Annotated in this window: 55 protein-coding genes, 1 tRNA gene and 1 pseudogene (1 of these 57 cut by a window edge); 28 read left to right on the forward strand and 29 right to left on the reverse strand. The window is 58.7% G+C overall.

All coding sequences use genetic code 11. From position 1 onward, the window contains the following. Positions 1-225: 225 nt before the first annotated feature. The gene (locus AC07U5_RS11125; RefSeq protein WP_494723018.1) at positions 226-630 is read left to right on the forward strand and encodes a hypothetical protein; all 405 of its coding nucleotides are present in this window, start codon (positions 226-228) and stop codon (positions 628-630) included. A 452-nt stretch (positions 631-1,082) separates the two neighbouring features. Then, a complete protein-coding gene (mqo, locus tag AC07U5_RS11130; RefSeq protein WP_082447272.1) occupies positions 1,083-2,729 on the forward strand; it encodes a malate dehydrogenase (quinone) in 1,647 nt (548 codons plus the stop codon). A 168-nt stretch (positions 2,730-2,897) separates the two neighbouring features. Here mqo and AC07U5_RS11135 read toward each other — a convergent pair. Next, a tRNA-Gln gene (locus AC07U5_RS11135) sits at positions 2,898-2,972 on the reverse strand. Positions 2,973-3,238: 266 nt separating this feature from the next. Here AC07U5_RS11135 and AC07U5_RS11140 point away from each other — a divergent pair. Continuing rightward, the gene (locus AC07U5_RS11140) at positions 3,239-4,159 is read left to right on the forward strand and encodes an MBL fold metallo-hydrolase (protein ID WP_494723019.1); all 921 of its coding nucleotides are present in this window, start codon (positions 3,239-3,241) and stop codon (positions 4,157-4,159) included. After that, positions 4,156-4,605 carry a thiol-disulfide oxidoreductase DCC family protein gene (locus AC07U5_RS11145; RefSeq protein ID WP_494723020.1) on the forward strand — a complete coding sequence of 150 codons (450 nt, stop codon included), beginning with the start codon at positions 4,156-4,158 and terminating at the stop codon, positions 4,603-4,605. The genes AC07U5_RS11140 and AC07U5_RS11145 overlap by 4 nt, the downstream gene beginning before the upstream one ends. Before the next feature lie 13 nt (positions 4,606-4,618). Here AC07U5_RS11145 and AC07U5_RS11150 read toward each other — a convergent pair whose 3' ends face one another. Beyond that, the gene (locus AC07U5_RS11150) at positions 4,619-5,539 is read right to left on the reverse strand and encodes a DUF1499 domain-containing protein (RefSeq protein ID WP_494723021.1); all 921 of its coding nucleotides are present in this window, start codon (positions 5,537-5,539) and stop codon (positions 4,619-4,621) included. A gap of 240 nt (positions 5,540-5,779) precedes the next feature. Here AC07U5_RS11150 and AC07U5_RS11155 point away from each other — a divergent pair, with 240 nt between their 5' ends. Beyond that, positions 5,780-6,049 carry a hypothetical protein gene (locus AC07U5_RS11155; protein ID WP_062425861.1) on the forward strand — a complete coding sequence of 90 codons (270 nt, stop codon included), beginning with the start codon at positions 5,780-5,782 and terminating at the stop codon, positions 6,047-6,049. Positions 6,050-6,057: 8 nt separating this feature from the next. Here the strand turns inward: AC07U5_RS11155 and ppdK are convergent, their stop codons facing one another. The 5 genes from ppdK to AC07U5_RS11180 form a co-directional block, all read right to left on the reverse strand. Beyond that, positions 6,058-8,763 carry a pyruvate, phosphate dikinase gene (ppdK, locus tag AC07U5_RS11160; protein ID WP_494723022.1) on the reverse strand — a complete coding sequence of 902 codons (2,706 nt, stop codon included), beginning with the start codon at positions 8,761-8,763 and terminating at the stop codon, positions 6,058-6,060. Between the two features lie 190 nt (positions 8,764-8,953). Next, complete coding sequence (locus tag AC07U5_RS11165; protein ID WP_494723023.1) at positions 8,954-10,876, reverse strand: methyl-accepting chemotaxis protein; 1,923 nt, start codon at positions 10,874-10,876, stop codon at positions 8,954-8,956. A gap of 236 nt (positions 10,877-11,112) precedes the next feature. Beyond that, positions 11,113-14,577, reverse strand: coding sequence for a chromosome segregation protein SMC (gene smc, locus AC07U5_RS11170; protein WP_494723024.1), 3,465 nt, complete (start codon positions 14,575-14,577; stop codon positions 11,113-11,115). Between the two features lie 84 nt (positions 14,578-14,661). Beyond that, positions 14,662-15,336 (reverse strand): DsbA family protein, encoded by a 675-nt coding sequence (locus tag AC07U5_RS11175; RefSeq protein WP_494723025.1) that lies wholly within the window; start codon positions 15,334-15,336, stop codon positions 14,662-14,664. Between the two features lie 137 nt (positions 15,337-15,473). After that, positions 15,474-15,983, reverse strand: a complete 510-nt coding sequence (locus AC07U5_RS11180) for a DUF721 domain-containing protein (protein WP_494723026.1) — start codon at positions 15,981-15,983, stop codon at positions 15,474-15,476. A 112-nt stretch (positions 15,984-16,095) separates the two neighbouring features. Between AC07U5_RS11180 and mutY the strand changes: the two genes are divergently transcribed. Together mutY and AC07U5_RS11190 are read left to right on the forward strand one after the other, a co-directional pair. After that, positions 16,096-17,223: an A/G-specific adenine glycosylase gene (gene mutY, locus AC07U5_RS11185; protein ID WP_494723027.1), complete on the forward strand. Its 1,128-nt coding sequence runs from the start codon at positions 16,096-16,098 to the stop codon at positions 17,221-17,223. Then, positions 17,220-17,831 carry an HAD family hydrolase gene (locus AC07U5_RS11190; RefSeq protein WP_130977804.1) on the forward strand — a complete coding sequence of 204 codons (612 nt, stop codon included), beginning with the start codon at positions 17,220-17,222 and terminating at the stop codon, positions 17,829-17,831. The genes mutY and AC07U5_RS11190 overlap by 4 nt, the downstream gene beginning before the upstream one ends. A gap of 352 nt (positions 17,832-18,183) precedes the next feature. Here the strand turns inward: AC07U5_RS11190 and AC07U5_RS11195 are convergent, their stop codons facing one another. After that, positions 18,184-19,329: a site-specific DNA-methyltransferase gene (locus tag AC07U5_RS11195; RefSeq protein ID WP_111847586.1), complete on the reverse strand. Its 1,146-nt coding sequence runs from the start codon at positions 19,327-19,329 to the stop codon at positions 18,184-18,186. A gap of 167 nt (positions 19,330-19,496) precedes the next feature. Beyond that, positions 19,497-19,952 carry a DUF5680 domain-containing protein gene (locus AC07U5_RS11200; protein WP_494723028.1) on the reverse strand — a complete coding sequence of 152 codons (456 nt, stop codon included), beginning with the start codon at positions 19,950-19,952 and terminating at the stop codon, positions 19,497-19,499. 182 nt (positions 19,953-20,134) lie between these two features. Here AC07U5_RS11200 and AC07U5_RS11205 point away from each other — a divergent pair, with 182 nt between their 5' ends. Then, on the forward strand, positions 20,135-21,217 hold the full coding sequence (locus AC07U5_RS11205; protein WP_494723029.1) for a hypothetical protein: 1,083 nt from the start codon (positions 20,135-20,137) through the stop codon (positions 21,215-21,217). A 22-nt stretch (positions 21,218-21,239) separates the two neighbouring features. On the opposite strand, the gene AC07U5_RS11210 is transcribed toward AC07U5_RS11205, so the two are convergent. Then, positions 21,240-21,920, reverse strand: a complete 681-nt coding sequence (locus AC07U5_RS11210; RefSeq protein ID WP_062438366.1) for a GntR family transcriptional regulator — start codon at positions 21,918-21,920, stop codon at positions 21,240-21,242. A gap of 148 nt (positions 21,921-22,068) precedes the next feature. On the opposite strand from AC07U5_RS11210, the gene AC07U5_RS11215 reads away from it, so the two are divergent. Then, positions 22,069-22,752 carry an HAD family hydrolase gene (locus AC07U5_RS11215; RefSeq protein WP_062599469.1) on the forward strand — a complete coding sequence of 228 codons (684 nt, stop codon included), beginning with the start codon at positions 22,069-22,071 and terminating at the stop codon, positions 22,750-22,752. A gap of 72 nt (positions 22,753-22,824) precedes the next feature. On the opposite strand, the gene AC07U5_RS11220 is transcribed toward AC07U5_RS11215, so the two are convergent. Beyond that, on the reverse strand, positions 22,825-23,355 hold the full coding sequence (locus AC07U5_RS11220) for a PilZ domain-containing protein (RefSeq protein WP_494723293.1): 531 nt from the start codon (positions 23,353-23,355) through the stop codon (positions 22,825-22,827). 255 nt (positions 23,356-23,610) lie between these two features. On the opposite strand from AC07U5_RS11220, the gene thrC reads away from it, so the two are divergent. The 4 genes from thrC to AC07U5_RS11240 are packed head-to-tail and all read left to right on the forward strand — an operon-like array spanning position 23,611 to position 29,876. Beyond that, positions 23,611-25,008: a threonine synthase gene (thrC, locus tag AC07U5_RS11225; RefSeq protein WP_494723030.1), complete on the forward strand. Its 1,398-nt coding sequence runs from the start codon at positions 23,611-23,613 to the stop codon at positions 25,006-25,008. A 21-nt stretch (positions 25,009-25,029) separates the two neighbouring features. Next, complete coding sequence (locus AC07U5_RS11230) at positions 25,030-26,328, forward strand: M16 family metallopeptidase (protein WP_494723031.1); 1,299 nt, start codon at positions 25,030-25,032, stop codon at positions 26,326-26,328. Between the two features lie 39 nt (positions 26,329-26,367). Then, positions 26,368-26,964 carry a GNAT family N-acetyltransferase gene (locus tag AC07U5_RS11235; RefSeq protein ID WP_062425874.1) on the forward strand — a complete coding sequence of 199 codons (597 nt, stop codon included), beginning with the start codon at positions 26,368-26,370 and terminating at the stop codon, positions 26,962-26,964. Then, on the forward strand, positions 26,964-29,876 hold the full coding sequence (locus tag AC07U5_RS11240; RefSeq protein WP_062599464.1) for a sensor domain-containing phosphodiesterase: 2,913 nt from the start codon (positions 26,964-26,966) through the stop codon (positions 29,874-29,876). The genes AC07U5_RS11235 and AC07U5_RS11240 overlap by 1 nt, the downstream gene beginning before the upstream one ends. Here AC07U5_RS11240 and AC07U5_RS11245 read toward each other — a convergent pair whose 3' ends face one another. The 3 genes from AC07U5_RS11245 to AC07U5_RS11255 all read right to left on the reverse strand — a co-directional run bounded on the left by AC07U5_RS11245 (position 29,877) and on the right by AC07U5_RS11255 (position 32,053). Beyond that, positions 29,877-31,010 carry a zinc-binding metallopeptidase family protein gene (locus tag AC07U5_RS11245; protein WP_494723032.1) on the reverse strand — a complete coding sequence of 378 codons (1,134 nt, stop codon included), beginning with the start codon at positions 31,008-31,010 and terminating at the stop codon, positions 29,877-29,879. 142 nt (positions 31,011-31,152) lie between these two features. Continuing rightward, positions 31,153-31,344 carry a CsbD family protein gene (locus AC07U5_RS11250; protein WP_062425876.1) on the reverse strand — a complete coding sequence of 64 codons (192 nt, stop codon included), beginning with the start codon at positions 31,342-31,344 and terminating at the stop codon, positions 31,153-31,155. A gap of 103 nt (positions 31,345-31,447) precedes the next feature. Continuing rightward, complete coding sequence (locus tag AC07U5_RS11255) at positions 31,448-32,053, reverse strand: YqgE/AlgH family protein (protein WP_111847577.1); 606 nt, start codon at positions 32,051-32,053, stop codon at positions 31,448-31,450. Positions 32,054-32,205: 152 nt separating this feature from the next. Here AC07U5_RS11255 and AC07U5_RS11260 point away from each other — a divergent pair, with 152 nt between their 5' ends. The 5 genes from AC07U5_RS11260 (at position 32,206) to AC07U5_RS11280 (ending at position 36,429) form a co-directional block, all read left to right on the forward strand. After that, positions 32,206-33,051: a protein-disulfide reductase DsbD domain-containing protein gene (locus AC07U5_RS11260; RefSeq protein ID WP_494723033.1), complete on the forward strand. Its 846-nt coding sequence runs from the start codon at positions 32,206-32,208 to the stop codon at positions 33,049-33,051. Positions 33,052-33,137: 86 nt separating this feature from the next. Beyond that, a complete protein-coding gene (locus AC07U5_RS11265; RefSeq protein WP_062425879.1) occupies positions 33,138-33,623 on the forward strand; it encodes a peroxiredoxin in 486 nt (161 codons plus the stop codon). A 280-nt stretch (positions 33,624-33,903) separates the two neighbouring features. After that, complete coding sequence (locus AC07U5_RS11270; RefSeq protein ID WP_494723034.1) at positions 33,904-34,647, forward strand: metal ABC transporter ATP-binding protein; 744 nt, start codon at positions 33,904-33,906, stop codon at positions 34,645-34,647. Continuing rightward, entirely contained in the window at positions 34,644-35,516 is an 873-nt protein-coding gene (locus AC07U5_RS11275) for a metal ABC transporter permease (protein WP_494723035.1), read from the forward strand. The genes AC07U5_RS11270 and AC07U5_RS11275 overlap by 4 nt, the downstream gene beginning before the upstream one ends. Positions 35,517-35,532: 16 nt before the next feature. Beyond that, positions 35,533-36,429, forward strand: a complete 897-nt coding sequence (locus tag AC07U5_RS11280; protein WP_494723036.1) for a metal ABC transporter solute-binding protein, Zn/Mn family — start codon at positions 35,533-35,535, stop codon at positions 36,427-36,429. Between the two features lie 83 nt (positions 36,430-36,512). Here AC07U5_RS11280 and AC07U5_RS11285 read toward each other — a convergent pair whose 3' ends face one another. The 12 genes from AC07U5_RS11285 to coxB all read right to left on the reverse strand — a co-directional run bounded on the left by AC07U5_RS11285 (position 36,513) and on the right by coxB (position 46,122). After that, positions 36,513-36,818, reverse strand: a complete 306-nt coding sequence (locus AC07U5_RS11285; protein WP_236760357.1) for a Dabb family protein — start codon at positions 36,816-36,818, stop codon at positions 36,513-36,515. Between the two features lie 56 nt (positions 36,819-36,874). After that, positions 36,875-37,318, reverse strand: coding sequence for a ribonuclease HI (rnhA, locus tag AC07U5_RS11290; RefSeq protein WP_062425884.1), 444 nt, complete (start codon positions 37,316-37,318; stop codon positions 36,875-36,877). Then, on the reverse strand, positions 37,315-38,283 hold the full coding sequence (locus AC07U5_RS11295; RefSeq protein WP_494723037.1) for a homoserine kinase: 969 nt from the start codon (positions 38,281-38,283) through the stop codon (positions 37,315-37,317). The genes rnhA and AC07U5_RS11295 overlap by 4 nt, the downstream gene beginning before the upstream one ends. Before the next feature lie 31 nt (positions 38,284-38,314). Beyond that, positions 38,315-39,361, reverse strand: a complete 1,047-nt coding sequence (gene ispH, locus AC07U5_RS11300; RefSeq protein ID WP_494723038.1) for a 4-hydroxy-3-methylbut-2-enyl diphosphate reductase — start codon at positions 39,359-39,361, stop codon at positions 38,315-38,317. Positions 39,362-39,454: 93 nt separating this feature from the next. Beyond that, on the reverse strand, positions 39,455-40,231 hold the full coding sequence (locus tag AC07U5_RS11305; RefSeq protein WP_494723039.1) for an SURF1 family protein: 777 nt from the start codon (positions 40,229-40,231) through the stop codon (positions 39,455-39,457). Further along, positions 40,200-40,580 (reverse strand): DUF983 domain-containing protein, encoded by a 381-nt coding sequence (locus AC07U5_RS11310; protein WP_062599454.1) that lies wholly within the window; start codon positions 40,578-40,580, stop codon positions 40,200-40,202. The genes AC07U5_RS11305 and AC07U5_RS11310 overlap by 32 nt, the downstream gene beginning before the upstream one ends. Before the next feature lie 129 nt (positions 40,581-40,709). Then, entirely contained in the window at positions 40,710-41,594 is an 885-nt protein-coding gene (locus tag AC07U5_RS11315) for a cytochrome c oxidase subunit 3 (RefSeq protein WP_062425889.1), read from the reverse strand. Between the two features lie 109 nt (positions 41,595-41,703). After that, entirely contained in the window at positions 41,704-42,312 is a 609-nt protein-coding gene (locus AC07U5_RS11320; protein ID WP_494723040.1) for a cytochrome c oxidase assembly protein, read from the reverse strand. 27 nt (positions 42,313-42,339) lie between these two features. Beyond that, positions 42,340-42,471 carry a cytochrome c oxidase system small membrane protein gene (locus AC07U5_RS11325; protein WP_062426172.1) on the reverse strand — a complete coding sequence of 44 codons (132 nt, stop codon included), beginning with the start codon at positions 42,469-42,471 and terminating at the stop codon, positions 42,340-42,342. After that, a complete protein-coding gene (locus AC07U5_RS11330) occupies positions 42,471-43,424 on the reverse strand; it encodes a heme o synthase (protein WP_112519221.1) in 954 nt (317 codons plus the stop codon). Before AC07U5_RS11330 ends, AC07U5_RS11325 begins: the two co-directional genes overlap by 1 nt. A gap of 116 nt (positions 43,425-43,540) precedes the next feature. Further along, positions 43,541-45,244 (reverse strand): cytochrome c oxidase subunit I, encoded by a 1,704-nt coding sequence (ctaD, locus tag AC07U5_RS11335; protein WP_111847567.1) that lies wholly within the window; start codon positions 45,242-45,244, stop codon positions 43,541-43,543. 17 nt (positions 45,245-45,261) lie between these two features. After that, positions 45,262-46,122: a cytochrome c oxidase subunit II gene (gene coxB, locus AC07U5_RS11340; RefSeq protein ID WP_062425893.1), complete on the reverse strand. Its 861-nt coding sequence runs from the start codon at positions 46,120-46,122 to the stop codon at positions 45,262-45,264. A gap of 367 nt (positions 46,123-46,489) precedes the next feature. On the opposite strand from coxB, the gene AC07U5_RS11345 reads away from it, so the two are divergent. The 5 genes and pseudogenes from AC07U5_RS11345 to AC07U5_RS11365 all read left to right on the forward strand — a co-directional run bounded on the left by AC07U5_RS11345 (position 46,490) and on the right by AC07U5_RS11365 (position 50,239). Beyond that, positions 46,490-47,008, forward strand: coding sequence for an invasion associated locus B family protein (locus AC07U5_RS11345; protein WP_062425894.1), 519 nt, complete (start codon positions 46,490-46,492; stop codon positions 47,006-47,008). Between the two features lie 140 nt (positions 47,009-47,148). After that, positions 47,149-48,564, forward strand: a complete 1,416-nt coding sequence (gene tldD, locus AC07U5_RS11350; RefSeq protein ID WP_062599450.1) for a metalloprotease TldD — start codon at positions 47,149-47,151, stop codon at positions 48,562-48,564. Positions 48,565-48,573: 9 nt separating this feature from the next. Continuing rightward, positions 48,574-49,091, forward strand: a pseudogene (locus AC07U5_RS11355) (GrpB family protein). A 26-nt stretch (positions 49,092-49,117) separates the two neighbouring features. After that, positions 49,118-49,555, forward strand: coding sequence for a bleomycin resistance protein (locus tag AC07U5_RS11360; RefSeq protein ID WP_312809130.1), 438 nt, complete (start codon positions 49,118-49,120; stop codon positions 49,553-49,555). Positions 49,556-49,579: 24 nt separating this feature from the next. Continuing rightward, positions 49,580-50,239, forward strand: coding sequence for an HAD family hydrolase (locus AC07U5_RS11365; RefSeq protein WP_494723041.1), 660 nt, complete (start codon positions 49,580-49,582; stop codon positions 50,237-50,239). Here the strand turns inward: AC07U5_RS11365 and AC07U5_RS11370 are convergent. After that, a complete protein-coding gene (locus AC07U5_RS11370; RefSeq protein ID WP_494723042.1) occupies positions 50,236-50,547 on the reverse strand; it encodes a MazG nucleotide pyrophosphohydrolase domain-containing protein in 312 nt (103 codons plus the stop codon). The genes AC07U5_RS11365 and AC07U5_RS11370 overlap by 4 nt on opposite strands. A gap of 167 nt (positions 50,548-50,714) precedes the next feature. Next, positions 50,715-51,335: a pyridoxamine 5'-phosphate oxidase gene (gene pdxH, locus AC07U5_RS11375; protein WP_494723043.1), complete on the reverse strand. Its 621-nt coding sequence runs from the start codon at positions 51,333-51,335 to the stop codon at positions 50,715-50,717. A gap of 57 nt (positions 51,336-51,392) precedes the next feature. Between pdxH and AC07U5_RS11380 the strand changes: the two genes are divergently transcribed. The 4 genes from AC07U5_RS11380 (at position 51,393) to AC07U5_RS11395 (ending at position 54,826) form a co-directional block, all read left to right on the forward strand. Further along, positions 51,393-51,842, forward strand: coding sequence for an RT0821/Lpp0805 family surface protein (locus AC07U5_RS11380; protein ID WP_494723044.1), 450 nt, complete (start codon positions 51,393-51,395; stop codon positions 51,840-51,842). 212 nt (positions 51,843-52,054) lie between these two features. Further along, positions 52,055-53,173, forward strand: a complete 1,119-nt coding sequence (locus tag AC07U5_RS11385) for a DnaJ C-terminal domain-containing protein (RefSeq protein WP_494723045.1) — start codon at positions 52,055-52,057, stop codon at positions 53,171-53,173. 131 nt (positions 53,174-53,304) lie between these two features. Then, positions 53,305-54,123: an enoyl-ACP reductase FabI gene (fabI, locus tag AC07U5_RS11390; protein WP_062425901.1), complete on the forward strand. Its 819-nt coding sequence runs from the start codon at positions 53,305-53,307 to the stop codon at positions 54,121-54,123. A 94-nt stretch (positions 54,124-54,217) separates the two neighbouring features. Further along, complete coding sequence (locus AC07U5_RS11395) at positions 54,218-54,826, forward strand: histidine phosphatase family protein (RefSeq protein WP_313555122.1); 609 nt, start codon at positions 54,218-54,220, stop codon at positions 54,824-54,826. 335 nt (positions 54,827-55,161) lie between these two features. Here AC07U5_RS11395 and AC07U5_RS11400 read toward each other — a convergent pair whose 3' ends face one another. Continuing rightward, a complete protein-coding gene (locus AC07U5_RS11400; RefSeq protein ID WP_062425904.1) occupies positions 55,162-55,422 on the reverse strand; it encodes a DUF1344 domain-containing protein in 261 nt (86 codons plus the stop codon). Positions 55,423-55,740: 318 nt separating this feature from the next. Between AC07U5_RS11400 and AC07U5_RS11405 the strand changes: the two genes are divergently transcribed. Next, positions 55,741-56,818, forward strand: partial view of an EAL domain-containing protein gene (locus AC07U5_RS11405; protein WP_494723046.1) — the start only. The gene runs 1,286 nt beyond the window's last position; 1,078 of the gene's 2,364 nt are visible here — the first part of the coding sequence; it begins with the start codon at positions 55,741-55,743; its stop codon lies off the right edge, out of view.

The following is a 56,818-nucleotide window of genomic DNA, read 5'->3' on the forward strand; positions in this document are numbered from 1 at the left end:
TATAGACCAGCATCCTGCTCTCGACAAGCGGCGGTTACGAAAATTTTGTGACGTGCGCTTCGGAAAGAAATGAAGGGGTTAGGGGCGCAGGAATCGTTACAAAAAAGCAATTGTGGCAAGAAATTTTGGGCAAAGCTTCACTTGGCGCTGCCCAGTTCCTGTAAATCTGTTAGGGGAACGCATTTCCCGGCGACGATGCCGGACAGGCACAAAGGACCTTTCACCATGCGTTTGCGCATCGCACTGCTCGCGGGCCTCTCCATCGCCCTCTCCGCTTGCACCACCACGCCCTCCATCGCCACGAAGAGCCCGGTCGAGACCCGCTGGGTCGGCCAGTCGGCTGGTATCTTCTTTGCAAAATTCGGCCCGCCGCTGAGCGATGTGTCCAATGGCAGCAGCACGACCTACACATGGCGCGGCGGCTACAAGAAGGCGAAGATCCCAGCGAAGTATGAGGAAAAAGACGGCAAGCGTGGCCGGCAGATTTCTTCAGCCCGCAGCGCTTCTTTGTCCTGCACCGTTCAGTTGAGCGTCGATTCGAGCTACAAGATCAGCTCGATCCGCACCGTGTCCGATCGCCCTGGCGTCAACGGTCCGAGCTACTGCGCGGAATTCCTCGCCAGCGAATAAAGGCTGGATGCCATCCAAGTATGGAACCGCCCGCCTGATTTCGTCAGGCGGGTTTTCCTTTTTCGCGGAGAAAACGCAGTTTATCGACGCTTGAGGCGCCCTGCATGCCAGTCATGCAAAAATGCATACCTATCGACTAAACCGATTAAATCTAATCATAGCTTTAACATCGCTATCTCAACCAGAGCGAAGCGGCACCGTCTATGTACCCGGAAACGCTGGCAAAATGCCTCAGCAGCAATTTGTCGCACCGCATCTGTTGTGCGGCGCTCACATTTCCCTGACATCAAAATGAACGATTTCGGCCATGGCTTGACCATGTTGTGACATGGCGGTCGATGGTCTATTGCGGCGCACAAAATCTGATGAAGCGCAATAATTAAGGTAGAGACGTGATCAAAAACGATAAGGGCAGTACACTGCCAACCGAATTTTCCCACGACACCTTCACTATGAACCGCCGTCAGGTGCTCGGGACCGCGTTCGCGGGGCTTGCTGCCGCCGCTTTCCCCAGCGTTCCGGCTTTGGCGCAATCGGCCGACAAGAAAGTCGATGTGCTTCTGATTGGTGGCGGCATCATGAGCGCGACGCTTGGCATCTGGCTGCGCGAACTCGAGCCCAACTGGTCGATCCAGATGCTCGAGCGCCTGGATGCAGTGGCTCTGGAAAGCTCCAACGGTTGGAACAATGCCGGTACCGGTCACTCTGCACTTGCGGAACTGAACTACACGCCAGAAACCGCCAATGGCGGCATCGATATTTCCAAGGCGATCGACATCAACGAGTCCTTCCAGATCTCGCGTCAGTTCTGGGCCTGGCAGGTGCGCAATGGCGTTTTGAAAAACCCGCGTTCCTTCATCAACCACACGCCGCATATGAGCTTCGTCTGGGGCGATGAGAACGTCGCCTATCTCGAAAAGCGCTACGAGGCGCTGAAGGCAAGCCCGCTCTTTGCCGGCATGCAATATTCCACCGATCCGGAGCAGATCAAGAAGTGGGTGCCGCTGATGATGGAGGGACGCGATCCTTCCCAGAAGATCGGCGCGACATGGTCGCCGCTCGGCACCGATATGGAGTTTGGCGAAATCACCCGCCAGTTCGTCTCTCATCTGAAGAGCACGCCGAATTTCGACCTGCAGGTTTCGAGCGAAGTCGATGCCATCGAGCGCAACTCCGATGGCTCCTGGCGCGTCAGCTACAGCAATTCGGCGAATGGCTCCGAGCACACCATCGATGCGAAATTCGTCTTCATCGGTGCAGGCGGCGGCGCCCTTCATCTGCTGCAGATGTCCGGCATCCCGGAAGCTGAAGATTACGGCGGCTTCCCCGTCGGCGGCTCGTTCCTGGTGAACGAGAACCCGGATGTCAGCATGCTGCATCTGGCCAAGGCATACGGCAAGGCTTCCGTCGGTTCTCCGCCCATGTCCGTGCCGCATCTCGACACCCGCGTCATCGGCGGCAAGCGCATCGTGCTGTTCGGGCCGTTCGCAACCTTCTCCACCAAGTTCCTGAAGGAAGGCTCCTATTTCGACCTTCTGACCTCCACGACCATGAGCAACATCTGGCCGATGATGCAGGTCGGTGTCGAGGAATATCCTCTGGTCGAATATCTGGCGGGTCAGCTGATGCTGTCCGATGAGGACCGCATCGCGGCACTGCGCGAATACTTCCCCAAGGCCAAGGCAGATGAGTGGCGCCTGTGGCAGGCGGGCCAGCGCGTGCAGATCATCAAGCGCGACCCGGAAAAGGGCGGCGTTCTGAAGCTCGGCACGGAGGTGGTTGCCGCCAAGGATGGCAGCATTGCCGGCCTGCTCGGCGCTTCGCCGGGCGCCTCCACAGCCGCACCGATCATGCTCGGCGTGCTGCAGAAGGTCTTCAAGGACAAGGTGGCCTCGCCGGAGTGGCAAGCGAAACTCCGCGAGATCGTTCCAAGCTACGGCACGAAGCTGAATGCGGATCCGGAAAAAGTTCAGCAGGAGTGGGACTATACCGCCGAACACCTGCAACTGCCGACACCGCCGCGCATCGATGTGAGCGCGCTGAGCACATCGGCTCCGGCCGACGCGCCGGTTAAGAAGACGCCGGATATGGCGCTCTGATCGAAGCTAAGCATCGCTTTTCAAAAGCCGCGTACCCTATGGGCGCGGCTTTTTCTTTTGCCCGGAGAAAGAGACTGGCGCTGGAGAGACCAGAATCTGTGCAAGCCTCAGCATCCGGTCAGCACCTGAATGCGCTCCGCGGTCCACCGTCAAAAATGAAAGAAAAAATGGCTGGGGCGCCAGGATTCGAACCTGGGAATGCCGGTACCAAAAACCGGTGCCTTACCGCTTGGCGACGCCCCAACGAAGCAGGTGGGCGAAACGCCACTGCCTGAACGGCGCCTGATTAGCAAAGCATGGCGGCAGCGGCAATCATTAAGTTTGGGCTGGTCCAGATTTCTTGTGGGTGCTGATCGATCTTCGTGTTAGGTCGTGAACCATCAGCATGACACGCATTGGACCCCAAGCGGTTTCGCGATGAGCCGATGCGCGACAAAACAGCGTGAGGTGTGTCGCGACCTTGACGGATCGCGTTTCGCTTTCCAGGCATTGTGAAGAGCTTTCGAACCATGGCAGACCCTGCATTCGATCTTGAATTTCAACCGGCCTATGGCACGGCGGTGAAGGTGGCGGAGAATGTTCAGCGGCTCACCGTCAACAATCCGTCAGCCTTCACCTTCCACGGCACCAACAGCTATATCGTCGGCGGGCATTCGGTGGCGGTCGTCGACCCGGGGCCGGAGGATGAGACTCATTTTCAGGCGCTGATGCGTGCGCTGGAAGGCCGCGAGGTGACGCATATTTTCGTCAGCCACACGCATCGGGATCACTCGCCGTTGGCGAAACGGCTTAAGGCAGCTACTGGGGCGATAACCGTGGCCGAAGGGCCGCATCGCGCGGCGCGACCGTTGCACGAAGGCGAGCGCAATCCTTTCGCGGAAAGTGCCGATAGCGATTTCGTGCCGGATCTGGCGCTTGGCGACAATGAAACGGTGACGGGCGATGGCTGGGCGCTGACGGCGCTTCACACGCCGGGCCACACGGCCAATCATGCTGCTTTTGCGCTGGATCGCGATGGCATCGTCTTTTCCGCCGACCACGTGATGGCCTGGGCAACCACAATTGTCGCGCCACCGGACGGCGCGATGAGCGATTATATGGCCTCGCTCGACAGGTTGCTCGAACGGGATGACAGGCTCTTCCTGCCCGGCCATGGCGGCCCGGTCAACGATCCGGCAGCCTTCATGCGCGGGCTTCGCACCCATCGCCGCATGCGGGAAAAGGCAGTCCTGACAAGGATCAAGGCAGGCGACCGGACGATTGCAGAGATGGTCAAGGTGATCTACCGCAGCACCGATCCGCGCCTGCATGGCGCAGCGGCGCTTTCCGTTCTCGCCCATATCGAAGATCTGATTGAAAAAGGTCTGGTTGAGACGGATGGTCCGCCGTCGCTAACCGGTATCTATCTGCCGAGACAGGGGATTGTATGAGCGCCACCCATAGCTATCGCAACGACCCTTCGGTTCCGGACTTCCCCGACGACAAGCCGCTGATCATTTTCGATGGTGAGTGCGGGTTTTGCTCTCGGGATGTGGATTTCGTACTTCGTCATGACAAGCAGGGGCTGTTTCGCTTCACGCCGGCGCAATCTCCGCTGGGCACCGCGCTGATGCGCCATTACGGTTTCCGCACGGACGATTACGAGACGAGCCTGCTCATCGAAGCCGGCGTCGCTCACATCTATTCCGACAGCGTGCTGCGCGTGGTCGAACTGCTTGGCGGCGTGATGGGGATGACAGCAACGGCGATGCGCCTTGTGCCACGCTTCATTCGCGATGGCGTCTACCGTGTGGTTGCTCGAAACCGCATGAAGATTGCCGGACGACGGCAGACATGCCGTGCACCGACGCCGGAAGAACGCGAGCGCTTCCTATAAGCGCGGCCCGCTTCTAGTTATCGTTGAGACCCTGCATTTCAGCATCCAGCGCATCGAGATAGCTATCGGCGATCTTCTTGCCCATGCCGAGATCATGCGGACCGAAGCGAGAGGCGACGCGCACGTCGACCAGCGTTGTCTCCGTATCTTCGCGCAGGCGGATCAGCACATCAAAACGCGCGCCCCAGATCAGCGTGCGCATGTCTCCCTGCATCATGACCGTGCCGCTGCCATTGAAGAAGGTCGGTGCCGGCGCTTCCGCCGGGCGCGCCAGTGGTACAGGCACGATGGCGGGCAAGTCTTCGACGGGCGTGTCTGCCGCACCGTCATGGACGTCCTGCTTCGGAGCACCCGGCTGCGCGTCCGGCAAGGCGCCGATCAGACCGTCGGTGTGCAAGATGCGGATGTGCTGCGCTTTCGCCACCTTCCGGGCGGCAGTGTAGACGCGGTCGATCGCGCCTTCGTAGCGGTGGCCAAGGAAGCCGGGATAGGCCTCCAGCTGTGCATCGCGATCTGCTTTCGAGACGGCCGCCGGGCGCGGCAGCCATTGCTGGTTGGCCGAGGGGATCGACAGCCAGTTTGGAACATCGGCCGTGTCGGTCGTCACATCATAAATTTGGGGGTTCTGCCAATAGAGGAAGCCGCCATAGGCGACCACGCCAAGCGGAATGGCAGAGAGCAGCAAGGCGTAAAGCGACCACACCCCGCCCCTTGCGCCGACAGACCAGAGACGCTGAAGACCAATGAGGGCAAGCACGACAGACACCGCGGCAATGCCAGCGGAAATCAGGGTCAGCGCGATGAAGTCCGGCGTCGTCAGCGGACCGAAACGGTGCAAGGGCGCCGCTATCAGAAAGAGCAGCAGCGCCGCAAGGCCGAGATAGCGGGAGAGATAGGCCGCATGGGAAACGGGTCTAACGAAACGCACTGTCATGAAGCAGCACCCGCATACACATGCATTGCCAAAAAGCGCCCCAGAGAGATTTGTCTGCCTGAATCACCGATACCGGCTTGTCATAAAGCGTTTTCGAAGGAAATGGAATCGCTCCACCCGCTTTGCTTAACGGGGTACCGCAACCTTTCCCGAAAGCGGGACTTTTACACATCACCAATTGGGCGTATCAGAGCAAGAAAACGCCAAGCTGGGATCAGGGCTTCCAGAGGAGTGATGACTATGCGTGTTTCGATCGTTCTCGGTTCACTTGCCGCCATGCTGGCGCTGACCGCCTGCCAGACGCTGACACCGGAAGAGCGCCGCGCGCGCGACGAGGCCACTTGCCGCGGCTATGGCTTCCGCCCGAACACCGACCAGATGGCACGCTGCCTTCTGGACCTTGATCTCGACCGCCGCGCCGATAATCGTGCGTGGCAGGCGCAGGTCAACCGCGACATGTTCTGGTCGCCGGTTGTCGTCGAGCGGCGCGTCATCGTCGAAAACCGCTAACTCCGAGCTTAAAGCGCGACCACCTTCTTTGGAGAGGTATTCGGCTGCTTTTCCGCATGGGATAGTGTCGCCTGGGCAGCCGCCAGCCGTGCGATCGGCACGCGGAAGGGCGAGCAGGATACGTAGTCCAGCCCGACATTTTCGCAGAAATCGATGGAGGTCGGATCGCCGCCATGCTCACCGCAAATGCCGAGCTTGAGCTCCGAGCGCGTTTGCCTGCCACGCTCCGCCGCAATGCGGATCAACTCCCCTACCCCGTCGAAATCCAGTGAGACGAAGGGATCGCGCTCGATGATGCCCTTGCGCTGATAGGTGTTCATGAAGCGCGCGGCATCGTCACGCGAAATGCCGAAGGTGGTCTGCGTCAAGTCGTTGGTGCCGAAGGAGAAGAATTCAGCCGCCTCCGCGATGACATGGGCGCGAAGAGCGGCACGCGGCAGCTCGATCATCGTGCCGGTCAAATATTCCAGCGTCATGCCGGTTTCGGCCGCAACTTCCGCTGCAACGCGGTCGATCACACCACGAACGTAATCCAATTCCGAACGGAGGCTGACAAGCGGCACCATGATTTCGGGCACCACGGGGGCGCCCGTCCGACGCGCGGCTTCCACCGCTGCCTCGAATATGGCGCGAGCCTGCATCTCGGCAATTTCAGGGTAGGAGATCGCCAGGCGGCAACCGCGGTGGCCAAGCATGGGGTTGAATTCGTGCAGCGCATCGAGCCGCTGGCGGAACAGAGTCTGCGGCATGCCCATGGCGGCGGCCACTTCGACAATCTCGCCGTCGGTCTTCGGCAAAAACTCGTGCAGCGGCGGATCGAGCAGGCGGATCGTCACCGGCATGCCATGCATGATTGAGAAGAGCTCGGTGAAATCCTCGCGCTGCATGGGGAGCAACTGGTCGAGTGCGGAGCGTCTGCCCGCCTCATCCTCGGCAAGGATCATTTCGCGCATCACATGAATGCGCTCGCCTTCGAAGAACATGTGCTCGGTACGGCAAAGGCCAATGCCTTCGGCACCGAAAGCGCGGGCTGCACGCGCATCGGCTGGCGTATCTGCATTGGTGCGCACCGTCATGCGGCGCGCGCCATCGGCCCATTCCATCAGCTTGCCGAAATCGCCGGAAAGCTCCGGCTGCGTCATCGGCACTTCGCCCCTCAGCACGCGTCCGGACGAACCATCGATGGTGATGACGTCACCCTTGCGCAGCATGCAGCCGATGCCGATCAGCACGCCATTGCGCAAATCAACGCGCATGGAGCCAGCACCGGTGACGCAAGGAATGCCCATGCCGCGCGCAACCACCGCTGCATGGCTCGTCATACCGCCGCGGGTGGTGAGAATGCCCTCGGCCGCATGCATGCCGTGAATATCTTCGGGGCTGGTTTCCATGCGCACCAGTATGACGCGGCGACCTTCCGCCTTGGCGGCAACCGCTTCTTCGGCGCTGAAAACAATCTCTCCGGATGCGGCGCCAGGGGACGCCGGAAGGCCGGAGCCGATGATGGGTCTTTCGATGGCGGAATCGATCGTCGGGTGCAGCAATTGATCGAGCGATGACGGATCGATCCTGCAGACCGCTTCATCGGCAGTGATCAGGCCCTCCTCGACCATATCAACAGCGATCTTCATGGCAGCGCGCGTCGTGCGCTTGCCGCAACGGGTCTGGAGCATCCAGAGCTGCCCGCGCTCGATGGTGAACTCCATATCCTGCATGTCGCGGTAATGGGTTTCCAACTGTTTGCAGATCGCGAGGAACTCCTGAAATGCCTCCGGCATCAGCTTTTCCATCGACGGCTTGTCGGAGCCGGATGCAAGACGTGCCGCTTCGGTGATGGATTGCGGCGTGCGGATGCCGGCGACAACATCCTCGCCCTGCGCGTTGACGAGGAACTCGCCGTAGAGTTCCTTTTCCCCTGTCGAGGGGTTGCGGGTGAAGGCAACGCCTGTCGCGGAGGTGGAGCCGAGATTGCCGAACACCATGGCCTGGACGTTGACTGCCGTTCCCCAGTCGCCGGGGATATTGTGCAGATGCCGGTAGGTGACGGCGCGTGTGTTCATCCAGCTGGAAAAGACAGCACCGATCGCGCCCCAGAGCTGGACTTCGGTATCCTGCGGAAAGGGTTCATCCAGCTCGTCTTCGACCAGTTGCTTGTAGCGGGATACCACATGCTGCCACTCGTCGGCAGACAGTTCGGTATCGTATTCGTGGCCGAGGCGGCCCTTCTCGTCCTCAAGGATTTCCTCAAAGACTTCATGGTCAAGACCCATGACGACGTCGGCATACATCTGGATGAAGCGGCGATAGCTATCCCATGCAAAACGGGCGTCGCCGGAATCCTCGCAGAGCGCCTGCACCGTCTCATCATTGAGACCCAGATTGAGGACGGTATCCATCATGCCGGGCATGGAGGCACGCGCACCAGAGCGAATGGAAATCAGGAGTGGGCGCGGGCCTGCACCGAATTTGCGGCCGGTCATCACTTCCATCCCAGCAATGCCGCTTGAAACCTGGAGCTTCAGATCATTGGGGAGTTGGCGCCCACCCTGGTGGTAGCGACCGCAGACTTCGCTGATAATGGTGAAGCCGGGCGGAACAGGCAGGCCGAGACTTGCCATTTCGGCAAGATGCGCACCCTTGCCTCCCAATATGGCAACGTCACCAGCACGGCCCTCGGCAGCACCGTTGCCGAAGGTATAAACCCATTTCTTCATTATACGCTCTCCACCCAGAAGCGTTCTTGTTTTTCAACCCATTATAGCATTGTCACACTGTTGGGAACGCCCGAGAACACAAGATGACAGTGCAGTGCAGCATAATTGCGGCATGGGCATGCCACGCACGGCTAAACGCCCGCAGCGAGCGCGGGCGTCGATTTCTGCAGGTTAGGTCCAAAAACCCTTATCAGAACTCTACCCAGTCCTGCTTGACGGCTGCATTGCCGGAGAAGGCGGTTGCAAGCTTGCGGCCAAGCGCGCGGGCGGGTGACGCTGCCGGACGCTCCGCAGGCGTTGCGGATCGGATCGGTGCCTCGAAGGTGGCAGACAGTTTGAACTGACCGAGAAGCTGGTTCAGCGATGAGGCTTCGCGGGCAAGACCATGGCTGGCTGCCGTCGTCTCTTCCACCATCGCCGCATTCTTCTGCGTGTCCTGGTCCATCTGGTTCACAGCCGTGTTGATCTGCTGCAGACCGGAGGACTGCTCCTGTGCCGCTTCCACGATCGCCATGACGTGACGGTTGATCTCCTGCACTTCGGCCACGATGGTTTCCAGCGCACGGCCGGTTTCACCGACAAGCTCAACGCCTTCCTGAACCTGGGTGTTGGAGGTGGAGATCAGACCCTTGATGTCCTTGGCGGCACTGGCAGAACGCTGTGCCAGTTCACGCACTTCCTGGGCAACGACGGCAAAGCCCTTGCCTGCTTCACCGGCACGGGCAGCTTCGACACCGGCATTGAGTGCCAGAAGGTTGGTCTGGAAGGCGATCTCATCGATGACGCTGATGATGTTGGAAATCTCACCCGACGACTTCTCGATCCGCTCCATGGCAACGACAGCCTTGCGAACGACTTCACCCGACTGCTCGGCACCGGTGCGGGCCTTGGCAACCAGATGACCGGCTTCCTGGGCGCGACGGGTGGAGTCCTTCACCGTGGTGGTGATTTCTTCCAGTGCCGCTGCGGTTTCTTCGACCGAGGCTGCCTGTTGTTCGGTGCGCTTGGCAAGATCGTCTGCCGCGGCACGGATTTCGTTCGCACCGGCATCGATGCCACGGGCATTCTCGGCCACGCGAGTCAGAGCCGACTGGAGCTTTTCTGCAGAAGCGTTGAAGTTCTCACGAACCGTATCAAGATGGGCAACGAAAGGCTGGCTGATACGGTAAGAGACATCGCCATCCGACAGGCGTGACAATCCGTTGGCGAGATTGTCGACGGCAAACTGCGTGTCTGCGGCTTCCCTGGCCTTCTGTTCGTCGCGGGCAATGCGCTCCTTCTCCGACAGGCTGCGATTGGCATCTGCTTCCTGTTCGAGACGGATGCGCTCAAGGGCATTCTCGCGGAAGACGGCAACGGCCTGCGCCATCTGACCAACCTCATCCTTGCGAGCAATGCCGTCGATCTCTTCGCGCGTCTCGCCACCGGCGAGAGAGACCATGCGTGTGGAAAGCCTTTCGATGGGCGCCGTGATGCCCCTCGATACAAAGAAGAGGGCTGCGCCGATGAAAGCCAGAAAGGCCAGGCAGATACCAAGCAACGAATTGGTGATGGTCCTGGTCGCGTCCGCGGACAAAAGCTGCACACCTTTTACGGTCTCCGCAGCCTTGGCGTTATTCCACACCCTGAGGTCTTCGCGATAATCGATCACCAGGGGACCGATCTTTCCTATCTCGACGCGTGCCGCATCGAGATTGCCCGACTTGATACGATCGATCGAGACATTGGCCAGATCGATGATTTCCTTGCCTCTTTGAATGAACTTGCCGACTTCCACGCTGATGGAAGGATCGAGCCGCCTGGCGTCTTCCATTCGCTTGATAAACAATTCGGTGTCGTTTCGGTACAAGGTCTCGATTGGGCTTGTATCGCCACCCATCACCGTGATGCGCAGGATCTCGTTGACGGCAAAACCCACACCGACAACCGCGGTAGACGCTCTGAACACGCTCGTAGAAGCGGCAGCGTTATGGTCGAAAAAGCCGACGTAAGCCTTGTCTGCCTGCTTGTAACTATAGGCCAGGACACCAGCGCCAGCCATGCCGACAGCGGCAATCGGGAGAAGGATCGCCAGGATCTTGTAACGAATTTTAATATTATCAAGGAAGGTCATATTGTCTCGCAGAACTGAAAAATAACAAGAAAAAGCTCGGATACCCTCCTCGAATCCAGCATGCAAGTTCTTGCCACAATACTTTGCACCGTCATGGAGCAAGTGTGGTTGAGACAATAAATTAGGGACCTTGGCCTTTAAAATTGATTAAATAGCAACGGAATCCGCATCCTCAAGGCGAGAAAAATTAACCGGATCCAGCATTCTAAAGCTCTAATGTAACTTTAAATTGCAAATTAAGATGCCTCCGCCAGCGCCTCCGCCATCTGCAGATCGACCGACACCAGCTGCGAGACGCCCTGCTCCGCCATGGTGACGCCGAAGAGGCGATCCATTCGGGCCATGGTGATCGGGTTGTGAGTGATGATGACGAAACGGGTTTCGGTAGAGGCCGCCATTTCATCCATCAGGTTGCAATAGCGCTCGACATTATGGTCATCAAGCGGCGCATCCACCTCGTCCAGCACGCAGATGGGGGCCGGATTTGTGAGGAAGACGGCGAAGATCAGCGCCATTGCGGTCAAAGCCTGCTCGCCGCCGGACAAGAGCGTCATGGTCTGCGGCTTCTTGCCCGGTGGGCGGGCCAGAATTTCCAGCCCCGCTTCGAGCGGATCGTCGGACTCGATCAGTTGCAGCTCCGCCGTGCCGCCGCCAAAGAGATGGGTGAAGAGCCGCTGGAACTGGGTGTTGACCACATCGAATGCAGCGACCAGACGCTCACGACCCTCGCGGTTGAGATTTTGAATACCAGCACGCAGCTTCCTGACGGCATCGATAATGTCGTCGCGCTCCTTGATGAGGGCGGCAAGCTTGGCGGAGAGTTCCGCCTGCTCCTCATCAGCTCGCAGATTGACCGCGCCCAGACGTTCACGCTCGATCTTCAACCGGTCGAGATCGCGCTCAACATCGCGCACTTCCGGCAGCGGCGCTCCCGGTGGCAGTCCGGTGAGACGCAGCGCCATATGGGGTTCGACGTTCAAAGCCTCGCGAATGCGGTGCTCGCTTTCCTGCCGCTTCTCGCGGGCGGACACCAGTCGCTCTTCAGCGCGGCCACGCTTTTCGCGCGCTTCCGCCAGTTCGGAGAGCGCCGTCGCGGCAGCCCGGTCCGCATCCCGCTGGAGATTTTCGGCCTCGACCAGACGGTCTGCCGCGGCACGGCGCGCCTCCTCCATCTTCTGCAATTCGCTCAGCAGGTTGCGGCGCTTCTCGTCGAATTCCTCAGGCGCAATATCGAGTTCCGCCAGCTCTTCGCGCGCTTCCTCCTCGCGCTCGCGCAGCGTGGCGATGTGGTCCGCAGCACTTGCGGCGCGGGCGGCCCAGGTGGCGCGCTCCTGTGCAATGGCGTTGATTCGGCGCTGGCGCGCGTCGGCCTCCCGGCTCAAGCCTTCATGGCGCGCGCGTGCTTCTGCCAGAAGGCTGCGATCGGTTGCGACCTCAAGCTGGCTGTCGCGCAAGCGTTCATCGAGGCTGGAGAGATCTGCACTGTCTTCGAGCTCGATCCGGGCATTCTCTTCCTGAACCGCAATCTCCTCGATCTGGCCGCCGATCTGGTTGAGAGCCTCGGAGACGACATCGCGACGGCGAAGGAGATCGCCAGAGGCGCGCTCCGCCATGGAGAGCGCATCACGCGCTTCGGTCAGTTGGCGGGCGGCAAGACGACTGCGCTCGCGCGCTTCATTCAGGCCAGCCTCCGCCATGCGGATCGCATCCGTCGAAACAGAAAGCCGCTCCTGCGCCTCTTCCAGCACGAACCGGGCTTCATCGATTTCGCTTTCTATCTCCGCAAGGCGGTTCTTCTGTGCCAGCCGAAGGGCCGCACTTCCCGGTGCGTCGGCGCTTGCCACGTGACCGTCCCAGCGAAACAGCGCGCCCTCTTTCGTGACCAGGCGCTGGCCGGGCCTCAGGAGCGGCATCAGTCGCTGCCCTTCTTCGACGCTCGCAACGATGCCGATCTGGCGAAGACTACGCTTCAAGGCGTCGGGGCCGGAGACGTGCGATATCAAAGAGGAAAGGCCCTGTGGCAGGGTGGGATCGTCTGCGCCTTCTCCATTCGCTGTCCAATAGGCGGGAGCGGTTCGATCCAGAGGGCTTTCCAGATCGTCGCCGAGGGCTGCACCGAGGGCTGCCTCGAAACCGCGATCCACCTTGAGTTCGTCCGCCACTGGCGTGAAGGAGCCGGACGCAGCACCGGCGGCCAGCATTTTGGCGATGGTACGTGCTTCGGTCTCCAGCGCGTTGAGGCGATTGCGGGCCATGTCGACGGGTCCGCGTGCCAAAGCCTCGGCTGAACGGGACTCAGCCACCGCCGTCTCGGCATCCTCGGCTGCAATCAGCGCGTCTTCCGCCGCAATTTCCGCCGCTTCCACGCTTTCGCGTTTTTCGGCGGGATCAGGCAGTTCGGCCAGCTTGTCATCGATCGTTTCGATTTCGGAAGCAGCCTCGGAAGACTGGCGTTCCAGACGCAACTTGCGGTCGGCAAGGTCACGAATGGAGCGTTCGAGCTGAGCGCGAGACGCCGCAGCCTCCGCACGTTCTGCCGTCAGCGCGGCAAACACCCGCTCGCTTTCGGAAAGCTTGGCCGCAGCCTCCTCGAAAGCCTCTCGCGTTTCCTCGGCGTAGCGACCCGAATCGGCCAGGATGTCGAGAAGCTCGGCTTCTTCCGTATCAAGGCGAGAGAGAATGTCGGCATTGTCAGAAACGAGCCGCTCTTCGCGCTGAATATCCTCGCCAAGTTGCGAAAGGCGGCGCGCCAGTTCATCGCGGCGGCGCAGCAGACGGTTGGCCTCGTCATCCAACTGGGTGCGGGCGATCTGCAATCTTTGCAAAGCGGCGGCGACCCTCGCTTCATTCTCGCGCAGTTCGGGAAGCTTGACGCTGGCGACGCCCTGCTCTTTTGCCGCTTCCATCTGCCGCTGCGCCTTTTCGGCAACCAGATTGGTGGCGATGTTCAGTGCGTTGTCGGCTTCGCGCTCTGCCTCGCTGGCATCCACCCAGCGGATATGCAGAAGGGTGGCTTCTCGCGCGCGGATATCGGCAGAGAGCATCTTGAAGCGGTTGGCCTGACGGGCCTGGCGCTTCAGGCTCTCAATCTGGCTTTCCAGCTGTGCCGTTACATCTTCGAGCCGTTCCAGATTGGTTTCGGCGGCACGCAGGCGCAGTTCCGCCTCATGGCGGCGCGAATGCAGGCCGGATATGCCCGCCGCCTCTTCCAGCAATTGCCGGCGCGCCTGCGGCTTGGCATTGATCAACTCGCCGATGCGTCCCTGCCCCACCATGGAGGGCGAGCGTGCGCCGGTGGAGGCATCGGCAAACAGAAGCTGAACATCCTTGGCGCGGGCTTCCTTGCCGTTGATGCGATAGACCGAGCCGTTCTCGCGCTCGATGCGGCGCGTCACCTGGATTTCGTCTGCATCGTTGAAGGCTGCGGGCGCGGTGCGATCGGAATTATCGAGATAAAGGCCGACTTCTGCGGTATTGCGCGCAGGGCGATTGCCGGAGCCGGAGAAGATCACGTCATCCATGCCGGATGCGCGCATGTTCTTGTAGGAGTTCTCGCCCATCACCCAGCGAAGCGCTTCGACCAGATTGGACTTGCCGCAGCCGTTCGGTCCGACAACACCGGTCAGGCCTGGCTCGATGATGAATTCCGAAGGTTCCACGAAGGACTTGAAACCGAGCAGGCGCAGCTTGTTGAACTTCATGCCGCTGCCTCGGCCTGCCGGCGGCAAGACATCAAAACGGGCGCGCGGAAATCTCCGGCGCCCGTCAGAATGCGGTGGCGTTGATTAGAGAAGTTTGTCGATAAGGGCCGACATGGTTTCAACCGACATGTCTCCAGAGTACTTCTTGCCGTTGATGATGAAGGTCGGCGTGGAGTTTACGCCGAATTCCGTTGCGCCGCGCTGCATCGTTGCGTTCACATCATCCAGAAGTTTCTGGTTCGTCAAGCAGGCCTCGAAGCTCTCCTGTGAAAAACCGGCCATTTTCGACATTTGCAGCAGTGCTGCGCGGGCATCCTGCGCGGTCGCCCAGCTCTGCTGCTGCTTGAACAGCATGGAGACGAAGGGGAAATACTGCTGTTCAGGCGCGCAACGGGCCAGCATGAAGGCGGCGGCAGCGCGCGGATCGAACGGGAACTCGCGGATGATGAAGTAAACCTTGCCGGTGTCGATGTACTTCTTCTTGATCTCGTCAAACACTGTGTTGTGGAAATGCGCGCAGTGCGGGCAGGTCATCGACATATATTCGACGATCTTCACAGGCGCGTTCGCATCGCCAAGAGCACGATCCGGCAATGCACCGGGCTTCAGCACCGCGGCCATGTCGACATCACCGGAGGACTCCGGGACATCCTGTGCAAAGGCGCTGCCTGCAAGCATCGGCATTGCGGCCACGACGGAGGCCATGGCAACAGTGCCGAGAAGAGCGCGGCGGGTGAGGTTCAGTTCTGGGAAATGCATGGAAGCACCTGTTTGTGAAAGACGCAAATGTCTATGATTCCGATATAGCCACACATCGTTTCCAACAAGCGGCGCGTTCACCTGTTCTTGTCAAAGAATTGTGACCAGTCAAGGACTGTTCTTTGCAGTTTCCTGCTTCACAGTGTCCGACCCTTGGTCCGCTTTTGCATAACAGCCGTCCCAAGCCGCGCTACCGCTTTGCGCAGCGCTTCGCTTTCTATCCCCTGCATCATGTCGTCGAGCCGCTTTGCGGCCTCACCTCGCAATGGTTGCGGCTTTCGCCGGCGGGTGGACGCCGTCGACACCGGCTTTTGCACGATGCGGATTTGACGGACTGCAGGAAAACCGAAGAAGCCATTGATCCGGGCAATCAACTCACCCTGCGCATGGGTCAGAAAAAGCGCGCGTGCGCCTTCACAGGCAATCGTCAGAACACCCGCCTGATAACCGCCGCGATCCGGCCCCTCGTCGCGACGCGGCCAGGTGATCTTTTCGGGACGGGTGCAATCGGCAAAATCATCGCCGGCGATCTCGTCCCAGGAACTGAGAAGTGCCGTGCTGATTCCGGCTCTCTTTGCTAAAACGGGATCGATGATGCCGTTTGCAACTTCGGCAATCTGAAGGACACCTTTACGGGGCTGTCGCATGGTCACACAACTCTGAACTCGCGGCTTGATCGGGCGAAGCGTATGGACCAAGTATAGGACGTTTCCATCTCAATTGGAAACGCCATCAGCCAAATCGGAACAGACTGCACATATGCTTCATAAAATCGAAGGGCCGGCCTACGCGCAGTTGTTGCTTGCGTGGTATGATCGCCATCACCGCGACCTGCCGTGGCGCACCTCCCCGTCCATGGCGGCAAAAGGCCTGCGGGCCAATCCCTATCATGTCTGGCTGTCCGAAGTGATGCTGCAGCAGACGACGGTGCAGGCGGTGAAGCCTTACTTCACCAAGTTTCTGGCGGCATGGCCGACGGTCAACGATCTGGCGGCGGCGCCCACCGAGGACGTCATGGCTGCATGGGCGGGCCTTGGTTATTATGCTCGAGCACGAAACTTGAAGAAATGCGCCGAAGCGGTTGCTCATCAGCATGGCGGTAAGTTCCCCGACACGGAGGACGGATTGAGAGCGCTTCCGGGTATCGGCGATTATACCGCAGCGGCGGTGGCTGCCATCGCCTTCAACCGACAAGCCGCGGTTATGGATGGCAATGTGGAGCGGGTGATCTCGCGCCTGTTCCTGATCGATTCGCCGCTGCCCGGCTCGAAGCCTTTGATGAAAGCCCGCGTCGCGGAGATTACGCCAAACGACCGACCGGGCGATTTTGCCCAGGCGATGATGGATCTTGGCGCGACGATCTGTACGCCGAAGCGCCCCGCCTGCGCACTCTGTCCGTTCAACGACCATTGTCTGGCACTGGCGCAGGATGAACCGGAGCGGCTTCCGGTCAAAGCCAAGAAGAAGGACAAGCCGGTGCGGGTGGGCGCAGCCTTCGTTGCGGTCAACGACGAGGGTGAAATCTTGCTGCGGCGGCGCATCGATAGCGGCCTGCTCGGTGGCATGACGGAGGTGCCAACGACGGCCTGGACCGCGCGTCTGGATGGGGGAACGGAAAAAGCGCATGCGCCTTTTGACGCGGACTGGGAGCCGGCCGGCACCATCGTGCATGTCTTCACCCATTTTGAACTCAGACTATCGATCTACCGGGCGAAAGTCGGAAACGACGTCAAAGCCGATGACGGATGGTGGGAGCCGGTCACAAATCTTGATGCCCAGGCACTGCCGACGGTGATGAAAAAGGCGATCTCTCAGGCTATTCCATTGGCGTTTGCGGCAAGGGCCGAAAAAACGCAGCAGTCTTCGAGAAGTAGGAAAGTTTCATGAGCAAGATCAATCATATTGTTTTCGATATCGGCAAGGTTCTCATTCATTACGATCCGCATATTCCCTATAGTCGCCTGATCCCTGACGATGCCGAACGCGCCTGGTTCTTCGAGAATGTCTGCACCCATGACTGGAATCTGGAGCAGGATCGCGGTCGCAAATGGGCGGATGCCGAAGCCCTGCTGCTGGAAAACCATCCCGACCGGGAGGAGCATATCCGCGCCTTCCGCAAACATTGGCACGAGATGGTCTCCCACTCCTATGACGATTCCGTCGCCATCCTCAAAGGTCTGATCGATAGCGGCCATGACGTTACGATGCTGACAAACTTTGCCTCTGACACCTTCCGCGAGGCGCAGAAGATGTATCCGTTCCTGACGCTTTCCCGTGGCGTGACGGTCTCAGGCGATGTCGGTCTGATCAAGCCGGATGTTGCGATCTACAAGCTGCATGCCGAGACCTTCGGTCTCGATCCTGAGACCAGCATCTTCATCGACGATTCGGTTGCCAATGTGGACGGCGCGAAGGAAGCCGGCTGGCAGGCTGTGCATTTCACCGATGCGGAAAAGCTGAAGGCCGATCTCGAAGGCTACGGCATCAAGGTTTGAGAATTCCTGGCGCAGGCGGGAATGGCGGTCCCCATCCTGCGCCAGTCCAGCCGCGAACGGCCAGATCTGAAGAATCGTCAAACAGGGAAGCATCCGTCTTCTTGGCTTTGCGCATCTGTTTGATGCGCCAGCGGCTCGCCCTCGTCCCTTGGCGAGATTGATTAAGGCGGCTTACTTGCTCCAGGCTTGCCAGGCAATTGAAATATTTTGGGAAAATTCTTTATCCAAAAGAACTCACAACAAGGCCCGGCGTCCAGTGGACGCCGGGCCTTGCTTCTTCTTCATCCGGGACTGAAGGTACTAAACCAGATGAAGCCTGTGGCGAAAGCAACATAAGGCGGTGGATCGCAGATTAGCCGGCTTTAGCCAATTCCGTACGGATAACGCTTCTTAGATCATCGATCGGCTTCAGAGCATCGCCATCCTGATAGTGCCAGAAGGTCCAGCCATTGCACGCATCGAGACCCTGCACCTTGGCACCCAGGCGATGGATAGAACCTGCGTCGCCGCCGGACGACACGGTGCCGTCGGCACGAATGATCGCGGTATAACGGCGCTTGGCATCCGTCAGGACCTGACCGGGGCGCACGAGGCCGCTTTCGAGGAGAACATTGAAGGCGACCCGCGGCTCGGCCTTCTTACCGGTCATCACCGTCAGCTCCGCCTTGCCGAGCGGCTCGACCGCAGCGATTCGCGCGGATGCCGCATCGATGTAATCCTGCTCGCGCTCGATGCCGACGAAATGGCGGCCAAGACGCTTTGCCACCGCACCGGTCGTGCCGGAGCCGAAGAACGGATCGAGCACCACATCACCGGGCTTGGTCGAAGCCATGATGATACGCGCCAGCAGAGCTTCCGGCTTCTGGGTCGGATGAATCTTCTTGCCGTCATCGCCCTTCAGCCGCTCGGAGCCGCTGCAGATCGGAAACAGCCAGTCGGAGCGCATCTGCACGTCGTCATTCGACGCTTTCAGCGCTTCGTAATTGAAGGTGTAGCTTTTAGCCTTGGCGTCGCGGCTCGCCCAGATCATCGTCTCATGGGCGTTCTGGAAACGTCGACCCTTGAAGTTCGGCATGGGGTTGGTCTTGCGCCAGACGATATCGTTCAGGATCCAGAAGTTCATGTCCTGAAGGATGGAGCCGACGCGGAAGATGTTGTGATAGGAGCCGATGACCCAGATGGTGCCATTCGGCTTCAAGACGCGGCGGCAGGCCAGCAACCAGGCGCGGGTAAAGGCATCATAGGCCTCGAAAGAGGCGAACTGGTCCCACTCGTCATCCACCGCATCCACCAGTGACTGATCCGGACGATGCAGCGTGCCGCCAAGCTGGAGATTGTAGGGCGGATCGGCAAAGATCGCATCGACCGACTGGCTCGGCAGCGCCTCGAGAGCGGCGACGCAGTCACCCTTGATGATGCTGTCCTTCCAGGCGTCGCTCTCGCCTGCAAGATCAAAACCGGCGCGCCGAAAATCGGCCAGTGGAAACACTGATGCCATGGGTACTCGCTCCATACGCTTACTCAACTGAACTGGCCTTATGGTTACCGAAGATGGTTATCAAAGGCTGAACGAGTGAAAGAAAGTTCCGGGTTAAGTGCATAAAAATGCGAGAAAATAGATTATCGAGGTTCAGGCGCGAGATCGGCAAGCGGAAGCGGCCGCAGCTACGGGATGATGAGGCCCCCACAATAGTGAAGTGCATAGGCTTCCTCACCACCCACCATGATCACCTCACGCCCGTGGAAATGGCGGGCGTCCCCCTCGCTCCTGTCGATGTAGGTCCCGTATTCACCCGTCCATTCGAAACCACCGAGGAACCGACCGGCTCGATACATCGTGGACAGAGCGGCCTTAATCGTGGATCCGGCTCGCTCTCCATCGATCAAATCCGGACGGATGATGAAGCCGTAATAGTTCATCGCCCAATAGGGTGTGCGCCTGAGCCAGAGAACCTCCTGCCCAATGAAGTTCGTACCGCCGAAATAGCTGTCGCGGTACTCCCACTCAGCATCAGACCAGATGAGGTCTTGGGAGCCTCGCCTACTTGCCTCTGCCTTCGCTCCACCTCCGACATAACAGGCCGCTTTTGCACGCACGATGACATCATTGAGGTTGTCCACGGCAGTCTCCCTTAAAAGAACATATAGTGAACAAAACGCATTTTTCGTCAAGACGAAAACCCATCTTCACGTTGCAGAAACGGCTAATGGAACCGGATTTTATTTTTAACGTTTTGATTTAGGAATTTTCCACACTGGCGGTATTATGGTGCCAGTGACGGGTGCAGGGGTTAAGTTACAAAATGCGCATAGCTTTGATGATCGCCGCGACGCTTTATGCCAGCGCCGCCTTCTCGCAGCAGCCTGCACCGCAGGCTCCAAAGCCACAAGTGAATGTGCGCACGGACGCCGTCATGTTCAAAGGCGGCCCCTCGCTTGGCGATAGCGACAAGGTCCGATGGGACTTCTACAAGGCGGACAGCACGGGCGGCCGCAGCGACGACAATGTCGGCGGTGCCTATGATGCGACCTTCGAGGAGAAAATTCCGCCGGGCAAATATGTCGCGGTCGCCGCACTCGGCAATATCACCCGTGAGATCGCTTTCGAGGTCAAGGACGGCGCCGTCGCCGAGCTTGCGGTCGATTTCGAAGCAGCCCAACTCACCCTCGTGCCGAAGCGCAGCCCCGATAGCAAGGAGGCCGAGCCGCTTGCGCGCGTAACGGTAACGCAGGACGCGTTCAGCGACAGTGTCTATGGACCGAAAGAACTCTTCGTGCCGGCCGGCGAGTTGAAGCTCGAGGGCCGCATCGGTCCGGCGGTTGCAGAGGAAACGATCACTGTCAAAGCCGGCGACACCGTTAGCCATGATGTCATCATTCCAAGCGGCGTGGTCGTAACGAATGCCGTCTACAAAGAAGGCGGTCGCCAGGTCGAGACCGATAGCATTCGCTTCGAGGCGCTGGCAGACACGCAAACACTGGACGGCACGCGCACGACGATCACCGGCACCTATGGCCCCGGCAAGATCATGCAGATGCCGGCTGGAAACTTCATCATGAGAGCGAAGCTCGGCAAAGTCACCGTCGAGAAGCCCTTCAGCGTGACCGCGGGTCAGCGCACCGATCTCAGCATCGATCTCGATGCAGGCGTGCTGGTTGTCTCAGCGCCTCAGGCGGAGCGGATCGACATTGTCGAAACCACCAAGGACTTGCAGGGCACGCAGAAGGAAATTTCCGGTCGCTACGGCACGACGCACCAGGAGACGCTTCACCCCGGCACCTATGCTGTGAAAGTGACCTACGACAAGACGGCCAATCGCGATCCGAAGGAAGTCAGCGCCACGGTGACGGCATCGGAGCGCACCGAGATCAACATCACCGATTGATTTTTGAAAGCCGCGCTCGAGCTTAGCCGACGATGGCGAAGGCGTCGCGCGTGGATCCCGTTGGCGTGCGCACGGCCGTCCGGCCAATCCACTGCACGTGGCCGTGGAGGATGCGGATGGCCTCTTCGGCCCGCTCGCCGCGAAGTGCGTCGATGATAGCACGATGATCGGTGTCTGTGCGGCGCTCCCAGCCCGCACGCCAGGCGGAGAACAGGAAGCGGGCGCTGGCTGCATGCAGTCCGTCAATCGCTTCCATCAATCGAGGCATGTTGCAGGGTGCGGTGATCAGCCGGTGAAAGCGTCGGTTTGCCTCTTCCCATCGGCGAACGTCCTGCGCATCGTCACCTTCATGCGTCGCGGCTTCCGCCTCATCGAGAATAGCCGTAGTCAGGTTGGGGATGGCGTTGCGGAGCGCCAGCACTTCAAGCGCCGCACGCATTTCCGCGACCTCTCGCACATCTGCAAGGCCGAAATCGGCCACGCGGACGCCTCGGCGCGGAATGCTGACGGCAAGGCCTTGCGCTTCCAGCCGACGAAAGGCTTCCCGCACCGGCACATGCGAGGCACCGAATTCCTCCGCAATATGATCCTGCCGCAGCCTTTCGCCAGGCGCAAATTCGCCGCGCACAATACGCTCGGCGAGCGTGCGGCTGATCTTGGCGGCAATCGTATCATCCGGCTTGGCTTTTGGAATCTTGACCATGACCTGACATAGGGCGAGGTTGGAGAATTGTCGAGCGATGCGATAAGCCGCAACCTCCCCTGCATTCCGACCGGTTGAGCTTGTGCCTCAATTGGTCTAAAAGCCGCCAACCCCATCCCATTCCTTCATCGACATCAAGGGAGCGCATATGAGCGGCTTCGACCTTATCATTTTCGACTGCGACGGCGTTCTGGTCGATTCGGAAATCATCGCTGCGCAGGTCGAATCCCGCCTGTTGACGGAGGCCGGCTACCCGATCTCCGTTGAGGAAATGGGCGAGCGCTTCTCCGGCATGACCTGGAAGAACATCCTGCTTGAGGTTGAGCGCGAGGCAAGCATTCCGATTTCGGCCACGCTGCTCGAAAAATCCGAAAAGCTTCTGGATGCCCGCCTGGCGCGCGACGTCAAAGTCATCGAAGGCGTGAAGTTCGCGCTGTCGCGGCTGACGACACAGCGCTGCATCTGCTCGAATTCGTCCAGCGCCCGGCTCGACATGATGCTGACCAAGGTCGGCCTCAAGCCCTATTTCGAAAGCCATGTCTATTCCGCAAAAGATCTCGGCGCAGACCGCGTCAAGCCGAAGCCGGACATCTTCCTTCACGGCGCCAAGCAATTCGCCGTCTCGCCCGACAGGGTGGTGGTGATCGAGGATTCCGTCCACGGCATTACCGGCGCGCGGGCGGCCGGCATGCGCGTCATCGGCTTTACCGGCGCATCGCATAGCTATCCAAGCCATGCGGACAAGCTGACCGATGCGGGCGCCGAAACCGTCATTTCCCGCATGCAGGATCTGCCGGCAACGATCGCGGCACTGTCCGAGTGGGCGATCTGAACCCATCAAAAAAGCCGGACCGCGTAAGGCGATCCGGCTTCGATAAAAATTTTTCGGCAGTCGGGTCTGATCTCAGCCCCTGCGACCGCCCTTTTTGCCGCTGGCCTTTGCGCCACCTTCATCAAACGAAATGAAGACATTGGTCTGCTTCGACGCGCCGCCCGGGCCATTCGGAATGGCAACGTTCGGGTTGTTGAAGATGAACTGGGTGCCTGCCGTACCTGCCGGAACATCGACGCCAAGGCTGGTGACCTGCGAGAAGATTTCGCCATCGCCATCCTTGACCGTCACGCGGATTGGCAGATTGACCCGGCCTGGCTTGGAGAGAGGCCCTGGAACCACACGGCCTTGCGCGAAGACGTTTACGGTCAGCGTGGAGTCGTTCATGCTGCATGAGCGCGTGGTGTCCGACAAGGACGCCTGATAGACGAGCTTGCTCGGATCACCCTTGGCTCCGGCATAGACCTGATGGACGGCGTTGGTATCGAGCACAGTAATGGGTGGGCAGTTCGCCTGCACGACGGGGGCGGTTGCGGCCTGCGCAGCCGGCGGATTGACCGCCAGCGAGTCCGACGGATTGGAAGAATTGCAACCCGCAAGCATGGCAAGCAGCGATGCTGCGGCGGATAAACGCAAAATAGTCCCTGTCACTGTGTTCCACCCTCTAAAACAATTCCGCAACAGGCCGGAGATGCTATTTATTGGCCTTCCTTGCCTGTCGGCGATGGTCTATAGCAGCGGCGCCGGAAAAAATCGATGGTTGCATTCGGATTTGCGCCATTTTTGCAAAATGGACGAGATTCCTGCACGAAGCGGTTCCTACGGCTTGACTGGTGACGACGACGAAGGACGATTTCCGTGAAATATGTTTCGACCAGGGGCAGCGCCCCTTCGCTTGGTTTCTCCGATGCGCTGCTGGCTGGCCTGGCGCGCGATGGCGGCCTCTATGTTCCAAGCGAATGGCCGACGATGAAGAAGAAGGAAATTCGCGCCCTTCGAGGCAAGACCTACCAGGAGGTCGCTTTCGAAGTTCTCTATCGCTTCACCGGCGGCGAAATTCCGGAGAAGGATTTCCGCTCGATGATCGATGAGGCCTATGCGACCTTCCGTCATCCGGCGGTCGCCCCTCTGGTCCAGACTGGACCGAACAGCTTCATCCTCGAGCTTTTCCACGGCACGACGCTCGCGTTCAAGGACGTCGCGATGCAGCTCCTCGCCCGCCTGATGGATTACACGCTCGCCGAACGCGGGCAACGTGCGACGATCGTCGGCGCGACATCTGGTGATACGGGCGGCGCGGCGATCGATGCCTTTGCCGGTCGCGACCGGACCGACATCTTCATCCTGTTCCCGCATGGCAAGGTGTCGCCGGTGCAGCAGCGGCAGATGACCAGCTCCACTGCTTCGAACGTGCATGCGCTTGCTGTCAACGGCAACTTCGACGACTGCCAGAACCTCGTCAAGGACATGTTCAATGACGCGAAATTCCGCGACAGCGTCAAGCTTTCCGGCGTCAACTCGATCAACTGGGCGCGCATCATGGCGCAGGTGGTCTATTACTTTACGGCTGCGATTTCGCTGGGTGCGCCGGACCGCAAGGTCTCCTTCACGGTGCCGACCGGGAATTTCGGCGATATTTTTGCTGGCTATGTGGCCAAGCAGATGGGCCTGCCGATCGACAAGCTGGTGATTGCCACCAATGACAACGATATCCTTGCCCGCACGCTGAAGACGGGTCGTTACGAGATGCGCGGCGTTCAGGCCACTACCTCGCCATCCATGGATATCCAGATTTCGTCGAACTTCGAACGTCTGCTGTTCGAAGCCTATGATCGCGAACCAAACGAGATCAAGCGCTCGATGGATGGTTTGAAGCAATCTGGCGCCTTCCAGATTTCCGAAGCAGCCATGAAGATGATCAAGCGCGACTTCCGCGCAGGTCGCGCGACCGAAAAGCAGGTCGCGGCGACCATTCGCGACACGCTGAGCGAGACCGGCTATCTGCTCGATCCGCACACGGCAACGGCAGTCTACGTGGCGAAAAAGTACGAAAAAACAAACAGTCCGATGGTCGTTCTTTCGACCGCGCATCCGGCGAAATTCCCTGACGCCGTAAAATCCGCTTGCGCAATCGATCCTGCCCTACCAGTATGGCTTGCTGATCTTATGAACCGGGAGGAGCGTTTCGACGTCCTGGAAGCAGAGCTTGAGGCCGTGGAAACTTTCATCGGCAAGCATGCTCGCGCCAAGGACTGACCAACGCGGAAAGACGTGGAAATGAATGTGAACGTAACCCGGCTTTCGTCCGGGTTGACAGTCGTCACCGAAAGAATGCCTCACCTCGAAAGCGTTGCTCTCGGCGTGTGGATAAAATCAGGTTCGCGCAACGAGACGGATGACGAGCACGGCATCGCGCATCTGCTCGAGCATATGGCGTTCAAGGGTACGGCGCGCCGTACCGCCCGGCAGATCGCCGAGGAGATCGAGAATGTCGGCGGCGAAGTCAACGCCGCGACATCCACCGAGACAACATCCTATTATGCCCGCGTGCTGAAGGATCACGTTCCGCTGGCGGTCGACATCCTTGCCGATATCCTGACCGAGTCCGCTTTCGACGAGGCGGAACTGGAACGCGAAAAGAATGTCATCCTGCAGGAAATCGGTGCTGCCACCGATACACCCGATGACGTCGTTTTCGACAATTTTTCCGGCGTCGCCTATCGCGGCCAGATGATCGGCCGTCCGATCCTTGGCACACCGGACACGGTGCAGTCCTTCACCACCGCGCAGATCCGTCATTACCTCGGCCGAAACTACACGACGGACCGGATCTTCGTCGTCGCGGCCGGTGCTGTCGATCACGAAACCTTCGTCAAGCAGGTCGAGCAGCGCTTTTCCAGCCTGCCGCAGAAGCCAGAAGCCACGCCGATCATCGAGAAAGCCATCTATACCGGTGGCGAAATCCGCGAGACGCGCGATCTGATGGATGCGCAGATTCTGCTGGGCTTCGAGGGCAAGGCTTACCACGCCCGTGACTTCTACTGCTCGCAGATTCTCGCAAACATTCTCGGCGGCGGCATGTCGTCTCGCCTCTTCCAGGAAGTGCGCGAATATCGCGGTCTCTGCTATTCGGTCTATGCCTTCCATTGGGGTTTTTCCGATACAGGCATTTTCGGCATTCATGCAGCAACCGGCAGCAGCGATCTGGCGGAACTGGTTCCGGTCATCACCGAGGAACTGCGCAAGTCGTCCGAGGTCATCCATCAGGAAGAAATCGACCGCGCTCGCGCCCAGATCCGCGCGCAGCTGCTAATGGGCCAGGAAAGCCCGGCAGCGCGTGCCGGTCAGATCGCTCGCCAGATGATGCTCTACGGTCGTCCGATCCCCAATGACGAGATGATGACGCGTCTTGGAGACATCACCCGTGAGCGCTTGACCGATCTTGCAGGGCGTCTGTTTTTCGATAAAGTTCCGACCTTGTCGGCAATCGGCCCCCTGGAAAATCTCGCGCCGCTGTCTGACATCACGGCGGGGCTTTCCGCGGCGCCATCCATGAAGATAACGGCAAACGGCTGACGGCAGAGACTGATCCGCAGCATGGTGTTGGATGACTAGATGCTGCGTTTTCTCTCCCGCAACAGCGATACGCCGGAACTTCGCAACGCACATTATCTGCTGAGACTGCCGCGATATTCGGATTACCGGCAGTGGCACAGGCTGCGCTCGGACAGCCGCAGCTTTCTTCAGCCATGGGAGCCGACCTGGCGCAGCGACGAACTGACCGAAAGCTCGTTTCGGGTGCGCGTGACCCGCAACAATCAGGAATTTTCCTCCGGCACGGCCGTGTCGCTTCTGCTGTTCCTTGCGGATGGAACGCTGATTGGCGGCATCACCATCGGGTACATCCGCAGGGGTGCGGCGCAGAGCTGTATGATCGGATATTGGATGGGTGAAGCCCATGCGCGTCACGGCCATATGTCTGCCGCATTAAAACTGGTAATACCCTATATCTTCAATGGACTTCAGTTGCACCGTATTGAGGCAGCCTGTATTCCAGACAACTTCAAAAGCATCCGGCTGCTCGAAAATGCCGGCTTTCAGCGGGAAGGCCTCTTGCGCGAATATCTGAAAATAAACGGCGAGTGGCGGGACCACGTCATGTTTTCGCTGATTGCCGATAAAAACGGTTCCGGCAGGACTGAGCGAGATTGATGACATATATGAGCCTCGTGTCGCGCCTGTTGAAACATCTACCGGCGAAAGCATGTGCCACGGCGCTGTTGTTCTTCTGCGCCATCTTCTCCAGCCAGGCTCTTGCCTTCGAGCCGGTCAAGATTTCCCGTGACGACAACGCGCTTGATCTGACCGCCACCACCGATATCTACGCCAACCAGGGCGAGGCCTTCCAGGTTTCGACTGCCCCCGGGCCGGACGGTATTCGCCGGCGTATCGAAGTGCGCGCAAGCTCTCCCGCCCACCAGGGCGATTGGGCGGTCTTTGCGCTTGCCAACGTCTCGGAAGAACAGCTTGAGCGCGTTATCGTCGCGCCGCACTTTCGTCTCGTCAACTCCAAGCTCTTCTGGCCCGATCTCGGCTCTCAGCGCATCATTGCCATCACCCCGAGCGAAGGCTTCGCTCTGGATCGCCAACCGAGCCCCGATGCCGACGTCTTCCGCATCACGCTGAATCCGGGCGCTGTCATCACGTTTGTGGCTGAGCTTTCCACGCCGCAACTGCCGCAGCTCTATCTTTGGGAGCCGGAAGCCTACAAGGACACGATCAACGCCTTTACGCTGTACCGCGGCATCGTGCTCGGGATTGCCGGTCTTCTTGCCGTTCTTCTCACCATCCTTTTCGTCGTCAAGGGAACCTCGGTTCTGCCTGCTTCGGCAGCACTCGCCTGGGCGGTTCTTGCCTATATCTGCGTGGATTTCGGCTTCCTCGAAAAGCTGATCACCGTGACCTCAAGCGACGAGCGAATGTGGAGGGCGGGCGCCGAAGTGGCGCTCGCCTCCAGCTTCGTGGTCTTTCTGTTCACCTATCTGAATTTGAACCGATGGCACGCGCATCTGGGTTACGCGACATTCGCATGGATCATCGGGCTGGGCGCTCTCTTCGGCGTGGCAATCTACGACCCGTCCATTGCGTCCGGTATCGCGCGTGTCTCCTTCGCGTTGACGGCGACTGTCGGGATCGTGCTGATCATCTATCTCGGCTTCAACCGCTACGACCGCGCCATTCTGCTTGTGCCGTCCTGGGCGTTGATCCTGGTCTGGCTCTTCGGCGGCTGGCTGACGGTCACCGGACAGCTGGACAATGACATCATTCAGCCGGCACTTGGCGGCGGTCTCGTTCTGATCGTGCTCTTGATCGGCTTTACCGTCATTCAGCATGCCTTCGCCGGAAGTGCGTACCAGCAGGGCCTGTTCTCCGACCTCGAGCGGCAGTCGCTGGCGCTCACCGGTAGCGGCGATACGGTGTGGGACTGGGACGTGACGCGTGACCGCATCGTCACCACGCCGGACGTCTCGATCAAGCTTGGGCTGCATCCTGGCACCATGCATGGTGCTGCGCGCAACTGGCTGCCTCGCCTGCACCCGGACGACCGCGACCGGTTCAAGGCAACGCTCGACGTGTTGCTGGATCATCGCAAGGGGCGGCTGAATCATGAGTTCCGCATTCGCGCCGAAGACGGCCACTTTCACTGGCTACAGATTCGCGCGCGTCCGGTTCTCGGCTCCAACGGCGAAATCATCCGCTGCGTCGGCACCATCACTGACATCACGGAACAGAAGAATTCTGTCGAGCGCCTGTTGCAGGACGCGCTGAACGACAATCTGACCGGCCTTCCGAACCGTCAGGTCTTCCTCGACCGTCTGCAATCCATGTTGAACCTGGCGCCAGATGGCGACACGGTTCGCCCCACGGTAATGGCGATCGATATCGACCGCTACAAGCTTGTGAACGATACGCTTGGGATTGCTGCAGGCGACAACATCCTGATTGCGTTGACACGCCGGTTGCGCCGTCTTCTGAAACCGCAAGATACACTGGCCCGTCTTGGCGGCGATGAATTTGGCCTGATCCTCGTCTCGGAGCGCGACCCACAGCGCGTGGCAGACTTTGCCGATGCGGTGAACAAGGCCATCATGGTGCCGATCAATTTCGCCAATCGCGAGATCATTCTGACGGCTTCGATCGGCCTCGTCTCCTGGATCGACCAGCAGGAAAGTGCTGCCGGTTTGCTGAGCGACGCAGAACTTGCCATGTATCGCGCCAAGCGCGCTGGAGGCAACCGCGTCGAGCCGTTCCGGCCTGCCTTCCGCACCTCCGGCACAGACCGTTTGCAGATGGAAAGCGATCTGCGCCGCGCGCTTGAACGCAAGGAGCTCACGCTTGCCTATCAGCCGATCGTCAAGCTGGACAATGGCGATCTTGCCGGCTTTGAAGCGCTGATGCGGTGGGAGCATCCCAAGCGCGGCAATATCCCGCCAAGCGAGTTCATTCCGATTGCCGAGGCCTCCGGCCTTATCGAGCCGCTCGGCATGTTTGCACTGGAGCGGGCGGCGAACGATCTGATGGATTGGCAACATGCCATCGACAAGCTGCCGATCTTCATCTCCGTCAACATCTCCAGCGCGCAGTTGCTGAACAACGAACTCTACAATGACGTTCGCAGCATGCTGCAGCGGACGCGCTGCAATCCGCAGCAGCTGAAGCTGGAGCTGACGGAATCGATCGTCATGGAAAATCCTGAGCAAGCGCGGCTTGTGCTGGCGAAGCTCAAGGAGACGGGCCTCAGCCTCGCGCTCGACGATTTCGGCACGGGTTACTCGTCGCTCGCTTATCTTACCCGCTTCCCCTTCGACACCATCAAGCTCGACAAGGCACTCATCGCCAATACCAGCGATAAGCGGAATGTGCTGCTCCGCTCGATCATCGCCATGGCGCGCGCGCTAGAAATGCAGGTGGTGGCGGAAGGCATCGAAACGCCTGAGGATGCAGCAGAGCTTGCCCGCATGAATTGTCATTACGGGCAAAGCTTCCTTTTCGGGACGCCGGATACTCCGGAAGCCGCTCTTCGCCTGTTACGCGAGCGCTTTCAAGTCTTCAAACGCGCCTGATTACTCTGCAGCCTGCGGCTGAAAAGCTTGGTTGTTTGAGGCTGGCGCCGGTGCGTTGAGGTCAGAGTTCGCCGGAACTTTACCATGCACAAGGTCATGGATGAATTGCAGCTTCTCGACCACGGCGGGCGTCAGCACGAAGGGGTAGAGATCGGCTTCACCCATGCTGCGTTGCATGGAGTTCAACGCGACGCTGAGAGGCACCCAGGCATTGACGAGACGCTGTGCACTGCGAGCACGGTAGGGGTCGAACGCCACTTCGGTGGCCATGTCTTCATGGCCTTCCGGTTCGATGGCAATGCCGAAGGCATGGGCCGTTTCAAGCGTATCGACGATGTGAAGATAGTGGGCGAAGCACTCTGCAAAGTCTTCCCACGGATGAACCGAGGCATAGGAGCTGATATAGATTTCCTGCCAGCCCGGCTTCGGCCCCTCTTCGTAATTTCGTTTCAGTGCCTCGCCATAATCTTCACGTTCATCACCGAAAGCGGCGCGGAACGCTTCGAGACGGCCGGCATCACGGACCAGCTTGTTCCAGATGAAGTGCCCGACCTCGTGGCGGAAATGGCCAAGCATGGTGCGGTAGGGCTCGTTCATATTGGCACGAACCTGCTCACGCGTCACATCATCCGCTTCGGCCGCGCGGATGGCAATGAGGCCCTCGTCATGGCCCGTCATGGCGGGGATCACTGATCCGTCCGCAGCAATCTCGTCCACCAGGAAGTCGAACACCAGCCCGCCCTGCGGATCGGCATCGCGGTTCGGGTGGGGCAGGTTAAAGCGCAGCATGGAGTAGAAGAGATGCCGCTGCGCCTGACTAAGGCGTCGCCACTGTTCAATGCCGTCCTGGGTGGAGGTATCCGGAACAAGACGGTTATGGTTACAGGCGGGGCAGAAAGGCGTTTCGCTGTCGGCTGGGACTGCCCAGTTGCAGATGTCGTTGACTTCATTTGCGCAGAAGCGGACCTGATGATCCGGCTTCGATACCAGCGTCCAGAGTGGGTCGCCGGCCGGATCCAACGCTTCCATTGAAAGCGTCTCCGGTACGAAAGCTAACCTATGGCCGCACCGAACACAGGAGCGGTTGTCGAAGTGAACGGGCTGTCCGCAGGCAGCACACGAGAAAAGTTGCATCCCTATCTCCTGGGCATCACGATTGATTGGGAAATTGACTGCGCAAGCGAAGAGCGCATGTGTCGGATTTCAACACATGCGCTCTGTGACCTTTGAGGTCATTCAGGTGCGGCCTCCTCACTGAGAGGAAACGCGGCTCCTGTTACATTCTGTCGACGGTATCCTTGACGGCATCCTTGGCCTTGCCAGCAGCAGTCTGGACCTTGCCCTTGGTTTCCTGCGCAGCACCTTCGGCGCGCATACGGTCGTTGCCGGTAGCGGAGCCAACGCCCTGCTTTACCTTGCCAGCAACTTCATTTGCCTTACCAGCGATCTTATCGGATGTGCTACCCATGACTATTCTCCCTAGTTTATGCCAGGCTCGGTGCTGGCTACCGGGGAGAAAACGTCATGAATATAATTTTGTTCCTCGTCATCTTACGCTTTCAAAGCGAAGATCAGGCATGCCCTGCTTCGGCCGAAAGCATGCGGGGGTCGACCCCCATCAAAGCAAGCGCCCGCTCATACTTGTCATCCAAAGACCGGTCGAAGATCAGCTCTTCCGAGGCCGGGCAATTCAGCCAGCCATTATTGGCGATCTCGTTTTCGAGTTGACCCGGCGCCCAGCCGGCGTAACCCAGCAACATGGTGGCGCGCTGCGGCATTCGGCCATTGGAAATGGCGCGCACGATGTCGAGTGTGGCCGTCAACGAGATGTCGTCGCTGACAGGAATACTGGATTCGCTGGAGTAATCATCGGAATGAAGCACGAAGCCCCTGCCCGTCTCCACCGGTCCACCAAACTGGATGGGAAAGTCGCGCGTGCGGTTGGGCAGCATGATTGCGTCGTTGCTGTCCATGATCTTCAGATGCAGAAGAACATCGGTGAAGGTGATCTGCTGGCCGCGGTTGATGATGAATCCCATGGCGCCGGCCTGGGAATGCGCACATATATAAATGACAGAGCGCTCAAAGGCGCTGTTGGCGAGCCCCGGCATGGCGATCAGAAACTGACCATCCAGAAAGCCCCGTTCCTTCTTGTCCATGAGGGTCGAAAAAACCAAGAGCGCCTCCCCTTTCAGCGCCCCATAGCGACGCCGGTGTGGTTTCACCTTTTGGTAAGGATGAGGCATAGCGACCCATCAATCAACCGAAAATGATAAATGAGACAAAATCGTAACTGGTCGCTTCACCCGGGTTGCGCTAGACGAGAAGTATGACCCGTTCGATCTCCTCCCCCCTTCGCACCGTTCTGATCGCCTTTATCGCGGTTGTTTCAACGATCGTCATTGCAGAGGCTGCCAAGGCCGACACGACCGAATGGGCAACGAGCGAAGGCGGGCGCATGCGCGTCGTAAGCCTGCCGCCTGATAGCAGCGGAAAAATCGAGGCGGTGCTTCAGATCGATCTCAAGCCTGGCTGGATCACCTATTGGCGCGAGCCGGGGGAAGCGGGCATACCGCCCCAGTTGAAGCCCGATCCGGCAAGCGGCGTGACACTGTCTTCCATGTCGTTCCCCGTGCCGAAGCTGATCAAGAATGACGACATCACCGATATTGGCTACGACCAGCCGGTGAACTTTCCGATCACATTGCAGTCCGGCGCAGGCCATGACACCGACGCGGCAAAGCTGACGGCTTTCATCGGCGTCTGCCTCAATATCTGCATCCCGTTCGAAGCAAGCTTCGACATCGACAGGAAGGCAAAGGCCACGCAAGACGAGGTCGCTTTCATCCAGTCGAGCAGGGCAAATCTTCCAGAGGCGCCATCGGACGATTTCAAGGTGGTCAACTTCCACATCACGCCGGACAAGACCCTGCTCGGTGTGGAGTTATACCTGCCCGAGGGAGCGCCGAAGGAGGCCGACATCTATGTCGCCGGGCCATCCGGATATGCCTATTTCGAGCCGCAGAACCTCGTGCGCGACAAGCGCAAACTCTCCTTCTACATGAACATCAAGGGTCTGCCGAAGAGCTACAATCCAAAGGGGCAGAGCTGGCACATTCTGGTCAAATCCGGCGCGCGCGCCATGGAAGCACCGCTGAATTTCCCCGCTCAGTAAGGGATCTCAGCTATCCGATAAAACGGCTTCACAGTTTTCTCGATCATGCTCTATAGTCGCGCCGTCATTGCCACAGGAGCGATATTATGACCATCAAGATCGGCGACAAGCTGCCCTCCGCGACCTTCAAGGAAAAGACCACGGATGGCCCTGTCGAAACCACGACCGACGAGCTTTTCAGCGGCAAGAAGGTTGTCGTCTTTGCCGTTCCAGGCGCATTCACACCAACCTGCTCTTTGAACCACCTGCCCGGCTATCTGGAAAATCGTGACGCTATCCTTGCACGTGGCGTGGACGATATCGCCGTCGTTGCTGTCAACGACTGGCACGTTATGGGCGCATGGGCGCAATCGAGCGGCGGCCAGGGCAAGATCCACTTCCTCGCAGACTGGGACGCGTCCTTCACCAAGGCGCTTGGCCTTGATGCAGACCTTTCCGGCGGCGGTCTCGGCGTGCGCTCCAAGCGCTATTCCATGCTAGTGGATGACGGCGTGGTCAAGTCTCTGAACATCGAAGAAAATCCCGGCCAAGCGACGGTGTCCTCCGCTGCCACGATGATCGAACAGCTCTGATCTTTACGGTCAATACGTCATCGAAATTGGCCCGACATCGCGTCGGGCCTTTTGCATTTAGGGGGGATCGTGAGGCTCGAAGGAACTGGTGAAGCGCGCCATTCTTCCGCCTCAATTGTTACACCATAACAGTAACGGTATAACATTTTTGTGAGCGCGCCATGTTGCGTTTGTTTTTCCCGTCTCCCCTGCTGCGCCAATCCGCAGTGCACCGAATTCTTCTGGTTTCCCTGCTCCTCCTGCCTCTTTGGGCCGCGATCTCTTGGGCTGTGGTTTTGCCATGATCGACACGCCCGTTCTTCAGATCGAGAACCTCACCGTGGCCTATGAGCGGCATCCGGCGGTTCATCATATCTCCGGTGCGTTTCATGCCGGAAGCCTGACGGCCATCGCCGGACCAAATGGTGCAGGCAAATCCACGCTGCTCAAATCCATCATTGGCGAGTTGCGGCCATCGGAGGGTTGGATCATTCACTCCTTGAAGCGCACTGATTTTGGCTACCTTCCACAAGCCGCCGATATCAACCGGCGCTTTCCAATATCCGTTCTCGATACCGTACTGCTCGGAGCGTGGAAGGCGGCGGGCGCATTTGGGCGCGTCACCGCTGAGCAATTGAACGCAGGTCGCCACGCATTGTCAGCGGTCGGTCTTGAGGGCTTCGAGAGACGACCGATTGGCTCGCTGTCGGCCGGGCAGTTCCAGCGTGTACTTTTCGCACGGCTTCTGGTGCAGGATGCCAAGGTCATTCTGCTCGATGAGCCTTTCACCGCTATCGATGCCAGAACGACCCGGGATCTGCTCGACATCGTCGCACGGTGGCATGGCGAAGGGCGCACCGTGATTGCGGTCCTGCACGATTTCGATCAGGTGCGAGCGCATTTTCCTCAGACGCTGCTGATCGCCCGCGACCTCGTTGGCTGGGGTGCGACTGCTGAGGTCATGTCGCCTGCCAATCTCCTGCGGGCTCGCGCCATGGCCGAGCGCTGGGACGAGAATAGCGGCGTCTGCGAGCCAGCTGCATGACGGCCTACGATCTCTTCATAGCGCCGTTTCAGGATTACGGCTTCATGCGCCGGGCACTCGTCGCCTGCCTTTGCCTCTCGGTTGGCGCAAGCCCCATCGGTGTCCTGCTTGCCCTGCGGCGGATGAGCCTGATGGGGGATGCCCTGAGCCACGCGATTCTGCCGGGTGCGGCAATTGGCTATCTGGTGGCCGGCTCGCTGTCTCTGACCGCCATGGGGCTTGGAGGTCTCGTTGCGGGGCTTTCGGTCGCACTTCTTTCCGGCATCGTCAGCCGCGTAACGCCGCTTCAGGAAGATGCGAGCTTTGCGAGTTTCTATCTGGCGTCGCTGGCGCTTGGGGTCCTGATCGTCTCCCTGCATGGCTCAAATGTAGATCTGCTGCATGTGCTCTTCGGCACGATCCTCGCGATCGATGCACCTGCGCTCTACCAGATTGGTGCGATTACCTCGCTGACGCTGGTGGTAATGGCCATCATCTACCGACCGCTGGTGACCGAGTGTTTCGACCCCGGCTTCCTACGCGCCGTCGGCGGCCGCGGCCCGATCTATCACGTGGCATTCCTGCTCCTCGTCGTCATCAATCTGGTCGCCAGTTTCCAGGCGCTTGGAACACTGATGGCTGTCGGCCTGATGATGCTGCCAGCAGCTATCGCCCAACTTTGGGCACGCAGCCTGCCCGCCATGCTGGCGATTGCGAGCGGCAGTGCCGCAGCTTCCGGCTATCTTGGCCTCGTTGCTTCCTACCATTGCGAGACGGCGTCCGGACCGACCATCATCATCGCGGCCACCTGTCTCTACGGGCTCTCCATTCTGGTTGCGCCAGCGGGCCTTGGTTCCCGCCTTTTCACCCGCCCTCATCTGAAGGGCTAATTTTAGGAGAATGCCAATGTCACCACGCCTCTTCCTTCTTTCGACCGCACTTCCTATCGCCATGGCCTTTTCCACCGCCGCTTTGGCGGGAGAGGTGAAAGCCGTCGCCTCCTTCACCGTGCTTGCTGATGTGGTGAAGCAGGTGGGCGGCAAGCATGTGACCGTTACCAGCCTGGTCAAGCCGGATGGCGACCCACATGAGTTCGAACCTTCGCCTGCGAATGCAAAAAGCCTGAATGCGGCAGATGTCGTCTTTGTCAGCGGGCTTGGTCTGGAAGGATGGATGGACCGGCTGATTTCCGCGTCGGGCTACAAGGGAACACCTGTCGATGTGTCGCAGGGCATCAAGACGCGCGAGATGGATGAGGACGGCAAGACCGTGACCGATCCGCATGTCTGGAACAGCCCGGTCAACGTCAAGGTATGGGTGAAAAATATCGAGACGACGCTTGCCGCGGCCGACCCGGCCGACAAGGATGATTTCAAGGCAAATGCTACCGCCTATCTTCAGAAGCTCGATGAATTGGATCGTTACGCGCACCAGAAGTTCGATCCCATCCCACAGGATCGCCGTAAGATCCTCACAAGCCACGATGCCTTCGGTTATTTCGGCCGTGAGTACAACGTCACGTTTCTCTCGCCGCTCGGCGTTTCGACGGAAACGGAAGCCTCTGCCGGCGACGTGGCAAAGCTGATCGAGCAGATCAAGGCCGAGCACGTCAAAACCTATTTCTTCGAAAACTCGAATGACCCGAGACTGGTCAAGCAGGTGGCCAAGGCAACGGGCGCTGCCCCCGGCGGTGAACTCTATGTCGAGTCCCTCTCCAAGGCGAATGGCCCCGCACCCACATATGAGAAGATGTTCCGCTACAACGTCGACAAGATCGCCGACGCCATCAACAAGTCCAGTTGATTTGAAACGGAATGGCCCTCGTTACCCCAAGCCGGGTGACGAGGGCCATTCATCATCGATGCCTGAAACTCGGCTACGTGTGGTCAGACAGCCATGTCGAAAACGAGGATGCCGGCCAGGCCGCCATCGGTCAGGCCAGCCAGGCGTTCGCCAACCTCGACGTGTTCCGGATGCACGAGATAGTCGTCGCGCGCTTCGGTGCTCTCAAAGGTGACGATGAAGCCATCCAGAAACCCACCATTCAAGCCTTCCGACGATACGTTCTGGCCGCACTTGATGTCGGAAATGCCGGGAATGACGTCCTTGAGCGCCATGATTGCCTCATAGATCGCCTGCTTGTCGGACGTAGTGGCTGCGGATTTAAACCGCAGGAATACGCAGTGAAGTATCGTCAAGTGTCTCTCCTCTTCGACTGTGCAGCTCGGTCCGAGACTACACCATCGCTTCATGACCGCCGTTTGAACGGTTCCATGCCTTTTCGCGCCAGTTCATCGGCGCGTTCGTTTTCCGGATGTCCGGCATGACCCTTGACCCAGTGCAGCGTGACCTTGTGTCGCTCGCGCGCCGTCTCCAGCGCCTGCCAGAGTTCGACATTCTTGACCGGTTTATTGTCGGCGGTTTTCCAGCCCTTTTTTTTCCAGCCGAAAATCCACTTGGTGATGCCATCCTTGACGTAAGCGCTATCGGTGTAAAGATCGACCTCGCACGGGGCCTTCAGCGCGTTGAGCGCCTCGATGGCCGCCATCAGTTCCATGCGATTGTTGGTGGTGTCTGCCTCGCCGCCGTTCAGTTCCTTTTCCACCTCGCCATAGCGAAGTACGGCACCCCAGCCGCCCGGTCCGGGATTGCCCGAACAGGCGCCGTCGGTGAAGATATCGACATGCTTCATTCTTCCACCAGACCATATTCGGCCACATGGCCAATGGAGCGGTGAAAGCGCAGCTTGCGCAGATATTCAAGCGGATCCTTTTTGACCACCAGAGCGCCAGCGGGCGTCGTCAACCAGTCATAGAGGCGGGTCAGGAAGAAGCGGAGTGCGGAGCCACGCGCCAGAATCGGCATGGCCTCCAGCTCGGCTTCACTCATCGGGCGTACCGATTGATAGCCCTCAAGCAGTGCCTTGCCCTTGGTGACGTTATAGGAACCATCCTTCTCGAAGCACCAGGCATTGAGGCAGATCGAGACGTCATAGGCGAGAAGATCGTTGCAGGCGAAATAGAAGTCGATCAGGCCGGAGAGTTCATCGCCCAGGAAGAAGACATTGTCCTGAAAGAGATCGGCATGGATGACGCCGGATGGCAGATCCTTCGGCCAATGGGCGGCGAGGAAGGCAATTTCCGGATCGATCTCGTCCTTCAGACCGCTTTCGACTTCGTCGGCGCGGGCTTCGGACTTCTCCCACAACACCTTCCAGCCATCGAGTGAAAGAGCGTTTGGCCGCTTGATGTCGAATCCTTCGCCCGCCACGTGCATGGACGCCAGCGCCTTGCCGACTTCCCGGCAATGCTTAGCCTCAGGCTTTCTAAGCCACATGCCTTCCAGAAACGAAATCAGCGCTGCCGGACGGCCGGACAACTCGCCCAGCAACTCACCATCTTTTCGCGGCAGAGGCAGCGGGCAGGACAGCCCCTTGTCGGCCAAGTGCTGCATCAGTCCCAAAAAGAAGGGCAGATCAGACTTCTCCACGCGCTTCTCGTAGAGCGTCAGGATCAGCGGGTCTTTCGTCGTGTGCAGCAGAAAATTGGAGTTTTCGACACCCTCGGCAATGCCCTTATAGGAGGTCAATTCGCCGACGTCATATTGGCCAAGAAACTGTCTCAGCTCGTCTTCGGTGATGTCCGTGTAAACTGCCAATGGAATTCTCTTGAAAAGGAATGAAAAAGGATCAGCCGTTCAGCGCGGCTTTCGCAGGAAGCGCGTCGCTCGCACTGCCATTGACGAATGCCATGTCATCGATGGTGAGTTCAATATCGCGAAGCTCGCGATTCACCAGAAAATGCTCGGTCTCTTCTACCGTTACGGCAAGATCAAGCGTCGTGTCGAAGCGTTCCTTAAAGGCCTGGATGATCTCATCGACGATGACTTCCGGCGCGGATGCACCTGCCGATAGGCCGACGGTGCGAACGTCGCCGATTTCGCTCCAGTCGATTTCTGCGGCACGCTGCACCAGCACGGAGCGCTGAGCACCGGCACGCAAGGCCACTTCCACCAGACGCTTCGAATTGGACGAATTCGGCGCGCCGACGACAATGAAGAGGTCGCAGCCGGGGGCTGCCTGCTTCACCGCATCCTGGCGGTTGGTGGTGGCGTAGCAGATGCTGTCGGCCGCTGGCGCCTGCATGGCCGGGAACCGCTCCTGCAGCTTGGCAATAACGCCCGCCGTATCATCGACGGAGAGCGTCGTCTGCGTTACGAATCCGAGGTTTTCGGCGTCGAGCGGCTGATAAAGCGCTGCATCTTCCACCGTCTCGATCAACGATACGGTGCCCTCGGGCAACTGCCCCATGGTACCGATAACTTCCGGATGGCCGGCATGGCCGATGAGGATGACATGGCGACCAAGTCGCTGGTGGCGCATGGCCTGCTTGTGGACCTTTGATACAAGCGGACATGTGGCATCAAGATAGAAGAGGTTGCGCGCCTGCGCGTCTTCCGGCACGGATTTCGGCACGCCGTGGGCGGAGAACACCACAGGCTGCTGGCGATGTTCGGCAGGAATTTCGTTGAGTTCCTCGACGAAGATCGCACCCTTGGCTTCCAGCCCCTCGACCACGTAGCGGTTATGGACGATCTCGTGGCGCACATAGACCGGAGCGCCATAGGCTTTCAGCGCCAGCACGACGATCTGGATCGCGCGGTCGACACCGGCGCAGAAACCGCGGGGCCCACAGAGCCTGATGGTGAGAGGCGGCTTGGACACGGCCATGTTCATTCCTGCTCCTTTGCCTCCCGCATTTCATAGACACCGCAAGCGTTGCGCGATGATTGTCGCCTGCCAGCAGCAAGCCGTGCAAGCGAGGCTGCCCTACTCCTTCGGGCCTTTCATGCTCCGCACATAGGCAAAACCGGCCACGAAGACAAGGGCGGCTGCGAGACCGTACCATGTAATCGCATATTGCAGGTGATTATTGGGCAGGTCGATCAGCGTCACGCCGCCCTTCGGCCAACCGCCCGGATTGGGTGCGTCATTGGCATCAATGAAAAAAGGCACAAGCTTTTCGGCAGAAACGCCGGCACTCTTCGCCATGGCGTGAATATCTTTCCAGTAGAAGATATTCTTGGCAAGATCATTGTCGGGCAGCATCATGGATGGCTTGGCCGCAAGCTGCGCGCGCGCAAGCCCCTCGATCGTGACGCGACCAGCGACCTGCCCCTGCTCACGCTTGGCTGGATCTTTCATGTCGTAAGGCACGAAGCCTCGATTGATGAAGATTTCCCGACCATCATCCAACGTCAGCGGTGTATAGACATAATAGCCCGTCTGCCCCTGATGCGTGGCGAAGAAGTGCCGCTCTTTGGCGTGATCGAAAACGCCAGAAAGCCGAACGGTGCGGTATTCGATGTTACCACCCGACGAGGTGATCGTCTCGATTTCGCTCAGTTCAACAGGAGCGGAATGGACCCGGAGGTGGATTTCGCTCAGCAGGGCTTCCTTCCAGTAGAGGCGCTTCGTCTGCCATGTACCGAGCGACAGGAGAATAATCAGCAACAGAAGCACCAGCGGACCGGCAAACCATAAGCGCCGGTGAGATGGCTTGAGACCGGCGGGGTCAGCCATGGTCGATTTTACCTTCACTGGCATTGTTGCGATATTGCAGTGCCACCATGATACCCTTGAACTTGCGCAGCAGAAGCAATGAAACGATCACCGTCAAGGGAAGCCAGATCAAGGCATGAAGCCAGACGGGCGGCGCGAAAACGGAATCGAACCAGAGTGCAAGGCCGATGATCAGAAAACCGACGATCAGCATGACGAAGACGGCCGGACCATCGCCAGCGTCGGCAAAAGCATAATCCAGCCCGCACGCGCTGCAACGTGGTTTCAGCTTGATAAATCCATCGAACAGTTTTCCACGCCCACAGCGGGGGCAGCAGCCTTGCAGTCCGACCTTGATAGGATCGACGGGAGGGAACTCTCCAGTATCGTGCATCCTAGCTCCTCCATCCCTGGATACAAGAAGCGCGGCAACCTGCCGCGCTCATTTCGCCGCTAGATGAAGCGACACTTGCCCTTCGCCATCAAGCGTAGGGCGGCAATGCACCGCCCTCTACAAGTCTCGTCAGTGGCCAGTCTCCGCCAGTGGCGCGCCCCAACCGCCCCAGATGTAGATGGCGAAGAAGAGGAAAAGCCAGACAACGTCAACGAAGTGCCAGTACCACGCCGCTGCTTCGAAGCCGAAGTGATGCTTCGGCGTGAACCCGCCGGCGATGGCACGGAACAGGCAGACCAGCAGGAAAATGGTTCCAACGAAGACGTGGAAGCCGTGGAAGCCCGTGGACATGAAGAATGTCGCGCCGTAGATCGAATTCTTGAAATCGAACGGAGCGTGGACGTATTCGTAAAACTGAACGGCCGAGAAAAGCACGCCAAGCGCAACGGTCAGAGCCAGGCCGGTTATCATGCCCTTGCGGTCATTGTGCAGCAGAGCATGGTGCGCCCAGGTAACACAAGTTCCGGACAACAGCAGGATGATGGTGTTGTAGAGTGGCAGATGCCACGGATCGATCACCTCGATGCCCTTCGGCGGCCACTGACCGCCCGTATAGGCAAGACGCGCGGCCTGGATGGCTTCATGCGGATAGAGGCTCGCATCGAAGTACGCCCAGAACCATGCCACGAAGAACATGACTTCCGAGGCGATGAACATGATCATGCCGTAGCGCAGATGCAGCGAGACGACCGGCGTATGGTGTCCTTCATCGCCTTCCTTGATCGTATCCGCCCACCACGCATACATGGTGTAAAGAACGATCACGAGGCCGATATAGAACATCCAGGGATTGGCAAGTTCGAAGCCGAACAGCTTGAAGGAACTGCCGTTCAGGTAGCGCATGTAACAGATGCCGCCAAAGGTCAGCACGAAAGCGCCGATCGATGCCAGAAGCGGCCATGGGCTTGGGCTTATGATATGGTAGTCGTGGTTCTTCTGATGCGTATCTGCCATGTGATCAATCCCCGAAGGCTCTTCCCAATTTCGCGAACCCGTCTCGCTGACCTGATATCAGGCGACCGGTTCATTCCCTGGCGCGGTCTTGCAACCACGCCTCCCTCTCTCAAAGTCTCGTCTCGTCACGTTCCGTCTTTGCCGGCAAGGACGCAACCGGTTTTTCCGTTTTCGATGGGTAAAACGTATAGGACAAGGTCAGTGTATGAATGTTCTTCGTTTCCCGAGCCTTGACGATCTCCGGATCGATAAAGAAAACCACCGGCATTTCCAGCGTCTCACCCGGCTGAAGCGTCGTCTCGGTGAAGCAGAAGCACTGCACCTTGTTGAAATAGGCACCGGCTTCCATCGGCGTCACGTTGAAGACGGCGGTCCCCGTCGTTGCCACCGGTGAACGGTTGGTCGCCTTGAAGGTCACCTGGATCGTCTCGCCAATCCGAGGCTCGACCATCTTGTTCACCGGTCGGAAGTCCCAGTTCAGACCGTTGGAGGTGTTGGAATCAAACGTCACCTTCATCGTCTTGTCGAGGATGACATCGGAATATTGCTCGACGCGCTGGGTGGTGCCGTTATAGCCGGTGACCTGGCAGAACAGGCGGTAGAGGGGCACGGAGGCATAGGCCATGCCGACCATGCCGCAGACGAAGACAAGACACAGCACAAGGATCGAGCCGTTGCTCGTCTTTCTGCTTACCGTCGTCTTTTGAGCTGTTGTCATGTCCCCTCCTCCCGAGCGTCGTCCGGTCTAGTGACCACCGATCTTGATGATGGTGATGATGTAGAAGAGCACCACCAGGGCCGCGAGCGTGAGGCCTAACGCGATATTTCTCCCGCGCCTCGACCTCTTCTGCGCTTCGTTGAGCTTTACAGTCTCGATCATGCCGCACCCCCAAACATCGTGACAAAGGACGGCACGAGATGATCGGCCAGAAGCGCGGAGAAAATCGCAAAGAGGTAGAATACCGAGTAAGCGAACATCTTCTTTGCTGGCATCATCTTTTCATCGCCATCCGGCATGCGCCGAACGGTGATGGAACAGTAGACGAAGATGACGCTCAGCACAGCAGCGAAAATTCCATAGCCCAATCCAGCGAGACCGGAGAAGTAGGGCGCCACGGCAACCGCCATGGTCAGCACGGAATAGGCAATCATCTGGTTCTTGGTCGAGCGTTCACCAGCGACATTCGGCATCATCGGGATGCCGACGGAGCCGTAGTCGCGCATCTTGAACAGCGCCAAGGCCCAGAAATGCGCGGGCGTCCACAGGAAGATGATAAGAAACAGGATGGTGCTGTCGAGGGACACGTTACCCGTGACGCAAGCCCAGCCGAGCATGGGCGGGAAAGCACCTGCAGCACCACCGATCACGATGTTCTGCGGCGTCGAGCGCTTGAGCCACATCGTATAGACGACAGCATAGAAGAAGATGGTGAAGGCCAGAAGACCGGCAGCAAACCAGTTGACCGCAAGACCCAGAATAGCAACCGAGAAAACCGAGAGCGTCAGTCCGAAGGCAAGTGCCTCACCCGGGGCAATCCGGCCGGATGGAATGGGGCGCTTGGCCGTGCGGGACATGACCGCATCGATATCGGCATCGTACCACATATTCAACGCGCCCGACGCCCCTGCGCCGACCGCGATGCAAAGGATCGCAATCACGCCGAGGATCGGGTTGATTTGACCCGGGGCGAGAATAAGTCCGGCAAAGGCCGTAAAAACCACGAGCGACATCACGCGGGGTTTCAAGAGCTCGAAGTAATCGCGCGCGCCGGCTTCCGAAAGCGAGGCGGAGTCGATTGCCAGCGTGTCGTGATTGTCAATAACGGTCATTATTTCCTGCTTTCCCGAAAGGCGCCCCATTGCAATGCGGCGCCATTTCTCATTTCGCCCGGCGTAAAACTGACATCTATCATGTTACGCCGGACAAAACGCTCGGACAAAATGCCTCAGCGGATGCGCGGAAGCTGCTCCCACTGGTGGTACGGCGGAGGAGACGACAGCTGCCATTCCAGCGTGGTGGCACCTGGACCCCAGGGATTATCGCCAGCGATACGCTTCTTGGCGAAGGCTTCCCAGACGCCGAAGAGGAAGATCAGGACAGCAACCGCCGAGATGTAGGAGCCGTAGGACGAGACCAGGTTCCAGCCCGCATAGGCATCCGGATAGTCGATATAGCGGCGCGGCATGCCGGCCAGACCCAAGAAGTGCTGCGGGAAGAAGATCAGGTTGACGCCGACGAACATGACCCAGAAGTGCAGATTGCCGATCTTTTGGTTGTACATGTAGCCGGTGATCTTCGGGAACCAGTAGTACCAGCCAGCAAAGATCGCGAAGACGGCACCCAGCGACAACACGTAGTGGAAGTGCGCCACAACGTAATAGGTGTCGTGCAGCGAACGGTCGAGACCGGCATTGGCGAGCTGAACGCCGGTAACACCACCCACCGTGAAGAGGAAGATGAAGCCGATTGCCCAGATCATCGGTGTCGTAAAGGTCAGCGAGCCGCCCCACATCGTTGCGATCCAGGAGAAGATCTTGATGCCGGTCGGCACCGCGATCACCATGGTTGCAAAGACGAAGTAGCGCTGCGCTTCAAGCGAGAGGCCGACGGTATACATGTGGTGTGCCCACACGATGAAGCCAACGGCACCGATCGCGACCATGGCATAGGCCATGCCGAGGTAACCGAAGATCGGCTTCAGCGAGAAGGTCGACACGATGTGGCTGATGATGCCGAAGCCGGGCAGGATCAGAATATACACTTCCGGGTGGCCGAAGAACCAGAACAGGTGCTGGTAGAGGATCGGGTCGCCGCCGCCGTCAGGAGAGAAGAAGGTGGTGCCGAAATTGCGGTCCGTCAGAAGCATGGTAATGCCACCTGCCAGAACCGGAAGCGACAGAAGCAGAAGGAAGGCGGTAACGAGCACGGACCAGGCAAACAGCGGCATCTTGTGCAGCGTCATGCCGGGCGCGCGCATGTTGAGGATCGTGGTGATGAAGTTGATCGCACCGAGGATCGAGGATGCACCGGCAACGTGAAGCGCGAAGATCGCAAGATCGACCGCCGGCCCCGGCATACCGCTCGTTGATAGCGGTGGATACATGGTCCAGCCACCACCCACACCATAGGCACCTGCCGGACCTTCGACGAAGAGCGAAAGAAGAAGCAGAATGAAGGCGGGCACGAGCAGCCAGAAGGAGATGTTGTTCAAGCGCGGGAAAGCCATGTCCGGCGCGCCGATCATGATCGGCACCATCCAGTTGGCAAAACCGCCGATCATGGCGGGCATGACCATGAAGAAGATCATGATGAGCGCATGCGCGGTGGTGAACACATTGTACATGTGCTTGCCGCCGTCGATGGCCGCATCACCTTCGAAGCCATAGACCATGGTTGCCAGGCCGTGGAAGATCTGGATGCCCGGTTCCTGCAGCTCCATGCGCATGACGACCGAAAGGCCGCCGCCGATGATGCCGGCAATGATTGCGAAGATCAGATAGAGCGTGCCGATATCTTTATGGTTGGTCGAGAAGAACCAACGCTGCGCAAAGCTCGGCATATGATCGTGATGCGCGTGATCGTCGCCATGCGCGCCATGGGCGGCACGATCATGAGAGTGATGGTCGTCGTGTGCGGAATGTCCAGCCATTGTCCTCACCCCTTGCCTTAGTTGGTTTCATTTGCAGCGACGCGAAGGGCGCTTGCGCCATCCACAGAAGCCATCAGCGCCCGGTTGGCACCGCTCAAGTCAGACGCAGCGGCAGCAGCCCAGGTTTTATATTGCTCTTCGGAAACCACCCGTATGGCAATCGGCATGAAGGCGTGATCCTTGCCGCAAAGCTCGGAACACTGACCGTAGTAAAGTCCTTCTTTCTCCGTCTTGAACCAGGTTTCGTTCAGACGGCCAGGAACGGCGTCGATCTTGACGCCGAAGGCCGGCATCGCAAATGCATGAATGACATCCGTCGGCGCAGCGGTGACGAGAAGACGAACCGTCTTGTTCACCGGAACGACCATTTCATTATCAACGGCGAGAAGGCGCGGATAGATCGCGCGGTTTTCCTTGCCGGCAGCAGCGCGGTCGGCATCCTTCAACAAATAGCTGTCAAAGGCCAGAGGCTCTGAGCCTTCTGCCGCCTGGTATTCGTAGTTCCACTGCCATTGAGTGGCGGTTGCCTTCAATGTCAGGTCAGGATTTTCCGGCTGCGTCAGCTGCGCGTTCAGCAGGTTGAAGGACGGGAATGCCAGGAAAAGAAGAATGAGGACGGGAGCCAGCGTCCAGATGATTTCGATCGCCGTATTGTGGCTGGTCTTGGACGGTACCGGATTCTTGGATGCCCTGAACTTCGCAACAACGAGAATGAGCAGGACGAGAACGAAAAGCGTGACGGGAACGATAAACCACAGGGTATATTGTTCAAACCAACGAATTTCGTGCATGATTGGCGTTGCGGCCTCCTGCAATCCCATCTGCCAATCCTTCGGCTGGTCAGCGCGGGCGCCGACAGCCGAGAGCAGACAGATCATGCCCGCAAACGCTGCGTTAATCCTAGTAATCACGGTACCTCTCCCTCACGCACCCGGTCATGATCAATCCCAGGCGCAGAATCCATGCTTATAGTATTAGACTCAAATCATAGTTTGCCCGCCGCCGCAATATCGCCCAGCTTTTGCAGAGTGGCATTTTTCTTCCCCCTAATTTTTCCCACACGCGCATCGTTGAAACCATATCGATAAACCGGAAACGGCACTCATCATTCCTGAGGCCGTATTGGATTTAAGCCTCCGCAGGTCCTATTTTGGCCGTACTCACTTGGAAATGAGAGACCCGGCTCTTTCATTTCCAGCACCGGACGTCAAAATAGCCGCACTGATTCGAATTCCAGAGGTATCCATGCGTCTGCCCCCGATTGCGCGCGCCGCTCTTGTCGCCGCCGGTTTCTCTCTTCTCGCGTCCGGCGCGAGCGTCGCCCAGCAGCCGCCTGGTACGCCGAAGTCCACGCACGGCTCATGGTCGGTCATCTGCGACAAGCCCGCGGGCGCGTCCGAAGAGCAATGCGCATTGATGCAGAACGTCATTGCCGACGACCGCCCGGAAGTCGGCCTTTCCGTCGTCGTGCTGAAGACCGCCGACCGCAAATCCCGCATTCTTCGCATCCTCGCACCGCTTGGCGTGCTGCTGAAGGATGGAATGGAACTCTACATCGACAATAACAATATCGGCCGTGCCTATTTCACCCGCTGCTTTTCCGAGGGCTGCTATGTGGAAGTCGACATCGACGACGAGCTGATGAAGGTTCTTCGTGCGGGAAAGCACGCGGTTTTCGCATTGCGTGAATCGGTCGACCAGGATCGCGTCGGTATTCCGATCGAACTCAGCGGCTTTGCCGAAGGCTATGACGCGCTTCCTTGACGTATGCTGTGGCTAGCGGACAGAAGCGCTGCGCCTGATCGACAATTCCCAAACAGACCCGTGAGGCGGCTTGCGCCGCCACATCCCAGCACCTAAATCTCACATGAATAGATGATGGATGCTGACGCCTGGAGTACGCGATGACCCAAGACCTTCTGACGCTTTTCGATTGCGATGAGGGGACGTTGCGGAGCCGCGTCGCGGACGCGCTTGCAGGCGCCGATGACGGCGAACTCTTCGTCGAACATGCCCAGGCCGAGTCGCTCACCTTCGACAATGGCCGCCTGAAAGGCGGCAGTTTCAATACCGATCAGGGTTTTGGCCTTCGCGCCGTTGTTGGCGAGACGGTCGGTTACGCCCATGCGGGCGAGCTTTCGACCGCAGCGCTGCAACGCGCAGCCGATGCGGTCGGCGCCGTCACCAAGGGCTACTCCGGCTCCTATGCGGCGGCACCCCAGCGCACCAACAAGAAGCTCTATGGCGACGAAAACCCGATCGGCTCGCCTTCCTTCGAGGAAAAGGTCAAGCTTCTGACCGAGATCGACACCTATCTGCGCGACAAAGACCCCAAGGTTCGCCAGGTGACGGCATCGATTGCGGCAAGCTGGCAGATCGTCGATATTCTGCGGGCCGATGGGCACCGCGTCAGTGACGTTCGCCCAATGACACGCATCAACATCTCCGTGGTCACCGGTGAAGGCGATCGCCAGGAGACCGGTTCCTATGGTATTGGCGGACGTGTCGGCTTCGGTGATTTCATCACAACCGAGAACTGGCAGCGGGGCGCTGACGAGGCGCTGCGTCAGGCGCTGGTCAATCTGACGGCAATCGACGCGCCTGCCGGCACGATGGATGTCGTGCTCGGCTCCGGCTGGCCCGGCGTCATGCTGCACGAAGCCGTCGGACATGGTCTCGAAGGCGATTTCAACCGCAAGAAGACATCGGCCTTCGCAGGCCTGCTTGGTGAAATGGTCGCAGCACCCGGCGTCACGGTGGTGGATGATGGAACCATCGACAACCGTCGCGGCTCTCTGACGGTGGACGACGAGGGCACACCGTCCGGCTATAATGTGCTGATCGAAAACGGCAAGCTTGTCGGCTATATGCAGGATCGTCAAAACGCCCGGCTGATGGGCATGACGGCGACAGGCAATGGACGCCGGCAGGGCTATTCCCACGTTCCCATGCCGCGCATGACCAACACCTACATGCTCGGCGGAGACAAGACACCGGACGAGATCATCGCGTCGGTCAAGAAGGGCATCTACGCCGTCTCCTTCGGCGGTGGTCAGGTGGACATCACGTCGGGCAAATTCGTCTTCGGCTGCACGGAAGCCTATCTCATCGAGAACGGCAAGATCGGCGCACCGGTCAAGGGCGCCATGCTGATCGGCAACGGACCGGATGCGATGAAGCGTGTGACCATGATCGGCAACGACATGAAGCTCGACACCGGCATCGGCAATTGCGGCAAGGCCGGCCAGTGGGTGCCGGTTGGCGTTGGCCAGCCGCATCTACGCATGGACCAGATCACGGTCGGCGGCACCAAGGCCTGAGGTTTGCAGATGGGGACGCTCGTGAAGATCGTTCCCTATAATGCTGACTGGCGGCGCCTCTATCGCGATACCCAAGATCGTCTCGAAGCGTTGTTGGGCGACCTTGTCGAAGGGATCGAGCATGTCGGCAGCACGGCCGTTCCCGCCTCGTCGCCAAGCCCTATATTGATATCGACGTTGTTCTGAAACCTCCCACGCATATGGAAGACGGCAGGGTGCGAATGCAAGCCGCTGGCCTCGAGCCGCGCGGGTCTCGCCATGGTGACGGGGTGTTTGCCTTTATGCTTCGGGATCCGTTGCCGGGTCTGCGCGTTTATCTTTGCCCGCCCAATCGCCTCACCCATCAGAACAGATTGCGTTTCCGTGATATCCTTCGCCAGAACCCCTCTCTTGCCAATCACTATGCGACGCTTAAGATGGCTCTCGCCGAGAAATATAAGGACGATGGCGATACCTATACCCGCGCCAAGTCCGACTTCATTCGCGAGACGCTGAATACCGACACGTCCCCCGCATCCGCGCCCTAAGCGCCCTCTCCCCCGATCAGGAAAAGATGACCTTCGTTTCCAATGCACTCGTTCCCGAACTGGCCGTCACGGACTGGCACAAAAGCCGGACATTTTATTGTGACCTGATCGGCTTTCATGTCGTCTATGAGCGACCGGAAGAAGGTTTCACTTATCTTGCGCTCGGCGACGCCCAGTTGATGATCGACCAGATCGGCGCCGGACGTACCTTCGAGCAGGAGAATGCGCCAATCCACTTTCCCTTCGGACGGGGCATGAACCTGCAACTCGCTGTTCCATCCCTTCAACCCATCCTCGACAGGCTGGAGCTTGCGCGCGTGCCACTTTTTCTTCCGCTTGAAGAGAAATGGTACCGCAAAGGGGAGACTGAGGTCGGTAACCGGCAGTTCGTCGTCGCCGATCCGGATGGCTATCTCATTCGCCCATTCGAGAGCCTCGGCGAACGCGTCTTTCGGTTCGGGTAAGGCATGGACATGACACTACCTCGCATGCCCAAAGCAGTCGTCTTCGATATGGACGGCGTTCTGATTGACACCGAGACGCTTTACCGCGATTCCTTCCTGGCCGCCTCACAGGATGGCGGGCACGATTTGCCGGTCGAACTGTACCAGCGTGTCTGCGGAAGTCCTTGGGATGTCATCAGCGGCACGATCATTGCCGAACATGGCGCTCATTTTCCGATGGATGCGTTTCGTGACGCGTGGCTGCGTCATCTGGCCGTCAGCATGGCCGGCGGCGTAGAACTCAAGGCGGGTGTCGTGAAGATGCTCGACCTACTGGACGATCTTAAGCTTCCGCGCGCCATCGCCACCTCATCCCGGCACGAATCCGTCAATCGACATCTTGGACCCCATAATCTTCTCGCTCGCTTCGATCACATCGTGGCGCGCGAGGATTATACCGAGCCGAAGCCCTCCCCCATGCCCTATCTAACCGCAGCCCAACGTCTTGGCGTCGATCCTACGGAATGCATGGCGCTGGAAGATTCCTATCACGGCGTTCAATCCGCCTCCTCCGCCGGGATGATGACGGTGATGGTGCCGGACGTCGCGCCTGCGACTGAGCGGATGCGGGAGACGTGCGTTGCGATCTGCTCCGGCCTGCCGGAGGTCGCTGCCTTGCTTCGTAATGAAAGGACGCTCGGCTAGTCGATAGCAGCTGGATCGAAGCGCCATTTGCGTTCGATCGAACCGATGAGATCCAACTGGCTGTGATGGGCAAGCAGAAGGACATGGCCGAGCAGGTCTGCGACCTCGTCGGAAAGGTCTTGCCTCATTTCCTCTGGCGTTTTGCCCCTCGCCCGACCGCGCGCCGTCAAGCGGTTCCACGCTTGCGTCACCTCGCCGACCTCTTCCTGCAGCTTCAGCATGAACCAGTCAGGATCACGCTCGATACTGTTTGACGCAGCATAGGACGCCGAAGCCTTTTCGAATTTTTGCATCAGGTCAGCCAGCATTGCGTTCCCTCTTCGTTCACGAGACACTGACCACGATTCGCCCGCCACTGTCGACGGCCATTCCGCTTACAGCATCGGCCCGAAATCGGACTCGATTTCGGAAAGCACTATGCGTCGGTTCAAAAAGGTAAAGCGTCCTTTGTGCGTCCAATAGGACGCACGGCGCTTTAAGGGTACATGCGGACCTTCGTCCATGGGGCGTCGGTGGATTCACGCCGGAATTCCACCCGGTCGTGGAGGCGGAATTTCCGGTCGTGCCAGAATTCTATGGTCAGCGGGTTGATGCGGAAACCCGACCAGTATGGCGGACGCGGGATATCACCCAGCGCATATCTGGCGGTGTATTCCGCCACCGCCTTTTCAAGTGCAAAGCGGCTTTCCAGAGGTCGGGACTGCTTGGAGGCCCAGGCCCCGATGCGGCTGCCGCGCGGGCGCGAAGCATAATATTCATCCGCCTCTTCGTCCGACACCACCTCTACAAGCCCACGAACACGCACCTGTCGGCGCAGGCTTTTCCAGTGGAAGCACAAGCCGGCTTTCTGTTGCCCAAGAAGCTCGCGCCCCTTGCGGCTCTCAAAATTCGTGTAGATCACGAAGCCGCGTTCGTCTGCCGCCTTCAGCAGCACCATTCGCACGCTCGGCATTCCGTCCTCATCCACAGAAGCAAGCGCCACCGCATTCGGATCGTTTATCTCCGACGCGGTTGCATCACGCAACCAGTCGGCGAAAAGCGCAAATGGTTCATTTTCTTCCGTGAAGTCACTAGATGTTAACCCCGATTCCGACATATTGAATAAAATGCTCCAAAGCTGATTTGCGTACCAGAGATGAGTTCTGGGTAAGAGATGGTGATCGTCATAGCAAAGTCGAACAGTCGCACAAAGAGCTTCCTGTCATCGGTCGTCAATGTTTTTGCCGCCGGCGTTCTGGCCGTTGCACTGACCGGCTGTGTCAGCCTTGATCTTTTCGGTGGCGAAAAAGTCGACCGCTCGCTCTCCACGGCTTCCGTGCCAAACCAGCCGACCCAGCCGGCGCTCTCCGATGATGCCACCATTCGCAATGCCGTGACATCTGCCGACCTGGTGAAGGTTGCCGAATCCCCCGTTCCCTGGGCAAATGCAGCGACCGGCAGTGCCGGTGTCGTGACGGCCATCCGCGAAGACAGAACGACGGGCTTCGTCTGCCGCAACTTCAATACCACGCGCCATTCCTTCGAGGGCGTGGCGAGCTATACCGGGCAAGCCTGCCTTTCTGAGACAGGCGAATGGCTGATGACCCGCTTCGATCAGAAGTAAAGCATTTACCTTATTCTGCGAGATGAGACCTGCGACACGCTCAGTCATGCGTGTGTAAAGGTCTGGTTAGCAACTTCTTGCCACAGTCCCATCCAGTTCAAGACACTGATCGTGCAACATTTTCGAAGGTTGGCACGTTCAGGTCTCGAGTTTCTTCTGTTTCAGGTCGCTTCAACAGGCGGCTGCAGTCTCGGGCGTAACTGGTGGTTCGGATGCGTGATCCCTATTCTATTCTCGGCGTCAAGCGCGATGCCGATTCGGACGAGATAAAGGCCGCCTGGCGTTCCAAGGCGAAGACAGTTCATCCCGATCACAATCGCGATGATCCGGATGCCAACGCGCGCTTCACCGAGATCGGTCAGGCCTATGATCTGTTGAAGGATCCGAAGAAGCGCGGTCTCTATGACCAGGCGCGCCGGGCCTCAGACGGCAAGCAGCGTGAACAAACCATCATGCAGAAGCGGGAAGCCGCGCGTGAGGCCGCCCGCCAGGCTGCCGAACGAGCAAAGGCCGCCGAGAAGCTGATGGAAGAATTGGCTCGGGCGCAGGCGCGCAACGAGAAAGCGACCGCTGAAAGCGAAGAAGGTCCTTCGGCCACCACCACGAGCGGAAGCACTAAGCCGGAAACGCCCGAGGATATGCTGGAACGTATCTTCGGCGCAGAAGCCAAGGTGAAGGGCGGCGTGGACTCGGGCAAGAGCGGTGTGGCTGGATCTGCCGAAGACGCATCCGCTCAGGAGACGGCGGAAGCCGGAAACTCTGTTGCGCTCGGCTTTTTCAATGCACTTATCCGGCGCTTCAAACCGGCTCCACCAGTCGTGGAGAAAGCACCCGACATGACGGCCGAAGCGATCGTAACCGTGAGCGATATTATCGCTCAGAAGCAGGTGACGCTTCGCATGCCAGACGAGCGTGACGTGCGCTTTCAATTGCCAGTCGGAGCTACGGATGGACATGTGGTTCGGCTCAAGGGTCAGGGCCTCAAGCTGCTGGACGCACCACGTGGCGATCTCGTCGTCACGGTTTTGACCGCACGCGACGACGCGTTCACCGTGAAGGGCTACGATATCCACACGAGCCTACCGATTGCACTGGCTGATGCAGTGCTCGGTTGCGAGGCCAAGGTTCAATCGCCTCGTGGAGAACAGCAGCTTTCGGTACCGGCCTGGTCTGGTTCGGATAAGGCTATTCACGTGCCTGGAAAAGGCTTGCAAAAGGACGATGGCACCTTCGGCGATCTCGTCGTCGAGTTGCGGATCGTGCTGCTTGAAACACCGGATGCTAAAGTGACAGACCTGATGCGCCACATGCGCGAAGGCCTTTACCTGTGACCACTCCGTGAAAGCGGTGAACAACGCACCCTTTGTTACGATCCCTTACATGAGATGATCTGAGGCCTTCTTGAACAGTGGTTCTGCCTATGCCATAGGCAGGATCATTTTGGAATATGAGGGAGCATTACATGGCTCAGACATCCGGCCTGATGGCTGGCAAGCGCGGTCTCATCATGGGCGTCGCAAACAATCGTTCGATTGCCTGGGGCATTGCCAAGGCCTGTGCCGATGCGGGTGCCGAACTTGCCTTCACCTGGCAGGGTGATGCCTTGAAGAAGCGCGTTGAGCCTCTCGCTCAGGAACTTGGCGCCTTCATGGCTGGCCATTGCGATGTGACCGATCTCGAAACGTTGGATACCGTTTTCTCGAATCTCGAAGCGCATTGGGGCAAGATCGACTTCGTCGTGCACGCCATCGCCTTTTCCGACAAGGACGAATTGACGGGTCGCTATCTCGACACGAGCCGCGACAACTTCAACCGCACCATGGACATCTCCGTCTATTCTTTGGCCGCCGTTGCAAAGCGCGCCGAGCCGATCATGAATGACGGTGGCTCGATGGTTACGCTGACCTATTACGGCGCCGAGAAAGTCATGCCGAACTACAACGTCATGGGCGTTGCCAAGGCAGCACTTGAGGCCAGCGTGCGCTATCTGGCGGTCGATCTCGGCAACCGCGGTATTCGCGTCAACGCCGTCTCCGCCGGCCCGATCAAGACGCTTGCGGCCGCCGGTATTGGCGATTTCCGCTATATCTTGAAGTGGAACGAGTATAACGCACCGCTGAAGCGCACCGTTTCCATCGAGGAAGTCGGCAAGTCCGCGCTTTACCTGCTGTCTGATCTCTCCACCGGCGTGACCGGCGAAGTGCATCACGTGGATTCGGGCTATCACGCGATCGGCATGAAGGCTGTAGACGCGCCCGATATCTCCGTCGTAAAAGACTAACATTGTTCAGCAATAACGATTGGCGCCGCCTCATTTTTGACGTGCGGCGCCGTCACGTCTTTAAAGGACAGAGTTAAAAAAGCAGGGGTGTGCAGTGCTGGTCTATGTTATCCGCCACGGACAGACAGACTGGAACGCGATCAGAAGGCTTCAGGGCCAAAAGGACATTCCGCTCAACGACTTCGGCCGCTCCCAGGCCGTCGGCAACGGCAAAACACTCTCCGCCATCCTCGGCCCGACAGCCCCAGACTTCGATTACGTGGCAAGTCCCTTGGGCCGCACGCGTGAAACGATGGAACTTCTGCGCGGTGCCATGGGCCTCGACCCCACCGATTACCGCACCGACGAACGCCTCGTTGAAGTGTCATTCGGTGATTGGGAAGGCTACACGCTGCCCGAGCTCAAGCTTTCCTTTCCCGACCGCGTCAGGGCCCGGAAAGCCGCAAAGTGGGACTTTATTCCGCCGGGCCAGAACGCCGAAAGCTACGAAATCCTGTCCTGGCGCATCGGCGCCTGGCTTTCATCCGTCGAGCGCAAGACCGTCTGTGTTTGCCACGGCGGCGTGATCCGCAGCATGTTCCGGCTGGTATCCGGTATGGACAAGGACGAAGCGGCCGAGATTCCCATTCCGCAAGACAAGATTTTGAAGGTCGAGACCGACAAGAATCTGGCCGAATGGGTGGATGTCAGGGAGACCGTCTAAAGCGTATCGCGATCTTTCAGATTCGCTCCTTACGCTTTAGGTCCTTCTTCCGCCGCACGTCGTTGTTGCAAATCGCTGCACCGTTTTGCTTGCGCCATGCAATATTGCCAGGGAACCGAAGCTCCTCGTCGCGCTCACGCCAGGCGCCGATTGGGCAAGCCCCCCCCCCCGCATCCGGAGCGCGAGTGGAATACAGCACGGGTTTCGAATTGACCACCGCGCCAAAATTGACGTCGGATCTGCGTGCCCAATGCTTGCGAGAGTTGGAAATTCCGAAGTAACCCGCGCTTGGTTTAACAGCCTAACCAAAGCAACGGCCTGAACGCGGCACAAGCTTACTGCACGACCTCGAGATCGTCCACGACGCGCTTGCCGTCGACTTCGGTGTAGAACACCAGGACCTTCACGCCGGGCTGCAGGCCTTCAAAATTAAACTCTTCCGGCACTTTGTAATTCTTGCCGTCGGCAAGTGTGATGTTCAGGCCCTTCACGTCGACCTTGCTGATGGTCGACTCGACATCGACGCTCTGAGCAAAGCTGTTCAGAGGGGCAAACAGATTTGCAGTGGCTAAAAGTGCGGCAATCATCAAGCGCATGGTTCTAGCCTCCTTCAGGCTCCTTACGAGTTTTGCATGCGACAAGATTTCTCTCCCGAATGTGGCGGAATTTGCCCGTAACAATGTCAATTTCGGTATAATTGGTGAATGGATTTTAACCAATATCAAGCGCTTAGACTTTTTTTGTATCTGGCGCCGGGAAAACCGGCGCGCGCAGTCTGCTATACTATTTGTTTTAGATTATCTTTTAGAGTTGTAGGCAAGAATTGTTTTCCAGGCATGGACTGAGGACTCTCCGACGTGGCATCAGCATCGACATTTTCGCGTAGTGTCCGCGAGAAGAGCACACGGAAAAAGATGCTGTTCGGAGCTTCAGCGGGAGTATCGCTTGCGCTGATCTACTTTATCGACTCGGCATCCTTCTGGATTGCGTTGCCTCTGACGATCATTCTGCTTCTGGTTGCCGAGCGAAACCACAATCTGACAATGATTCACATTCGCGAGAGCAAGCTTCTCGAACTCTCCCAACGCTTCAAGCTCGCGATGGATTCGTCCAATATTGGCCTTTGGGAACTGAATGGTGACGACGCATGCTACCTTGATGGGCGGGCCGCGGGACTGCATGGTTATCCAACGACGGAGAACGAATTTTCTCTATCACGATGGCTGGAAGCGGTCGTTCCGGAAGACCGAATAAAGATCACGGACTTTCTGACCCACTGCACTCAGGGAGAGGAGACCCACTCCGAAGTCTACCGCGTCCAATTGCGCTCTGGCGAACTACGCTATCTGCGAGCGGCAGGCTCAAACTACAGCACAGCGGATGGCGCGCGTCACACGAGCGGGATCATCTGGGATGTGACCTCGGACATGCAGGTGGCGGAGACACTAAAGAACTCAGTTTATAGTAGTCACGTGAAGAACGCCGAACTCGAGCTTGCGCTTCAGGAACTGTCTTCCCGTGAACACGATCTCATGGAACTGTCGCGGCGGCTCGACTTCGCGCTCCAATCCTACAATTGCGGCATATGGGAAGCCAATCTCTCGACCGACCATTCCTATTGGGACCGCCGTATGCACCAGCTCTATGGGCTGGACTATACAACCGGCTATACGGATCGAGCGACGTGGCTGAACTGTCTTCATCCAGATGACCGGGATAAGGCGTCTGCGGACGCCGATCGATGCGCGGCCAACAACGAACCCTTCTCCAGCATTCAGCGCGTGCTGCTTCAAGACGAAGAGGTGCGCTACGTTCGCTCCGTGGGCAGCATCCATATTGACCGGGATGGACTTCGCAAGGTCATCGGTATTGCTTTCGACATCACCGCAGATGTGCGCCTTGCCGACGAGCTGAAGGCCGCAAAGGAAGAGGCCGAAGCACGCAATGCGGAGCTGATCGAGGCGAAGTCACACATCGAACACAACGCGCTGC

Source organism: Agrobacterium sp. GW821-FHT02D03, from assembly GCF_059421725.1.

Bases quoted from the DNA above. Each gene is read 5' to 3' on its own strand.
- AC07U5_RS11260 (WP_494723033.1), top strand. From the start codon at position 32,206: ATGACCCGTTCGATCTCCTCCCCCCTTCGCACCGTTCTGATCGCCTTT.
- pdxH (WP_494723043.1), bottom strand. From the start codon at position 51,335: ATGTCGGAATCGGGGTTAACATCTAGTGACTTCACGGAAGAAAATGAA.
- AC07U5_RS11265 (WP_062425879.1), top strand. From the start codon at position 33,138: ATGACCATCAAGATCGGCGACAAGCTGCCCTCCGCGACCTTCAAGGAA.
- ctaD (WP_111847567.1), bottom strand. From the start codon at position 45,244: ATGGCTGGACATTCCGCACACGACGACCATCACTCTCATGATCGTGCC.
- AC07U5_RS11385 (WP_494723045.1), top strand. From the start codon at position 52,055: ATGCGTGATCCCTATTCTATTCTCGGCGTCAAGCGCGATGCCGATTCG.
- AC07U5_RS11400 (WP_062425904.1), bottom strand. From the start codon at position 55,422: ATGCGCTTGATGATTGCCGCACTTTTAGCCACTGCAAATCTGTTTGCC.
- AC07U5_RS11275 (WP_494723035.1), top strand. From the start codon at position 34,644: ATGACGGCCTACGATCTCTTCATAGCGCCGTTTCAGGATTACGGCTTC.
- AC07U5_RS11330 (WP_112519221.1), bottom strand. From the start codon at position 43,424: ATGACCGTTATTGACAATCACGACACGCTGGCAATCGACTCCGCCTCG.
- AC07U5_RS11180 (WP_494723026.1), bottom strand. From the start codon at position 15,983: ATGCGACAGCCCCGTAAAGGTGTCCTTCAGATTGCCGAAGTTGCAAAC.
- AC07U5_RS11195 (WP_111847586.1), bottom strand. From the start codon at position 19,329: ATGGCATCAGTGTTTCCACTGGCCGATTTTCGGCGCGCCGGTTTTGAT.
- rnhA (WP_062425884.1), bottom strand. From the start codon at position 37,318: ATGAAGCATGTCGATATCTTCACCGACGGCGCCTGTTCGGGCAATCCC.
- AC07U5_RS11240 (WP_062599464.1), top strand. From the start codon at position 26,964: ATGACATATATGAGCCTCGTGTCGCGCCTGTTGAAACATCTACCGGCG.
- AC07U5_RS11215 (WP_062599469.1), top strand. From the start codon at position 22,069: ATGAGCGGCTTCGACCTTATCATTTTCGACTGCGACGGCGTTCTGGTC.
- ppdK (WP_494723022.1), bottom strand. From the start codon at position 8,763: ATGAAGAAATGGGTTTATACCTTCGGCAACGGTGCTGCCGAGGGCCGT.
- AC07U5_RS11140 (WP_494723019.1), top strand. From the start codon at position 3,239: ATGGCAGACCCTGCATTCGATCTTGAATTTCAACCGGCCTATGGCACG.
- AC07U5_RS11125 (WP_494723018.1), top strand. From the start codon at position 226: ATGCGTTTGCGCATCGCACTGCTCGCGGGCCTCTCCATCGCCCTCTCC.
- AC07U5_RS11150 (WP_494723021.1), bottom strand. From the start codon at position 5,539: ATGACAGTGCGTTTCGTTAGACCCGTTTCCCATGCGGCCTATCTCTCC.
- AC07U5_RS11345 (WP_062425894.1), top strand. From the start codon at position 46,490: ATGCGTCTGCCCCCGATTGCGCGCGCCGCTCTTGTCGCCGCCGGTTTC.
- mutY (WP_494723027.1), top strand. From the start codon at position 16,096: ATGCTTCATAAAATCGAAGGGCCGGCCTACGCGCAGTTGTTGCTTGCG.
- AC07U5_RS11165 (WP_494723023.1), bottom strand. From the start codon at position 10,876: ATGACCTTCCTTGATAATATTAAAATTCGTTACAAGATCCTGGCGATC.
- AC07U5_RS11380 (WP_494723044.1), top strand. From the start codon at position 51,393: ATGGTGATCGTCATAGCAAAGTCGAACAGTCGCACAAAGAGCTTCCTG.
- AC07U5_RS11155 (WP_062425861.1), top strand. From the start codon at position 5,780: ATGCGTGTTTCGATCGTTCTCGGTTCACTTGCCGCCATGCTGGCGCTG.
- ispH (WP_494723038.1), bottom strand. From the start codon at position 39,361: ATGAACATGGCCGTGTCCAAGCCGCCTCTCACCATCAGGCTCTGTGGG.
- AC07U5_RS11370 (WP_494723042.1), bottom strand. From the start codon at position 50,547: ATGCTGGCTGACCTGATGCAAAAATTCGAAAAGGCTTCGGCGTCCTAT.
- smc (WP_494723024.1), bottom strand. From the start codon at position 14,577: ATGAAGTTCAACAAGCTGCGCCTGCTCGGTTTCAAGTCCTTCGTGGAA.
- AC07U5_RS11235 (WP_062425874.1), top strand. From the start codon at position 26,368: ATGCTGCGTTTTCTCTCCCGCAACAGCGATACGCCGGAACTTCGCAAC.
- AC07U5_RS11230 (WP_494723031.1), top strand. From the start codon at position 25,030: ATGAATGTGAACGTAACCCGGCTTTCGTCCGGGTTGACAGTCGTCACC.
- AC07U5_RS11210 (WP_062438366.1), bottom strand. From the start codon at position 21,920: ATGGTCAAGATTCCAAAAGCCAAGCCGGATGATACGATTGCCGCCAAG.
- tldD (WP_062599450.1), top strand. From the start codon at position 47,149: ATGACCCAAGACCTTCTGACGCTTTTCGATTGCGATGAGGGGACGTTG.
- AC07U5_RS11245 (WP_494723032.1), bottom strand. From the start codon at position 31,010: ATGCAACTTTTCTCGTGTGCTGCCTGCGGACAGCCCGTTCACTTCGAC.
- coxB (WP_062425893.1), bottom strand. From the start codon at position 46,122: ATGATCTGTCTGCTCTCGGCTGTCGGCGCCCGCGCTGACCAGCCGAAG.
- AC07U5_RS11190 (WP_130977804.1), top strand. From the start codon at position 17,220: ATGAGCAAGATCAATCATATTGTTTTCGATATCGGCAAGGTTCTCATT.
- AC07U5_RS11305 (WP_494723039.1), bottom strand. From the start codon at position 40,231: ATGCCAGTGAAGGTAAAATCGACCATGGCTGACCCCGCCGGTCTCAAG.
- fabI (WP_062425901.1), top strand. From the start codon at position 53,305: ATGGCTCAGACATCCGGCCTGATGGCTGGCAAGCGCGGTCTCATCATG.
- AC07U5_RS11360 (WP_312809130.1), top strand. From the start codon at position 49,118: ATGACCTTCGTTTCCAATGCACTCGTTCCCGAACTGGCCGTCACGGAC.
- AC07U5_RS11315 (WP_062425889.1), bottom strand. From the start codon at position 41,594: ATGGCAGATACGCATCAGAAGAACCACGACTACCATATCATAAGCCCA.
- AC07U5_RS11320 (WP_494723040.1), bottom strand. From the start codon at position 42,312: ATGACAACAGCTCAAAAGACGACGGTAAGCAGAAAGACGAGCAACGGC.
- AC07U5_RS11175 (WP_494723025.1), bottom strand. From the start codon at position 15,336: ATGCATTTCCCAGAACTGAACCTCACCCGCCGCGCTCTTCTCGGCACT.
- mqo (WP_082447272.1), top strand. From the start codon at position 1,083: ATGAACCGCCGTCAGGTGCTCGGGACCGCGTTCGCGGGGCTTGCTGCC.
- AC07U5_RS11250 (WP_062425876.1), bottom strand. From the start codon at position 31,344: ATGGGTAGCACATCCGATAAGATCGCTGGTAAGGCAAATGAAGTTGCT.
- AC07U5_RS11270 (WP_494723034.1), top strand. From the start codon at position 33,904: ATGATCGACACGCCCGTTCTTCAGATCGAGAACCTCACCGTGGCCTAT.
- AC07U5_RS11145 (WP_494723020.1), top strand. From the start codon at position 4,156: ATGAGCGCCACCCATAGCTATCGCAACGACCCTTCGGTTCCGGACTTC.
- AC07U5_RS11205 (WP_494723029.1), top strand. From the start codon at position 20,135: ATGCGCATAGCTTTGATGATCGCCGCGACGCTTTATGCCAGCGCCGCC.
- AC07U5_RS11220 (WP_494723293.1), bottom strand. From the start codon at position 23,355: ATGCTTGCGGGTTGCAATTCTTCCAATCCGTCGGACTCGCTGGCGGTC.
- AC07U5_RS11365 (WP_494723041.1), top strand. From the start codon at position 49,580: ATGCCCAAAGCAGTCGTCTTCGATATGGACGGCGTTCTGATTGACACC.
- AC07U5_RS11310 (WP_062599454.1), bottom strand. From the start codon at position 40,580: ATGCACGATACTGGAGAGTTCCCTCCCGTCGATCCTATCAAGGTCGGA.
- AC07U5_RS11280 (WP_494723036.1), top strand. From the start codon at position 35,533: ATGTCACCACGCCTCTTCCTTCTTTCGACCGCACTTCCTATCGCCATG.